Origin of the sequence: Methylotenera versatilis 79 (assembly GCF_000384375.1) — a bacterium.
GTDB lineage: Bacteria > Pseudomonadota > Gammaproteobacteria > Burkholderiales > Methylophilaceae > Methylotenera_A > Methylotenera_A versatilis_B.
In genome coordinates this window covers 1,554,966-1,612,636 of the sequence record NZ_ARVX01000001.1, presented here as the reverse complement: position 1 = coordinate 1,612,636, position 57,671 = coordinate 1,554,966, and the positions used below count along the sequence as shown (strand labels likewise).

At 42.4% G+C, this 57,671-nt stretch carries 56 protein-coding genes (1 of these 56 only partly in view); 34 read left to right on the top strand and 22 right to left on the bottom strand.

Features of this window, described 5'->3' with window-relative positions:
* From METVE_RS0107955 to METVE_RS0107905, 11 genes are all read left to right on the top strand, one after another.
* Positions 1-125 carry the 3' end of a BolA family protein gene (locus METVE_RS0107955; RefSeq protein ID WP_020167939.1) on the top strand. Its footprint begins 142 nt before the window's first position, so only the last 125 of its 267 coding nucleotides appear in the window; its start codon lies off the left edge, out of view; its stop codon occupies positions 123-125.
* A gap of 53 nt (positions 126-178) precedes the next feature.
* Positions 179-1,003, top strand: coding sequence for a peptidylprolyl isomerase (locus METVE_RS0107950; protein ID WP_020167938.1), 825 nt, complete (start codon positions 179-181; stop codon positions 1,001-1,003).
* Between the two features lie 260 nt (positions 1,004-1,263).
* Positions 1,264-2,052 (top strand): FTR1 family iron permease, encoded by a 789-nt coding sequence (locus METVE_RS0107945; RefSeq protein ID WP_020167937.1) that lies wholly within the window; start codon positions 1,264-1,266, stop codon positions 2,050-2,052.
* A 216-nt stretch (positions 2,053-2,268) separates the two neighbouring features.
* Entirely contained in the window at positions 2,269-6,189 is a 3,921-nt protein-coding gene (gene purL, locus METVE_RS0107940; RefSeq protein WP_020167936.1) for a phosphoribosylformylglycinamidine synthase, read from the top strand.
* Positions 6,190-6,299: 110 nt separating this feature from the next.
* Entirely contained in the window at positions 6,300-6,791 is a 492-nt protein-coding gene (locus METVE_RS0107935) for an ankyrin repeat domain-containing protein (RefSeq protein WP_020167935.1), read from the top strand.
* Between the two features lie 236 nt (positions 6,792-7,027).
* Entirely contained in the window at positions 7,028-7,357 is a 330-nt protein-coding gene (locus tag METVE_RS0107930; RefSeq protein WP_232496444.1) for a c-type cytochrome, read from the top strand.
* Positions 7,350-8,666, top strand: coding sequence for an NAD(P)/FAD-dependent oxidoreductase (locus tag METVE_RS0107925; RefSeq protein ID WP_020167933.1), 1,317 nt, complete (start codon positions 7,350-7,352; stop codon positions 8,664-8,666). Before METVE_RS0107930 ends, METVE_RS0107925 begins: the two co-directional genes overlap by 8 nt.
* A gap of 35 nt (positions 8,667-8,701) precedes the next feature.
* A complete protein-coding gene (locus tag METVE_RS0107920) occupies positions 8,702-9,934 on the top strand; it encodes a PQQ-dependent sugar dehydrogenase (RefSeq protein ID WP_020167932.1) in 1,233 nt (410 codons plus the stop codon).
* Positions 9,935-10,051: 117 nt separating this feature from the next.
* Entirely contained in the window at positions 10,052-10,627 is a 576-nt protein-coding gene (locus METVE_RS0107915; protein ID WP_232496443.1) for a hypothetical protein, read from the top strand.
* Positions 10,628-10,697: 70 nt separating this feature from the next.
* On the top strand, positions 10,698-11,534 hold the full coding sequence (locus tag METVE_RS0107910; RefSeq protein WP_020167930.1) for an SMP-30/gluconolactonase/LRE family protein: 837 nt from the start codon (positions 10,698-10,700) through the stop codon (positions 11,532-11,534).
* A gap of 6 nt (positions 11,535-11,540) precedes the next feature.
* Entirely contained in the window at positions 11,541-12,350 is an 810-nt protein-coding gene (locus tag METVE_RS0107905; protein ID WP_020167929.1) for a ferritin-like domain-containing protein, read from the top strand.
* Between the two features lies 1 nt (position 12,351).
* Here METVE_RS0107905 and serB read toward each other — a convergent pair whose 3' ends face one another.
* Positions 12,352-13,206 carry a phosphoserine phosphatase SerB gene (gene serB, locus METVE_RS0107900; RefSeq protein ID WP_020167928.1) on the bottom strand — a complete coding sequence of 285 codons (855 nt, stop codon included), beginning with the start codon at positions 13,204-13,206 and terminating at the stop codon, positions 12,352-12,354.
* Between the two features lie 181 nt (positions 13,207-13,387).
* On the opposite strand from serB, the gene METVE_RS0107895 reads away from it, so the two are divergent.
* A complete protein-coding gene (locus METVE_RS0107895) occupies positions 13,388-14,194 on the top strand; it encodes a hypothetical protein (RefSeq protein WP_020167927.1) in 807 nt (268 codons plus the stop codon).
* A 149-nt stretch (positions 14,195-14,343) separates the two neighbouring features.
* On the opposite strand, the gene METVE_RS0107890 is transcribed toward METVE_RS0107895, so the two are convergent.
* A complete protein-coding gene (locus METVE_RS0107890) occupies positions 14,344-14,700 on the bottom strand; it encodes a GNAT family N-acetyltransferase (RefSeq protein ID WP_232496442.1) in 357 nt (118 codons plus the stop codon).
* 82 nt (positions 14,701-14,782) lie between these two features.
* Entirely contained in the window at positions 14,783-15,385 is a 603-nt protein-coding gene (locus METVE_RS0107885; protein ID WP_020167925.1) for a cysteine hydrolase family protein, read from the bottom strand.
* A 127-nt stretch (positions 15,386-15,512) separates the two neighbouring features.
* Here METVE_RS0107885 and sucC point away from each other — a divergent pair, with 127 nt between their 5' ends.
* The 6 genes from sucC to METVE_RS0107855 all read left to right on the top strand — a co-directional run bounded on the left by sucC (position 15,513) and on the right by METVE_RS0107855 (position 21,247).
* Positions 15,513-16,688, top strand: coding sequence for an ADP-forming succinate--CoA ligase subunit beta (gene sucC, locus METVE_RS0107880; RefSeq protein WP_020167924.1), 1,176 nt, complete (start codon positions 15,513-15,515; stop codon positions 16,686-16,688).
* The gene (gene sucD, locus METVE_RS0107875; protein ID WP_020167923.1) at positions 16,688-17,572 is read left to right on the top strand and encodes a succinate--CoA ligase subunit alpha; all 885 of its coding nucleotides are present in this window, start codon (positions 16,688-16,690) and stop codon (positions 17,570-17,572) included. The genes sucC and sucD overlap by 1 nt, the downstream gene beginning before the upstream one ends.
* A gap of 7 nt (positions 17,573-17,579) precedes the next feature.
* Complete coding sequence (locus METVE_RS0107870; RefSeq protein ID WP_020167922.1) at positions 17,580-18,536, top strand: ankyrin repeat domain-containing protein; 957 nt, start codon at positions 17,580-17,582, stop codon at positions 18,534-18,536.
* A 126-nt stretch (positions 18,537-18,662) separates the two neighbouring features.
* On the top strand, positions 18,663-20,267 hold the full coding sequence (locus tag METVE_RS0107865) for an NAD+ synthase (RefSeq protein ID WP_020167921.1): 1,605 nt from the start codon (positions 18,663-18,665) through the stop codon (positions 20,265-20,267).
* A 168-nt stretch (positions 20,268-20,435) separates the two neighbouring features.
* Positions 20,436-20,774 carry a P-II family nitrogen regulator gene (locus METVE_RS0107860; RefSeq protein ID WP_020167920.1) on the top strand — a complete coding sequence of 113 codons (339 nt, stop codon included), beginning with the start codon at positions 20,436-20,438 and terminating at the stop codon, positions 20,772-20,774.
* A gap of 125 nt (positions 20,775-20,899) precedes the next feature.
* The gene (locus tag METVE_RS0107855) at positions 20,900-21,247 is read left to right on the top strand and encodes a DMT family protein (RefSeq protein ID WP_020167919.1); all 348 of its coding nucleotides are present in this window, start codon (positions 20,900-20,902) and stop codon (positions 21,245-21,247) included.
* Between the two features lie 30 nt (positions 21,248-21,277).
* On the opposite strand, the gene kdsB is transcribed toward METVE_RS0107855, so the two are convergent.
* The 10 genes from kdsB to METVE_RS0107805 all read right to left on the bottom strand — a co-directional run bounded on the left by kdsB (position 21,278) and on the right by METVE_RS0107805 (position 32,967).
* Entirely contained in the window at positions 21,278-22,018 is a 741-nt protein-coding gene (gene kdsB / locus METVE_RS0107850) for a 3-deoxy-manno-octulosonate cytidylyltransferase (protein ID WP_020167918.1), read from the bottom strand.
* Between the two features lie 49 nt (positions 22,019-22,067).
* Positions 22,068-22,271: a Trm112 family protein gene (locus METVE_RS0107845; RefSeq protein ID WP_020167917.1), complete on the bottom strand. Its 204-nt coding sequence runs from the start codon at positions 22,269-22,271 to the stop codon at positions 22,068-22,070.
* A 36-nt stretch (positions 22,272-22,307) separates the two neighbouring features.
* Entirely contained in the window at positions 22,308-23,330 is a 1,023-nt protein-coding gene (lpxK, locus tag METVE_RS0107840; RefSeq protein ID WP_020167916.1) for a tetraacyldisaccharide 4'-kinase, read from the bottom strand.
* A gap of 33 nt (positions 23,331-23,363) precedes the next feature.
* Positions 23,364-25,118, bottom strand: a complete 1,755-nt coding sequence (gene msbA / locus METVE_RS0107835; protein ID WP_020167915.1) for a lipid A export permease/ATP-binding protein MsbA — start codon at positions 25,116-25,118, stop codon at positions 23,364-23,366.
* Positions 25,119-25,312: 194 nt separating this feature from the next.
* Positions 25,313-25,735: an ExbD/TolR family protein gene (locus tag METVE_RS0107830; protein WP_020167914.1), complete on the bottom strand. Its 423-nt coding sequence runs from the start codon at positions 25,733-25,735 to the stop codon at positions 25,313-25,315.
* A 156-nt stretch (positions 25,736-25,891) separates the two neighbouring features.
* The gene (locus tag METVE_RS0107825; RefSeq protein WP_020167913.1) at positions 25,892-26,497 is read right to left on the bottom strand and encodes a MotA/TolQ/ExbB proton channel family protein; all 606 of its coding nucleotides are present in this window, start codon (positions 26,495-26,497) and stop codon (positions 25,892-25,894) included.
* Positions 26,498-26,585: 88 nt separating this feature from the next.
* Positions 26,586-29,102 carry a DNA internalization-related competence protein ComEC/Rec2 gene (locus METVE_RS0107820; RefSeq protein WP_020167912.1) on the bottom strand — a complete coding sequence of 839 codons (2,517 nt, stop codon included), beginning with the start codon at positions 29,100-29,102 and terminating at the stop codon, positions 26,586-26,588.
* 33 nt (positions 29,103-29,135) lie between these two features.
* The gene (lolD, locus tag METVE_RS0107815) at positions 29,136-29,828 is read right to left on the bottom strand and encodes a lipoprotein-releasing ABC transporter ATP-binding protein LolD (RefSeq protein ID WP_020167911.1); all 693 of its coding nucleotides are present in this window, start codon (positions 29,826-29,828) and stop codon (positions 29,136-29,138) included.
* Positions 29,821-31,116 carry a lipoprotein-releasing ABC transporter permease subunit gene (locus METVE_RS0107810; RefSeq protein WP_020167910.1) on the bottom strand — a complete coding sequence of 432 codons (1,296 nt, stop codon included), beginning with the start codon at positions 31,114-31,116 and terminating at the stop codon, positions 29,821-29,823. Before METVE_RS0107810 ends, lolD begins: the two co-directional genes overlap by 8 nt.
* Positions 31,117-31,290: 174 nt before the next feature.
* Positions 31,291-32,967: a hypothetical protein gene (locus METVE_RS0107805; RefSeq protein ID WP_232496441.1), complete on the bottom strand. Its 1,677-nt coding sequence runs from the start codon at positions 32,965-32,967 to the stop codon at positions 31,291-31,293.
* Between the two features lie 202 nt (positions 32,968-33,169).
* On the opposite strand from METVE_RS0107805, the gene METVE_RS0107800 reads away from it, so the two are divergent.
* The 9 genes from METVE_RS0107800 (at position 33,170) to METVE_RS0107760 (ending at position 40,523) form a co-directional block, all read left to right on the top strand.
* Complete coding sequence (locus METVE_RS0107800; protein WP_020167908.1) at positions 33,170-33,796, top strand: riboflavin synthase; 627 nt, start codon at positions 33,170-33,172, stop codon at positions 33,794-33,796.
* Entirely contained in the window at positions 33,796-34,905 is a 1,110-nt protein-coding gene (ribBA, locus tag METVE_RS0107795; RefSeq protein WP_020167907.1) for a bifunctional 3,4-dihydroxy-2-butanone-4-phosphate synthase/GTP cyclohydrolase II, read from the top strand. Before METVE_RS0107800 ends, ribBA begins: the two co-directional genes overlap by 1 nt.
* A 117-nt stretch (positions 34,906-35,022) precedes the next feature.
* Positions 35,023-35,598: a YqgE/AlgH family protein gene (locus METVE_RS0107790; RefSeq protein ID WP_026362066.1), complete on the top strand. Its 576-nt coding sequence runs from the start codon at positions 35,023-35,025 to the stop codon at positions 35,596-35,598.
* Complete coding sequence (gene ruvX / locus METVE_RS0107785; RefSeq protein WP_020167905.1) at positions 35,599-36,111, top strand: Holliday junction resolvase RuvX; 513 nt, start codon at positions 35,599-35,601, stop codon at positions 36,109-36,111.
* 13 nt (positions 36,112-36,124) lie between these two features.
* The gene (pyrR, locus tag METVE_RS0107780) at positions 36,125-36,658 is read left to right on the top strand and encodes a bifunctional pyr operon transcriptional regulator/uracil phosphoribosyltransferase PyrR (RefSeq protein WP_026362065.1); all 534 of its coding nucleotides are present in this window, start codon (positions 36,125-36,127) and stop codon (positions 36,656-36,658) included.
* Between the two features lie 67 nt (positions 36,659-36,725).
* Positions 36,726-37,703: an aspartate carbamoyltransferase catalytic subunit gene (locus tag METVE_RS0107775; protein ID WP_020167903.1), complete on the top strand. Its 978-nt coding sequence runs from the start codon at positions 36,726-36,728 to the stop codon at positions 37,701-37,703.
* Complete coding sequence (locus METVE_RS0107770; RefSeq protein WP_020167902.1) at positions 37,700-38,989, top strand: dihydroorotase; 1,290 nt, start codon at positions 37,700-37,702, stop codon at positions 38,987-38,989. The genes METVE_RS0107775 and METVE_RS0107770 overlap by 4 nt, the downstream gene beginning before the upstream one ends.
* Before the next feature lie 150 nt (positions 38,990-39,139).
* Positions 39,140-39,700 (top strand): DUF4332 domain-containing protein, encoded by a 561-nt coding sequence (locus tag METVE_RS0107765; RefSeq protein WP_020167901.1) that lies wholly within the window; start codon positions 39,140-39,142, stop codon positions 39,698-39,700.
* Between the two features lie 25 nt (positions 39,701-39,725).
* On the top strand, positions 39,726-40,523 hold the full coding sequence (locus tag METVE_RS0107760) for an OmpA family protein (protein ID WP_020167900.1): 798 nt from the start codon (positions 39,726-39,728) through the stop codon (positions 40,521-40,523).
* Between the two features lie 103 nt (positions 40,524-40,626).
* Here METVE_RS0107760 and METVE_RS0107755 read toward each other — a convergent pair whose 3' ends face one another.
* Both METVE_RS0107755 and METVE_RS0107750 read right to left on the bottom strand, forming a co-directional pair.
* On the bottom strand, positions 40,627-41,763 hold the full coding sequence (locus METVE_RS0107755; protein WP_020167899.1) for a PilT/PilU family type 4a pilus ATPase: 1,137 nt from the start codon (positions 41,761-41,763) through the stop codon (positions 40,627-40,629).
* Positions 41,764-41,828: 65 nt separating this feature from the next.
* Positions 41,829-42,872: a type IV pilus twitching motility protein PilT gene (locus METVE_RS0107750; RefSeq protein ID WP_020167898.1), complete on the bottom strand. Its 1,044-nt coding sequence runs from the start codon at positions 42,870-42,872 to the stop codon at positions 41,829-41,831.
* Positions 42,873-42,963: 91 nt separating this feature from the next.
* On the opposite strand from METVE_RS0107750, the gene METVE_RS0107745 reads away from it, so the two are divergent.
* From METVE_RS0107745 to METVE_RS0107735, 3 genes are all read left to right on the top strand, one after another.
* Positions 42,964-43,662, top strand: coding sequence for a YggS family pyridoxal phosphate-dependent enzyme (locus METVE_RS0107745; RefSeq protein WP_020167897.1), 699 nt, complete (start codon positions 42,964-42,966; stop codon positions 43,660-43,662).
* 31 nt (positions 43,663-43,693) lie between these two features.
* The gene (gene proC / locus METVE_RS0107740; RefSeq protein ID WP_020167896.1) at positions 43,694-44,503 is read left to right on the top strand and encodes a pyrroline-5-carboxylate reductase; all 810 of its coding nucleotides are present in this window, start codon (positions 43,694-43,696) and stop codon (positions 44,501-44,503) included.
* Between the two features lie 75 nt (positions 44,504-44,578).
* Positions 44,579-45,157: a YggT family protein gene (locus METVE_RS0107735; protein WP_020167895.1), complete on the top strand. Its 579-nt coding sequence runs from the start codon at positions 44,579-44,581 to the stop codon at positions 45,155-45,157.
* A gap of 151 nt (positions 45,158-45,308) precedes the next feature.
* Here METVE_RS0107735 and rng read toward each other — a convergent pair whose 3' ends face one another.
* Both rng and METVE_RS0107725 read right to left on the bottom strand, forming a co-directional pair.
* Complete coding sequence (gene rng / locus METVE_RS0107730) at positions 45,309-46,769, bottom strand: ribonuclease G (protein WP_020167894.1); 1,461 nt, start codon at positions 46,767-46,769, stop codon at positions 45,309-45,311.
* Positions 46,770-46,839: 70 nt separating this feature from the next.
* Positions 46,840-47,475, bottom strand: coding sequence for a Maf family protein (locus METVE_RS0107725; protein ID WP_020167893.1), 636 nt, complete (start codon positions 47,473-47,475; stop codon positions 46,840-46,842).
* 130 nt (positions 47,476-47,605) lie between these two features.
* Between METVE_RS0107725 and METVE_RS0107715 the strand changes: the two genes are divergently transcribed.
* From METVE_RS0107715 to mnmA, 3 genes are all read left to right on the top strand, one after another.
* Complete coding sequence (locus tag METVE_RS0107715) at positions 47,606-48,259, top strand: YchE family NAAT transporter (protein WP_020167891.1); 654 nt, start codon at positions 47,606-47,608, stop codon at positions 48,257-48,259.
* A gap of 162 nt (positions 48,260-48,421) precedes the next feature.
* On the top strand, positions 48,422-48,874 hold the full coding sequence (locus METVE_RS0107710; RefSeq protein ID WP_020167890.1) for an NUDIX hydrolase: 453 nt from the start codon (positions 48,422-48,424) through the stop codon (positions 48,872-48,874).
* Entirely contained in the window at positions 48,871-49,965 is a 1,095-nt protein-coding gene (gene mnmA, locus METVE_RS0107705; protein WP_020167889.1) for a tRNA 2-thiouridine(34) synthase MnmA, read from the top strand. Before METVE_RS0107710 ends, mnmA begins: the two co-directional genes overlap by 4 nt.
* Positions 49,966-50,040: 75 nt before the next feature.
* On the opposite strand, the gene METVE_RS0107700 is transcribed toward mnmA, so the two are convergent.
* From METVE_RS0107700 to METVE_RS0107680, 5 genes are all read right to left on the bottom strand, one after another.
* On the bottom strand, positions 50,041-50,514 hold the full coding sequence (locus METVE_RS0107700; RefSeq protein WP_232496440.1) for an META domain-containing protein: 474 nt from the start codon (positions 50,512-50,514) through the stop codon (positions 50,041-50,043).
* A 77-nt stretch (positions 50,515-50,591) separates the two neighbouring features.
* Positions 50,592-51,218, bottom strand: a complete 627-nt coding sequence (locus METVE_RS0107695) for a hypothetical protein (protein ID WP_020167887.1) — start codon at positions 51,216-51,218, stop codon at positions 50,592-50,594.
* Positions 51,219-51,436: 218 nt separating this feature from the next.
* Positions 51,437-53,041, bottom strand: coding sequence for an inorganic phosphate transporter (locus METVE_RS0107690; protein WP_020167886.1), 1,605 nt, complete (start codon positions 53,039-53,041; stop codon positions 51,437-51,439).
* A gap of 138 nt (positions 53,042-53,179) precedes the next feature.
* A complete protein-coding gene (ppk2, locus tag METVE_RS0107685) occupies positions 53,180-54,085 on the bottom strand; it encodes a polyphosphate kinase 2 (RefSeq protein WP_020167885.1) in 906 nt (301 codons plus the stop codon).
* A gap of 109 nt (positions 54,086-54,194) precedes the next feature.
* Entirely contained in the window at positions 54,195-55,118 is a 924-nt protein-coding gene (locus METVE_RS0107680) for a LysR family transcriptional regulator (RefSeq protein ID WP_020167884.1), read from the bottom strand.
* A 154-nt stretch (positions 55,119-55,272) separates the two neighbouring features.
* Here METVE_RS0107680 and metE point away from each other — a divergent pair, with 154 nt between their 5' ends.
* Positions 55,273-57,570 (top strand): 5-methyltetrahydropteroyltriglutamate--homocysteine S-methyltransferase, encoded by a 2,298-nt coding sequence (metE, locus tag METVE_RS0107670; protein ID WP_020167882.1) that lies wholly within the window; start codon positions 55,273-55,275, stop codon positions 57,568-57,570.
* The last annotated feature ends 101 nt before the right edge of the window (positions 57,571-57,671 follow it).

Here is a 57,671-nt window from a genome sequence, read left to right as displayed (position 1 = left end):
AATTCTCACAAAAATCACAGATAATACGACATCGTTTAATTTATCAAGCACTTACAGACTTAATGCCGCAACAAATACATGCTATAAGCATACTTGCAATTTCGCCTGACGACCCAACTAACTAATTAATACACTCTAACAACTCTAAAATAACTCATTTTCAAACTTAAGGATTTTTATGAAGATTACCCAAATTTTCGTTGCAATCGCTGCATTATCAGCACTTTCAATTGCACCTTCCGTATATGCAGCCGATTCAGTCGCTACTGTAAACGGCAAGCCCATCAAGCAATCTTGGGTCGATTACATCATGAAAGATGCGCAAGCGCGCGGTCAAAAACCATCTGATGGCATGAAAAACGCCATTATCAATGAGTTAGTTGGTTCAGAGTTAGCGTATCAAGAAGCGCAAAAACAAGGCATCGATAAATTGCCTGACTACAAAGTCAATGAAGAATTAACGCAACGCAAATTGCTGGTTAATATTTTCCTAGCTGATTACATGAAGAAAAATCCAGTGACAGAAGCAGACACCAAAGCCGCCTACGAACAATACAAAAAAGAGCTGGGCGATAAAGAATATAACGCGCGCCATATTTTAGTAAAAACTGAAGCTGAAGCGAACGATATCTTAGCGCAAATCAAAAAAGGCAGCGACTTTGCTAAATTGGCAAAAGAAAAATCCATGGATCCTGGCTCTAAAGAAAAAGGTGGCGATTTAGGCTGGTTCTCTCCTGCTGGCATGGTTAAACCATTTAGCGATGCTGTTTCTACACTTAAAAAAGGTGAAGTTTCACCTGCGCCAGTGCAAACTCAATTCGGCTGGCATGTGATTAAAATGATCGATACGCGCGCCACACAAGTGCCGTCATACGATAAAGTAAAAGAAGGTTTAGAGCGTACATTGCAACAACGTAAACTAGAAAAAATGATGTTGGATTTAAAAGCAAAAGCTAAAATCGATGTTCCTGGTGCAACTGCTACGCCTGCAGCGACTAAATAAGCGCTACCTAATTCACTCTAGGTAAGTGTTTACATAATAAAAAAGCCTGCAATCGCAGGCTTTTTTATTGCCATGATTTAGTTATCCAATGCAACTAGGCATTGTAAATAAACCATACAAATATTTTCAGCTCACTCAATTGTTAACCGAATAAAATATGCGACAATCAAGAACTATTATCATCTAGAACATTTTGATTCAATCAGAATAAATTTTAAATTCTGCCCAATAGTTAACCGATTTATTTATCAGGAATTACCATGTTTGAAACCCTTATGATTACGTTTAGAGAAGGTTTAGAAGCTTTTCTAATCATTGCAATCACCATTGCTTACTTAACTAAAACGGGTGGCGAAAAACTCATTCCATCTGTACGCAGCGCCTGTTACGTCGCAATTATCGCCTGTATTATCTTGGGTATCGCATTGGCTAAAATTGGTGGACTCACCCCATTTTGGGAGGGCACATTAGCATTAACAGCCGCCATTTTAGTGATTAGCTGTACGATGCATATGTTAAAAATGGGCAAGCACATGAAAAGTGAGATTACTGGTGCAATTGATAAAGCCGTTGCTAACCCTGGCAGCGGTGCAAAAGCCGCAATATTTGCCTTTGTATTACTGATGATTGGCCGCGAAGGTTTAGAAGCAGCAACCATGATCGCCTCTTTAGCGCAAAGTAATGACAGCACTAATTTAGTCGTTGGTGGCGTGTTAGGTTTAATCGTTGCTGGTGCTGTGGCTGCTGCATGGAGCAAATATGGCCATCGCATCAATTTAGGCTTATTTTTCCAAGTAACCGCTGCGTTTATGGTGATATTTTCAATTCAATTGCTTATTTATGCGTTTCACGAATATACCGAATCAATTGAAGTAGCTAATTTAGGCATTATCGATAATGCTTACTGGCACGCCGCAACCGAAACTTTCGGCCCTCAAGGCCGCGTCGGCGCTTGGATTTCTTACAGCTTGGTTTTAGTGCCGTTGGCGTTCTTAGCGTACAGCTTCTTAACCAGTAAAAATGCATCAAAATTAGTCAGTAGCCATTAAATCAAATCGTTTCAACGTCAATCGTTCAGTTTAAGTTAGCTCTTTAAAGTTATCTTTAAATAACGATTGACGCTTTTCAAGTGTCTAAAAACTAAGTATTTTCCTTAATACTTAATGATTAACTAAGCTTAAATTTAAACTATTTAATCAGAATAGCGCTTACGCTTTCTGTTAAAATAACGCTAATTTTTTAACTCTTTCAGTTGCTTACAGCCCATGCCCAGCACCTCATTTTTAAGCCTTCGCGGCAGCCCTGCCTTATCACCATTCCGTCTCGATAAACTTTACGCCACCTTAAAACAATCAGCGCCCAGCATTACGCATATCTATGCGGAATTTGTGCATTTTGCATTTAGTGAAGCGCCGTTGAGCGATGCACAGCAACAATCGCTTAAACAGATTCTCACTTACGGTCCGCAAGCACAATTAGAAGAGCCCGTTGGTGAGTTGTTTTTAGTCGTACCGCGCATTGGCACTATCTCACCTTGGGCGTCGCGCGCTACAGATATTGCCCATAATTGCGGGTTAAGTAGCGTATTACGTATTGAACGTGGCATCGCGTTTTACGTGACTACAGTAAATAACACGCCATTGAATGATGCTGAAAAAAATGCACTAAAAGCCATCATTCAAGACCGCATGACAGAAACCGTATTAGGTGATTTAAATGATGCGCAGAAATTATTTCACAGCGCACAACCTAAACCATTCAATAGTATCGATATCTTAAAAGACGGCACAGCGGCGCTGAATAAAGCGAACAATGAAATGGGATTGGCGCTATCGCCAGATGAAGTCGATTACCTAGTTGAAAACTTCAGCAAAATCGGCCGCAATCCGACCGATGTCGAGCTGATGATGTTTGCACAAGCGAACTCTGAACACTGTAGGCACAAGATATTCAATGCCGATTGGGTGATTGATGGTGAAGCGCAAGATATTTCACTCTTTGGCATGATTCGCAATACGCACAAGCTGAATCCTGGCCATACTGTTGTTGCTTATTCAGATAACTCTTCTATTATTGCGGGTCAAAAAACCCAGCGTTTTTACCCAAATGCTGCTGGTGAATACGGTTTTAAAGAAGAAGATACACATTACTTGATGAAAGTAGAAACGCATAATCACCCGACTGCTATCTCACCTTTCGCGGGTGCGGCAACTGGTGCAGGCGGTGAGATTCGTGATGAAGGCGCAACCGGTGTTGGCTCTAAACCGAAAGCGGGATTAACCGGTTTTTCAGTATCGAATTTGAATATTCCTGACTTTGCCCAACCTTGGGAAGCACCATATGGCAAACCCGGTCGAATCGCCACACCGTTACAGATTATGACGGATGGGCCTTTAGGCGGCGCTGCTTATAACAATGAGTTTGGTCGCCCGAATATTGCAGGTTATTTCCGTACGTTTGAATTGGAAGCTGCTGATTCGAATGGTAATGTTGAAGTTCGTGGTTATCACAAACCAATCATGCTGGCTGGCGGTGTAGGTAATATTTCAGCGGAACATTCGCATAAAAATGCTATACCAGCTGGCGCAGCACTTATTCAGCTAGGCGGACCAGCGATGTTGATTGGTTTAGGCGGCGGCGCGGCATCCAGCATGGATACCGGCAGCAATACTGAAAATCTGGATTTTGATTCCGTACAACGCGGCAACCCTGAATTGCAACGTCGTGCGCAAGAAGTGATCGATCGCTGCTGGCAATTAGGTGATAAAAATCCTATTTTAAGCATACATGATGTGGGTGCTGGCGGTATTTCAAATGCATTCCCTGAACTGGTGAATGACGCAAAAGTTGGCGCAGCTTTTCAAATTCGAGATGTACATAATGAAGAACCGGGCATGTCACCGCGCGAGCTTTGGAGCAACGAATCGCAAGAACGTTATGTGATGGCAGTTCTGCAAGAAGATTTACCGCATTTTAAAGCCTTGTGCGAGCGCGAGCGCTGTCCGTTTGCCATTGTCGGTTATGCCACCGAAGCGCGACATTTAACCGTCGCCGATAATCATTTTAATAATAATCCTGTTGATATGGATTTAAGCGTTTTACTTGGCAAACCGCCCAAAATGACACGCGACGTGAAAACGGCAGCCAAATACTTAACCACTTTTAACACGCAAAAAATCGATTTAAAAGATGCTGTCAGCCGCGTCTTAAGGCTACCAGGCGTCGCGGATAAAACGTTCTTAATCACTATCGGCGACCGCTCGGTCACTGGTTTAATCGCGCGCGATCAAATGGTCGGACCGTGGCAAATCCCCGTTAGCGATGTTGCAGTCACTTTAGCAGGTTACGAAACCAATGTTGGCGAAGCATTTGCTATCGGCGAACGCGCGCCAATCGCCTTGATTGATGCACCAGCTTCTGGCCGTATGGCGATTGGTGAGGCGATTACCAATATCGCCGCCGCTGCCATCGATGACATCAGCAACTTGAAATTATCCGCCAACTGGATGGCACCTGCAGGACATGCAGGCGAAGATGCGGCACTTTTTGCAACGGTAAAAGCGGTTGGCATGGAATTATGCCCTGCTCTTGGCATTAGCATTCCTGTCGGCAAAGATTCTATGAGCATGAAAACTGTCTGGGATGATGGCGATACCAAAAAAGCGGTGACCTCACCTATCTCATTAGTCGTGACAGCCTTTGCCAATACTTTAGATGCGCGAAAAACATTAACGCCACAGTTGCGCATCGATTTAGGCGAAACCAAACTGATTTTAATCGATTTAGGTAATGGCAAAAATCGTATGGGCGGTAGCAGTTTGGCGCAGGTTTATGGTCAGATTGGTGACACAGCACCAGATGTGGATAATCCAACGCAGTTAACTACGTTTTTTGCCGCAATTCAACAATTGAATGTCGAAAACAAATTGCTGGCTTATCATGATAGAAGCGATGGCGGTTTATTCACCACTTTAGTAGAAATGGCTTTTGCAGGTCACTGTGGTATCGATATTGACATTGCTGACTTGCAAGGTGATATCGCCAGTGCGCTATTCAACGAAGAATTAGGCGCTGTGATTCAAGTGCGCGCGTCAGATGTTGATGCAGTTTTAACACAATTCAAGTCGTTAAGTACGCATGTTATCGGCTCAGTTACCAACTTAAATCAAATCAACATCACTCAAAATAGCCAGCCTGTTTTTGCTGATAGTCGCGTTAATCTGCATCGCATGTGGTCTGAAACGACTTATCGCATGCAAAGCCTGCGCGATAATCCTGTGTGTGCGCAACAAGAATATGACCGCATATTAAATGTGAGCGATACGGGTTTACACGCGCACTTAACCTTTGATATCAATGAAAATATCGCAGCGCCGTATATCAATAAAGGCGTCAAACCAAAGATGGCGATTCTGCGTGAACAAGGCGTGAATGGCCAAGTAGAGATGGCGGCTGCGTTTGACCGCGCAGGTTTCGCTAGTGTCGATGTACATATGAGCGATGTCATCAGCGGGCGCGTTAAATTAAAAGATTTTGCCGGTTTAGTGGCTTGTGGCGGTTTTAGTTATGGCGATGTTTTAGGCGCAGGCGAAGGCTGGGCAAAATCGATTTTATTTAATAACCGCGCCAATGATGAATTCAGCGCATTCTTTAATCGCACCGATTCATTCGCGCTTGGCGTGTGCAACGGTTGCCAAATGATGAGTAATTTACACAGCATTATTCCCGGCTCTGAACATTGGCCGCATTTTGTTAAAAATAAATCGGAACAGTTTGAAGCGCGTGTGGCGATGGTAGAGGTACTAGAATCACCTTCTATTTTCTTTAATGGTATGGCTGGAAGCCGCATGCCGATTGCTGTTGCACATGGCGAAGGCTTTGCGGAATTTATCTCACAATCGGCTGTCAACAATGTGCTGGATAAAAAGTTGTTGACGATGCGCTTTGTTGAAAATGCGATTGGTTTGAACAATGCGTCAACGCCAACTGAAATTTACCCGTTTAACCCTAACGGTTCGCCGCTAGGAATCACGGGCTTAACCACCCAAGATGGACGGTTTAGTATTATGATGCCACATCCTGAAAGGGTGTTTAGAGCAGTTCAACATTCATGGCGTCCTGATAGTTGGACAGAAGATGCACCTTGGATGAGAATGTTCCGAAATGCCAGAAAATACGTAGATTAATACGTTAATTTTAGTGGTATGGTTCATGTGTAGTTAACGTTGTAATAATATTAGTTTTATTCAAAAGGCATTTTGCCAAACAAAAATTTTAAAGGTTGGAGATTATTAGAATGAACAAATTAAAAGCACTTTTTGCAGTGTTGGCTTTAAGTTTATCCATGCACGCATTCGCAATGACAGATGATGAATCTGTTGAGTTTACTGATGCAATCGGTAAAGGTAATTTGAAAGTCGTCAAACAATATGTCGCTAAAGATCCAAAAGTGGTGAATGAAAAATTCTTTGCTTGGTCACCTATTCAAATGGCCGCAACTAAGGGCCAATTTGAAATGGTCAAATATCTGAAAGAAAAAGGTGCAGATTTAGATTATGTGCATCCAGCGACAAAAATGACGGCATTTCATTTAGCAGCTTTTGATAATTACGACGATATCGTGAATTACCTAGCTAAAAATGGTGCCGATATTCAGAAAAAAATGAAAGGCGACATCTCAATTATTCGCGTGATGAGAGATGAAGGCGAGCGCGGTGAAAAAATGGTTAAATTGCTGACATCACTTGGCGTTAAAGATGATGGCTGTGTAGAAGAGAAATGTTTCTAAAAGTATTTTCTAAACGCACTTAATTTTTAATCTTTTACTATCTCAGTTTGATTATTAAGTGCGATTTAAGCGTGATGCAAGTCACAATAAAAATAAGTTAACCTGTTTAAAATGGTGTTTTTAATTGAAACTATGAACACTCAATGATTAACAAAATACTGAAAAAACAATCAGTTTCAAGTTTCATCCTACTATCCTTAGCGGTTTTGCCTGTAACAAGCTTGTCTTTAATAAGCATGGCCGCTGAGGATGTTCCTTTATCTGCTCCCAATTTACACATTCGCACATTGGCTGCTTCATGTGCAGCGTGCCACGGTACTAATGGTAATGCGCTAGCTGGAAATGCTATTTTGGCAGGCATGGATAAAAACTATTTCATCACACAAATGCTGGCCTTTAAAAATGGCGACAGACAAGCCACAGTGATGCATCGCCATGCTAAAGGTTTGCAAGTAGAGGAAATCCATCAACTAGCGGAATATTTTGCAGCGCAAAAACCAATCACCGCAATTAGCCCTAAATCGCAAATATTAAAGCCGCAAACTTTAAAGGGCAATCATGACTAAATCTAAGCCAGACTTAGTCGATAAAAAACCACATCAAAGTCGTCGTGATTTTATTAAAACCGCTGGTGCGGCCAGCCTTGTAATATCCAGTTATCCGTTAATCAGTGGCTGTGTCATGAATAAGCCCAAATCCGCAATCGGCCGCGTGGTGGTCATTGGTGGCGGCTATGCTGGTGCAACGACTGCCAAATATATCCGCATGTGGAGTGCGGATAGTATTGATGTAGTCGTCATTGAAAAATCCAGCCAGTTTGTATCTTGCCCGTTAAGTAATTTAGTTTTAGGCGGTAGCAAGACGATTAACGATCTGACTTTTGGTTACGATTTGATTCAAAAAAATCATGGCGTGCAATGGGTGAATGATGAAGTAACCGCCATTGATGCGACCAATAAAAAAGTAACGATGAAGCGCGGTGAAATCACTTACGACCGTTTGATTATTGCGCCTGGCATTGATTTGATCTATGACACTTTACCTAACTTACAATCTGCAGAAGCACAGACAAAAATTCCACATGCATGGAAAGCTGGCTGGCAAACGGTTAACTTGCGCCAGCAATTAGAAAGCATGGCTGATGGCGGCACGTTTGTAATGAACGTACCCAAAGCGCCCTATCGTTGCCCGCCCGGCCCTTATGAGCGCGCTTGCCAAGTGGCAAGTTATTTCAGAAAGCACAAGCCAAAAAGCAAAGTAATTGTGTTGGATGCGAACCCGGAAATCACTTCTAAAAAAGGGCTATTCACCAAAGTTTTTGCAGAGAACTATGCTGGCATCATTGATTATCGTCCCAACAACGTTGTGCTTGAAGTAGACATTAACAGCAGAATCGTCAAAACAGATTTTGAAACGGTGGCGGCTGATGTGCTGAATATTATTCCACCGCAGCGCGCTGGCAAACCAGCGCAAATGTTAAGCTTAAATAATATTGATAAACGTTGGTGCGAAGTAGATTTTTTAACCTACGAGTCTAAATTAGCACCGAATATTCATGTGATCGGTGATTCAGTTTCAGCCGCGTTGCCAAAATCGGCACATATGGCAACCAGCCAAGCACGCGTATGTGCGAGTGCGATTGTGGAATTAATGCAGCATCGCGCACCTGACGCTAGCCCAGTTTTTGCAAACACTTGCTACAGTTATGTGGATGATAAACAGGCGATGCACGTTGCCAATGTTTATCGCTATGACGAAGCTAAAAAAATCATGATTTCAGCCGAAGGTGGCGGCGTTTCGCTGAAAGCATCTGAATTAGAAGGCCAATATGCTGCTGCATGGGCGGCTAATATTTGGTCAGATGTGTTAACTTAACACTCAATTTGACCTAATTTTTTAGACTGTAAAATATGTTAAGTGCTTTTTTGAATAAATTTGGTTTGTATCTATCGTTTGCATTATGCCAAGTGACTAATGTTGGTTGCGCTTATGGTGCAGAATCTATCGCGCCGCCCAGCAACTTACCCATTCAATTACCAGCTGGATTTCAAATCAATATTTTTGCTAAATTAGCTGAAAATTATGGTCAACCACGCATGCTGGCGATTGATAAACAAGGGCGCTTATACGCAGCTTTAGCCAGTTCGAATCAAGTGGTTATGTTGCCAGATGCCAATGCAGACGGCATCGCTGAAAAGCCTGTCGTGATTGCAAGCAATCTAAACTCACCTAATAGTTTGGTTTTAATTGACGACACCATGCTAATCGCTAATCAGGATGGCATAGTTAAATTGACACGTAATGGTGAAAAATGGTCAGCGCCGCAATCCTTTATCAGCAATTTAGCGTTCGGCCATCACACGCAAAAAACCATCAAATTGGGGCCAGATAATCACCTTTATATCAATATCGGCTCTAGTTGTAATGTGTGTACAGAAACAGACGCTACCCGCGCCACTATCCAGCGCTATACGCTTGAAGGAAAACCCGCTGGCAGTTTAGTGACACTTGGCAGACATGCCGCTGACCCCACTTGGGCCAGAGGTTTGCGCAACAGCCAAAGTTTTGCATGGCAGCCAAAAACTGATGCGATGTTTGCAACGAATAATGGTTCGGATATGCGTTCCAGTACTAAAAATGGCAAAGTGAATGATGAGATTCCGCCTGAGCATTTGAATAAGATTGAAGCGGGCAAACACTATGGCTGGCCTTATTGCTGGGGGAATCCCGATAACTTAAAATCGATGGTTCAAGACCCTAATTTCGTCGGCGAAGCCAGTTTTTGCCAAACCACGACACCGCCCGCCATTACGTTTATTTCACACTCAACGCCAATTGGCATTACTTTTTTAGATAAAACCAACTGGCCGGCAGAATATAAAAATGATGCAGTCGTCGCGCTACATGGCTCATGGAATCGCCAAAAACCTAGCGGTTATAAATTGGTGCGCGTAAAATTTGATAGTGATAGTCCAACTGAAGTGACAGATTTTGCCACTGGCTGGCTGAATATAAATGAACAGAAAGACAGCGCCAATGTTTGGGGCAGGCCGATTGATGTGATTGTCGGTAAAGATGGTGCACTATATGTTTCTGATGACCGCGCTGGCTACATTTATCGCATCACATACAAAGAAAATTAATTATTAAAAATCAATTACTTAATAAATTAATGTCTATTATAAAACAATTAAGTTAACCCATATTTAAGACCAATTATGCTTATCAATCGATTATTTAAAACAGTTATCTGGTTACTCATGAGCTTATTCATGGCTAATATTGCGTTAGCAGAAAGTGCCCCGTTACAGCATGCTAAGTTACCTGGAAATATTGCCGTGCATATCGCAAAAACCCATTATGAGCATCCTGTACGCTTGTTGCATCCCTATTTGGATGTATGGCATATGAAGGGCCCGCTTGCGGAAAAAGCAGCTTTTAAATCACTGGAAAAACGCTTTGAAAATATTCAGCACTGCGCAAATAGCGAGAATGCGAATGTGGTTTTATTGCTAGAGCCGCATATGTTTTATAACCCGCAACTGCGCGTTTTTCATGCAGAGATGATTGCCAGAGTATTTATTAATTCGACTGAACTAAAAGATTTAGAAAAGCCATTTATCAGCGTAAAAAAACAAGCGCAGCAAAATGGTGATTTAGGTATTAAACCGGATTTTTACATGGAAAAAGCCTATATTAAGGCGATGGATAAAATCATTAACAAATTAGAAACTGACAAATCGTTTACATCGGCGATCAACACTGCACAAAATGGCAATGCGAAAGCGCTCTGTGCAGCGTTAGACGATTTACCTGTCGCCAAAATTTATTACTGAGACGCTAAGCTAATTTAAACCTAGTTAATTCCAAACTTAACCATTAAAAACACTCAAAAGGTACTAGAAAATGAAAAAAACACTACTCGCATTGGCTTTACTTCAAACATTAACTGTTTATGCAAAAGATCCGTTGCCAACAAAAATTACTGGCCTTAAAACGCCAGAATCAGTTGTGCAAGCCAAAGACGGCACAATTTATATTTCTGAAATCGGCGCGCCAGATGTCAACGGTGACGGTCAAATCAGTAAAGTCGATAAAAAAGGCAATGTCACCGTTTTTGCAAAAGGTTTAGATGATCCAAAAGGCTTAGCGATTATTGGCGACAAGCTTTATGTGGCAGATAAAGCGCGTATTATTGAAATCAAAAAAGATGGCACTTGGCAGGTATATGCCGCGGCAACAGCTTTCCCTAAACCACCTGTGTTCCTAAACGATTTAGAAGCCGACAAAGTGGGCAATTTATTTGTAAGCGATAGCGGTGATTTAAAATCCGGCGGTTCAATATATAAAGTCGCTAAAGGTGGTGCGCCCGTTACTGTGGTGGTCGATAGCAAAAATCCAGATATTCTGGCGCCAAATGGCCTGTTATTTGAAGGTCGTAATAATTTGCTATCGATTGATTTTGAATCCGGTATTTTGTATCGCATTAATTTAACAACTGGCGCAACCACCAAAGTGGCAGAAGGTTTTGCTGGTGGCGATGGTTTAGTCAAAACCAAAGCAGGCAAAATCATTATTAGCTCTTGGAAAAGCGGCACAATATTTGAAGTAGTTGCTGGCAAAGCACGCGTGATTAAAGAAGGTTACAAAGCTTCTGCAGACATTGCTTTATCTTATGACGGAACATTTTTATTGATTCCAGATATGAAAGCAGGCGAACTGGATTTTCTTGAAATTAAATAATTGAGTATGCCGCAGCAACCGTTGGAGCTTCGCAAAGCCGCGCTGGATTGGCTTTGCGAATCGGATGCGATGATTAAAGCTACGGGCGTTATGGCTTTAGGTGCCATGACTCACGATAAAAATCCACGGATAATTATTGAGTCAAAAAAACCGTTAACTCCCACCGCTGCCATTCCTGGCAGGCCGCTCAAACCCGAATTAGTTGGTCCGCTAGAATTACCTAAACGCTCGATGCGCACCATTGAAGGTCGCGCGGCGTTAATACATGCGCTCGCCCATATTGAATTTAACGCAATCAATCTGGCGTTAGATGCGATTTGGCGCTTTGCCGATATGCCTGAAAATTACTACACTGATTGGTTAAAAGTAGCCACTGAGGAAGCGCTTCACTTTTCACTATTGAATGCGCATCTGCACACACTAGGCTTTGAATATGGCAGCTTGACTGGTCATAATAGCTTGTGGGAAATGGTTGATAGAACCAAAGATGATGTTTTAGCGCGGATGGCATTAGTGCCGCGCACCATGGAAGCGCGCGGCTTAGACGCCAGCCCTTCGTTACGCAACAAACTTTCTCAAGTGGGTGATATGGCTGCTGCTGACATCTTGGCCATTATTTTGCGCGATGAAATCGGCCATGTTGCCATCGGTAATTATTGGTATAACTGGCTTTGCCAGCTGCGTGAGTTAGAGCCAATTGCCACATTTGAATTACTCTGCAAACAATACAGCGCGCCAAAATTGCGCCCTCCTTTCAATTTAGAGGCAAGGCGCCAAGCGGGTTTTACTGAAGCAGAGTTAGCTTTACTGAATTAAATTAAGCAGTTAATAAGTTTGCAACGCCATCTAAACCGCTGAAATTCAGTGCGTAACTAGCTTGTTCTTGCACAACTGGTTTGGCATGATACGCCACACCGATTCCTGCAATTTCCATCATTTTAAGGTCATTTGCGCCATCACCGATTGCAATCGTCTGGTCAGGATTTAATCCCAATTTGTCGCGCAAACTGAGCAACTCTGCTGCTTTGCGTTCTGCATCAACAATATCACCGACAATATGACCAGTCAGTTTTCCATCAATGATTTCTAGCGTATTCGATACCGCATAATCTAAGCCAAGCAAAGTTTTAACATGGTTAGCAAAGAACGTAAATCCGCCAGAAACCACCATGGTTTTAATATTGTTTGCCTTACACGCGGCAATCCATTCCTGCGCGCCGGGGTTCAGCTGCAAGCGCTCATCAATCACGCGTTGTAATGCAGTTTCTGGCAAACCTTTTAGCAAAGCCACACGTTGTATTAAGCTGGTGGAAAAATTGATTTCGCCACGCATCGCACTTTCTGTAATCGCGGATATTTGTGGTTTCAAACCCATTAAATCCGCGATTTCATCGATGCATTCGATATTAATTAACGTGGAATCCATATCCATCACGCATAAGCCAAAATGGCTCAAACGTTGCGCATCTGGCACTAACGCAAAATCGATTTTCTGTTCGGCACAAAAAGTCTGTACGCCTGAAAAATGATCAGGTAAATAATCATTGGTAGATACTGGCAAATAATAGGCAAATTCAGCCACCTGCATAAATTGAGTATTACCGCCAACCAAGCGATGAATATGAGTAAGATGCGCCACGCTGATTGCACGGCCTTGAATAACTAAACGCATAAAAACTTAACCTGTTTAAAACATCAATTATATCAGTTGAATAATTCAATTAAAGACTGGGCGCAATAATCGCTTATGTTTAAGATTATCTTAGGTTGATGCTCGCTTCTCACTTATAATTAATCAAAGAATTTTTATCATCAAATAAAAAATTTTTCATTCATCTTTTTAGGGGATTTGCATGAAAACGACTCAAAATAATACAGAAAATAACGCAACAAATAATGTACCTGCCAATTTGGCTTGGTTAAATCTACCTAATCTACCATGGCCATTAAAAACTTTATTTGCGGGCTATTTAATTGTTATCGGCGTTGGTTTATTGATGGCAGGTTTGCAAATCATGCTCACCCACGGCATGGCAGACGGCAAAGTTGGTTTATCTAAAAATGACATTGTCTATAGCTATTATGGCGACCGCACACACAGTTTATTAGAGAGCAAATTAAATGGCTCAATGAAAGCCAATGCGCCAGACCCAGTACGCGCAGATATTATTCAATGGGTACACAAAGGCGCGCCAAAAGATGATTGGGATGCACATTTTAAAGGCGTTTTCGCGCAACATTGCGTAATGTGTCACAGCGTTGTGCCGAATATCCCTAACTTTAAAAATTTCGAAGAAGTACAAAAAGTAGCCGCAACTGGCGAAGGCGCGACCATTCAAAGCTTAACCCGCGTATCGCACATTCACTTATTTGGCATTAGCTTTATCTTCTTCTTTATCGGCTTCATTTTCAGCTTTGCAGTTGGTGTGCCGAAAACACTTAAAATCATTGCTATCGCATTCCCATTTGCATTCTTAATTGTGGATATATTGTCATGGTGGTTAACCAAGTTAAATCCTGGTTTTGCATGGTTCACGATTATCGGCGGTATCGGTTACAGCGTCGCATCGACATTTATGTGGGTAACTAGCATGTATCAAATGTTTATCTTATCGCGCAACGGTAAAGTATATGGCAATGCTTGGGAACAAGATTTATAGAGTTTTGTTTTAAATTAAATGGCGAGGCAAAAAACTTTGCCTCGCCATTTTTATTAACTGGTTTAATCAGCCAAATTACAAGCGCTCATGCACTGTTGAATAGATTTGTTATTTTGCGAGTCTGTGCTGAAATACTTTGATTACCCGATCTATGAAAAGACCAGATAGTCTGAACCATTAAACCTAAATTTAGCGGTCTCTTTCATTCCCATACGTATATGGGCTCGCAGTGAAGCCTCATTATCAAGTCGTATAAAAAGCACACCTTCTCTACCTGGCTGAAGACGTTTCAGCTCCGCAAACATGGCTTGAGCTAAGCCTTTTCTACGCTCTTCTGCTCCAACACAGACTGGGCCGTAAACATAAGCATCAGCCGAACCTTCATAAGCAGTAAACATCGCCTTGATAATGGGAATATCTGCATTCATCGCACGTGTTGTCATCATCAAAAAACCAGTGACATGGCTATTGCGCCGGGCAACTATAAGCGGCATTGCTTGCATCATTTCAGCAATTCGTTCGCGTGACAAGCTTACCGACAACGCACCTCCGTTCGCTATCTGGTTAATATCTTGTAGATATCTATAATTAAATTTTCAAACTTGCCACATAATCCACAACAACCGCAAACAAATCTCTCACAGCAGCCAACGCACTATCATGCATCGTTTGCGCGTCAATTATTTTGCCATTAGCGCTAGTTAAGCTGCGTGTTGCGCACGCACTGGCAATAATCATCGGCTTAAAGCCTAAATTAAACGCGCCTCGTGCGGTGGAGTTAATACACATATGTGTCATAAATCCAGCTAACACTACATTTTCAATGCCCAAGGCCTTTAATTGTGCCTCTAAATGAGTATGCCAAAACGCATTCGGATAATTCTTAACCACTACGACTTCACCATTTTTAGGCGCAACCTCTGCTGAAATCGCTCCAATATCTGCGGTGATATCGTACGGCGTACCCACGCCAGCATCATGCTGAATATGGATGATAGGCACTTTTAAATCGCGCGCCATTGTTAACAGCTTTTGCGCCTCTAAAATTGCAGGCTCTACATTGGTTAACTGCATCACGCCACGACGGTAAGTATTTTGGCAATCCACCAAAATCAAAGCAGAGTCTTTTAGGCTAGCATGGCTAAAGCCCATACCGGTAATTTCACGCAAAGTTTGCGATGCTTGTGTCATTTGATTTCCTTTAGATTGCGCTTAGTGGTTTAACGTGATGACTTGAAGTGGCTTTTTTACTAGCTTATACAGCGCTTTTGCGCGAAAATGTCAGCTAAAATTAAAACCTGCCAAAAATCACTTTAAAATGAATTTACACGAATATCAAGCCAAATCTTTATTACAACTTTACGGCCTGCCAACGCCTAGCGGCATGGTTGCAAACTCTGCTGAATTGGCACGCCATGCAGCAGAAACAATCAAATCAAATGCATGGGTAGTAAAAGCGCAAATACATGCGGGTGGCCGTGGTAAAGCGGGTGGCGTTAAGCTGGTTAAATCCGTAGCAGAAGTGGAAGCAACCGCGACGGCATTATTAGGCAAGCAATTAATCACCTACCAAAATGCCCCTGATGGGCAAATGGTCAGCCAAGTTTTGATTGAAGAAACCTTGCCAATCGCGCGCGAATTGTATTTATCGATGCTGGTTGATAGAAGTTTAGAGCGCGTCGTGGTGGTTGCATCATCAGCTGGTGGCATGGATATTGAAGAGATTGCAGCCAATCATCCCGAACAGATTCTGCAAGAAGTGTGTGATCCGCTAAACGGTTTAGTGGATTTTCAAGCACGTAATTTGGCTTTTAAATTAGCGTTAAGTGGTGAACAAATTGCCGCTTTTACCAAAATGCTAAAAGGTTTATACCAACTGTTTAAAGAAAATGATTTGGCTTTGCTGGAAATCAATCCATTGATTGTGACATCGGATGGAAAACTGGTCGCGCTGGATTGCAAAATGAGCGTGGATGACAATGCGTTGTATCGCCAAAAAGAGGTAAGCGCACAGCGCGATTGGTCGCAAGAAGATAGCAAAGAAGCAGTGGCACATGCGGCGGGTTTAAACTATATTGCGCTAAACGGCAATATTGGCTGCATGGTAAATGGTGCAGGTCTGGCGATGGCAACCATGGATTTAATTAAATTGCATGGTGGTATGCCAGCCAACTTTTTAGATGTGGGTGGCGGCGCTTCAGCGGAAACGGTGACCAAAGCGTTTAAAATTATTTTGGCCGATCATAACGTTAAGGCAATCTTGGTGAATATTTTCGGCGGCATTATGCGCTGCGATATTATTGCAGAAGGCATTATTACTGCGGTGAAAGAAGTCGGCATGACTATTCCAGTAGTCGTGCGTTTAGAAGGAACCAACGTTGATTTGGGCAAGAAAATGCTGCGTGAGAGTGGCTTAAATATTATCTCGGCAGAAAATTTAACCGATGCGGCTAAACAAGCCGTACTTTCTGTTAAAAATCAGGAAGCAAAATAATGGCGATTTTAGTCAATAAAAATACCAAAGTGCTATGTCAGGGCTTTACTGGGAAACAAGGCACATTTCATTCTGAACAAGCCATTGCATACGGCACAAAAATGGTAGGGGGCGTTACACCAGGCAAAGGCGGTCAATTACATCTAAACCTGCCAGTATTCAACACCATGCGAGAAGCGGTGCGTGAAACGCAAGCCAACGCCAGCGTGATTTATGTGCCGCCACCTTATGCGGCCGATTCGATTTTGGAAGCGGCGGATGCTGGCATTGAATTGATTGTCTGCATTACCGAAGGCATCCCAGTATTGGATATGCTAAATGTGAAAGCGGCTTTAAAAGCCAATGGCGCTAGATTGATTGGCCCAAATTGCCCTGGCATTATCACGCCGGATGAATGCAAAATCGGCATTATGCCTGGCAGTATTCATCTGCGCGGTAAGGTTGGCGTGGTATCGCGTTCTGGCACGCTCACTTATGAAGCCGTGCATCAAACTACTGCGCTGGGTTTGGGTCAAACAACTTGTGTGGGCATTGGCGGCGATCCAATTAAAGGCTTAAATTTTATTGAATGTTTAACATTATTTGAAGCTGACCCTGAAACGGAAGCGATTATTATGGTGGGTGAAATCGGAGGCTCTGACGAAGAAGCTGCGGCAGATTTTATTAAACACTATGTCACTAAACCAGTCGCTGCCTACATTGCAGGCTTAACCGCACCCGCTGGCAAACGCATGGGACACGCAGGTGCGATTATCTCTGGCGGTAGCGGCCGTGCAGAAGATAAGATTTCCGCATTGGAAAATGCGGGCTGCGTGGTGGCAAGCTCACCTGCTGGCTTAGGTGAAGCCGTTGTTCAAGCAATACAATTAAAATCGAAAAGGTAATTAACTCTTGAAGATAAATAATGGTGGAATAACAAGTTTTGTTATTGGCTTAATATTAAGCCTCGCAACACAATTATGCGTTGCAGAAGATGTTCCCTACCTATTAACCGCCGCATCCAAAGGCGATGTAACAACGGTAAAAGCCATTCTGGATGGTGGCGCTAATGCTAACGCTAAAGATGAAAATGGCATTACTGCGCTGATGTACGCCGCGCGCAAAGACCGTGCTGATGTTGTTACGGCTTTAATCAATAAAGGTGCAGAGGTTAATGCAAAGGATAAAGGTGGCTGGACTGCATTGATGTTCGCCGCAAAGAAAAACCATGTAGCCACGGTGAAAGTGTTGCTTGATAAAGGTGCTGATCCGAAAATCCGCGATGAAAGTGGTTGGAGTGCATTTGGTATGGCAGCCACTTCTGGCTATTCCGAAGTGGTTAACTTAATGATTCAACATGGTGTTGATGCCAATTCTAAAGCAGATGATGGTAAAACTGCATTGATGTATGCAGCAAAAAGTGGTGATGTTCCAACCATCACATCACTGATGGCAAAAGGTGCAAAACCTGATGCAGGCGATCGTTTAGGTGTGACGCCTTTGATGTATGCGGCACGCGAAGGTCATGCGCCAGCGGTTGCTTATATGTTGGATAAGGGTGCTAAACCAGATATAGAAGACCAATCACGCTGGACTGCACTTACTTGGGCGATTAAGAAAACTCAGTTAGCAGCTGCCAAAGTTTTAATTGAAAGAGGCGCCGATGTGAATCATCAAGATTCTGAAGGCACGCCCCTTTTACAATTGGCCGTTGATACAGGCTCTGAAGAATTAGTGAAATTGCTGCTTGATCACAAAGCGAATGTAAAAGCACGTGATAAATATGGCTTAACCGCTTATGTTTACGCGCTTAAAAAAGGTGATAGCGAAATCGTTAAGATCATGAAAGATGCAGGTGGAAAATATTAATTGCCTTCATCAATCTATGCTAATTTTGTCACCGTTGTTTTGTAATACGAACATATTTTCTATAGTTCGACCTAGAGAAAACATTAATGGCAATATAGATTTATTAAAGGAATTAACGCGTTAACTATGAAAATCGCTTTAGCGCAAATTAATTGTACTGTAGGCGATATCGCTGGCAATACGGACAAAATTCTTGATTACGCTAACCGCGCGCATGCCGCTGGTGCTAGCTTAATCGTCACGCCAGAACTGGCTTTATGCGGTTACCCACCAGAAGACTTGTTGTTTAGAGATGACTTTAATACAGCGTGTGAGCGCGCACTGCAAAAAATCGCACGTGCACTACCCAATATCACCTTACTGATTGGCCATCCGCATTTAGAAAATGAACAGCTTTTCAATGCGGCTTCCATTATTGAAAATGGGCAAATCACGGCCACTTATCACAAACAATGCTTGCCCAATTACAGTGTTTTTGATGAAGAGCGCTATTTTGAGGCTGGCAATACTCCTTTGGTTTTTGAGCATTTGGGCACTCAAATCGGCGTCATCATTTGTGCTGATGGTTGGGAATCTATACCCGCAATCCGCGCTGAGCAGGCAGGTGCAGAACTATTGATCTCTCTCAACGCCTCGCCCTACCACATAGATAAACTAGTGACTCGCCATGAAGTATTGGCTGAGCGCGTGTCCGAAACCGGCTTGAGCGTGATATATGTTAATTTAGTCGGTGGACAAGATGAGCTGGTATTTGATGGCGGTTCATTTGTGTTGGATAACACGGGTAAAGCCACACAACAACTACCTAATTTTGTTGAAGCATTAAGTTTTGTAGAATACGTCAATCATCAACCACAACCAAACGCAATCAGCCCACAATTAAGCCTTGAAGCAACTGTCTACCATGCGCTTAAATTAGGTTTACAAGATTATGTGAATAAAAACGGTTTTCCAAGCGTTGTGCTGGGGTTATCTGGTGGTATAGATTCTGCGTTAACACTGGCGATTGCGGTAGATGCTTTGGGTAGCGAGCGCGTCAAAGTTGTGATGATGTCATCCGAATTTACCGCTAACATCAGCGTAGATGATGCCATTGAAATGGCCAATTTGGTCGGCGTTAAATATAGTCAAATTCCGATTAAAGATTTATTTAACTTATTTTGCGACACGCTTGCGCCAGAGTTTGGCAATTTGCCATTTGATACTGCAGAAGAGAATTTACAAGCACGCATCCGCGGCATGTTGCTGATGGCGCTTTCTAATAAATTTGGCAGCATTGTGCTTACTACCGGCAATAAATCCGAAATGGCCGTTGGCTACAGCACTTTATATGGTGATATGGCAGGCGGTTTTTCATTGCTCAAAGATGTGCCGAAAACGCTGGTATATAGACTGGCAGAATATCGCAATAGCCTTTCAAATGTCATTCCAACACGTATCATCACGCGCGCACCAAGCGCAGAACTGCGCGCCAACCAAACTGACCAAGACAGCTTACCTGCTTACGAAATTTTAGATGCCATTATGCAAGCTTATGTGGAAGACGACTTAAGCCGGAATGCGATTATGCAACTGGGATTCAGCGAAAAAGATGTGCTTAAAGTGACAAACCTGATTGATCGCAACGAATATAAACGCCGCCAAGCGCCAGTTGGCGTTAGAATTACACAACGTGGTTTTGGTAAAGATAGACGTTACCCTATTACCGCTAAATTAAAATTCGATTCGTAATTTTTAATAGCTATTTTTAAATATACGGACCAAATGATTTATTTTAATAGCAAATTTGTGGCGAAATAAAATAGAATCCTTACTTAGATAAAATCCATATCTAGCAAAACCAATTAATAGCAAAATCAGAACCAAAAATAGTATCAATACCAACTTACGGGAGCGAATATGAAAAAAATTGAAGCGGTGATTAAACCATTTAAGCTAGATGAAGTACGTGAATCGCTTTCTGAGATTGGTGTAAATGGCTTAACAGTAACCGAAGTAAAAGGTTTTGGACGCCAAAAAGGTCATACTGAACTGTACCGCGGCGCAGAATATGTCGTCGATTTCTTACCTAAGATCAAGATTGAACTGGTTGTAACCGACGAAATGGTTGAAGCCGCAATGGAAGCGATTATTAATTCGGCACATACTGGCAAAATTGGCGATGGCAAGATTTTTGTTAGCGCCATTGAACAAGTGATTCGTATTAGAACAGGTGAAACGGGCGAATCCGCGATTTAGCTTTTGACATAAATTAAGCGTTAACTTGCCATTAACTCTCTGATTTAAAGCACTCGCAAAAGTGAGTGCTTTCCGTATTTAATTCAGGTTGTTGTTATCTATTATTAATTTTGCAATTTTTATAAATGCCAACAATCCTAAAAACAATTCTCTTACTGACTGTCGCAAACGTCTTTATGTCGTTTGCGTGGTATGCACATCTTAAAGAGCTCAACAATAAACCTTGGATAATCGCCGCGCTCATTAGCTGGGGTATTGCATTGGTGGAATATCTGTTCCAAGTGCCCGCTAACCGTATTGGCTTTACGGTATTGTCGCTCGCGCAGCTGAAAATGCTGCAAGAAGTGATTACATTGAGTGTGTTTGTACCATTCGCGGTTTTTTATATGCATCAACCGCTTAAGCTGGATTTTTTATGGGCGGGTTTGTGCTTGTTGGGTGCAGTGTATTTTATGTTTCGCACTCATATTTAATAAGCATTTAAATCGATAAAATAAATACAATTAAATTAAAAATAAGCGCCTGACATAATCCAAATCCTCTTGCGTATCCACACCACTTGCTGGTGCATTTTTAGTAATCGTCACACCAATCTTATAACCATGATGCAACACACGTAGTTGTTCTAAACTTTCAATTTTTTCCAGCTCTGTACTGGTTAACTCTGCATATTGCTTTAAAAATCCTACGCGATATGCATAAATGCCAATATGCCGATAGGCTTGAATATTATCTTTATAAACGTCATCTCGCGGATATGGAATTGGCGCGCGGCTGAAATACAAAGCGTTACCATTGGCGTCTATCACCACTTTAACGATATTGGGATTTAGAAAGCTAGCTTCATCATGAATGCGATGACAGGCTGTCGCCATCACGGCATCTTGGCTATTAGCCAAGTGTTGAGCGACTTCGGCGATTAATGCAGGCTCAATTAGTGGCTCATCTCCTTGCACATTGACGACAATATCACCATCCGCCCAGTTGAGTTTATGTGCGACTTCGGCGATTCTATCGGTACCAGAAACATGATCGATACGTGTCATGACGGCTTTAATATCATGCTGTGCGGCAATGTGGCTGATTTTCTCAAAATCCGTTGCAATGACAATTTCACTTGCGCCACTTTTTGCCGCCTGCTCCGCCACACGTATCACCATCGGTTTGCCAGCAATATCCAGCAATGGCTTACCTGGCAAACGCGTACTGGCATAACGCGCAGGAATCACAACTTTAAATGTCACTTAAATTATCCGCAGATTTAATAGTTAAGTATTTTACTAGTTCACTACTTTACTGGGCCGCTTTTTCGTCAGTGCCTATTTTTTCATCCGGGCCGATTTTTCGCGCTTCTTCCTGCAACATCACCGGAATCCCATCACGAATGGGATAAGCTAATCGCGCAGATTTAGAAATGAGTTCATTGTTTTTTTTATCCAAAATCAATGGCCCTTTGGTAACGGGACAGACTAAGATATTGAGTAATTTAGAATCCATGTTAATGCCTTAATATGTGCAATATATAATCAAAACTTAATGCTTGCGATGCTGCAATTTTTGCAACACTAGCTGCATCAAATCGCCTTCAATGTTCGCCTCAATCGGCAACACCCAATAATTTGACTTGGCAAATTCTTTACATTTTACGGCATCTTTTTCAGTCATCAATAAAACATCACATTCCATTTTTGCCAGATCAAATGCAGTAAATGGATGATGATCATCGAAACTAGCTGAAGCAAAGTTTAAACCTAATTGACGTAAATGCTCAAAAAAACGGGCTGGGTTGCCAATTCCCGCCAGCGCTTTCACACTTTTACGCTTAAAATCAGCAGCCGTTGCTTTCAAAGTAGGATCCGCTAGATTGTAAAATTCTGAGCCAATTAACTGCATTAAGTAAGCATTTTCAACACTTGCTGGATGATTTATTTCTGTACTTAATTGTCCATTTTTGATCACAGCGTCAACCGTTTGCAGGCGACTAATAGACTCTCTTAATGATCCGGCAGGCAACAAATTAGCGTTGTTTAAATAATTTTCGCTATCGATAACTGCAATTTCCATATCACGCCGTAAACGGTAATGCTGCAAGCCATCGTCGCTGATAATCACATTACATTCTGGATGTGCCTTTAGCAACTCAGCGCCAACTTGCATGCGGTTTGCACCGACCCAAATTGGGCAACCACACCGATTTGCGATTAGTACTGGCTCATCACCCACTATTTTTGGATTACTGTTAGCGTTAACTGCGGTAGCTAATTTGGTGCTACCGCCATAGCCGCGACTGATGACCGCGGGATGAAAACCTAACTGTTTCAAATGCTGCACCAACCAAATAACCACGGGCGTTTTGCCGCTACCACCCACGTGAATATTACCGACGATAATCACAGGAACTGGCAATGCATGCGATTTAAGCAAACCTTGCTTATAAGCCATGCGCCTTAATAAGGTTAGCAGCGCAAAAAGCCAAGAAAGTGGTACCAACACAACATAATAAAGTGCATTTTTTTTACGCCACGCGCGTTTAATAATTTCTTGAGTTAGAGTCATCGTAACAAGCGCAATCTCATCATGCAGATTCTATTAATCAAATTCTTTTTGGTATAACTTACTGTAGTAGCCATTTTTAGCGATTAACTCCTGATGAGAGCCAGATTCGACAATTTCGCCTTGATCCATCACCAAAATTCTATCGGAATTTTCAATCGTGCTGAGGCGATGTGCAATCACAATCGTCGTGCGGCCTTGCATTAAAGTATCTAAAGCTGCTTGTACGAATTGTTCAGACTCCGTATCCAGGGCACTAGTTGCTTCGTCTAACAATAAAATAGGCGCATTTTTAAGGATGGCACGCGCAATGGCAATACGCTGACGCTGACCACCAGATAAGCGCACGCCTCTATCGCCAATCTCATTTTGCAAACCATCTGGCAACTGCTGAATAAATTCCCATGCGTGTGCTGCTTTGGCCGCTTCAATCACTTCTTCTTCAGTCGAATCGCGTAGTGCGCCATAAGCAATATTGTTGAAAACGGTGTCATTAAACAACACGATATCTTGACTGACTAATGAATACTGACTGCGCAGATTTTTCAATTCCAACGCGCGAATATCTATACCATCCAGCAAAATGAAGCCTTGTTGCAACTCATAAAAACGTGGCAATAAATTCACCATCGTGGTTTTACCACCACCAGAACGCCCCACTAGAGCCAACTTTTCCCCGGGTTGAATGGTAAAACTTAAGTTATTCAATGCCAGTTTTTTGGCGTTGTTATAACGTAAGCTCACATTTTTAAATTCAATGCCGCCTTTGGCACGTTGAATGATTTTTTCACCATCATTGATTTCTGACTGACTATCAATGATCTCAAACACGCTTTGCGCTGCGGCCAAACCAATCTGAAACTCTTCATTTGCTGCGGTTAAATGTTTAATTGGCGCAATTAACATCAATAAAGCACCGACAAATGCAGCAAACTCACCAGCACTAAATTTACCGATCGCGTAATAAACCACTAAACCCAAGGCAATCGCCGCCAAAAATTCAATCACCAAGCTATTTAAGCCAGAAATGCGCGTTAAGCGTAATTCAATATTACGATTGTTGCCAACGATTTTGCCAAATCGATTTGTTTCATACTCACCTGCACCAAAAATCTTGACGATACGCTGACCTGCAATCGCCTCTTCAGCCGCTTTGGTCATATCGCCCATGGATTCTTGCACACGCTTAGCACTGCTGCGCAATCTAGGCGTCATTTTGCGCAAATAAATTGCCATTAATGGCGTAACGACCACAAAAATTAGTGTCAATTTCCAATCTAAATACAGCATATAACCCAGCAAACCAACTGCGGTTAATGCATCTTGAATAACGGATAACGCGACACGAGTTGAAACGGTAGAAAGACGTTCTGTATCATAAGTGAGTTTAGAAACGGTTACGCTCGAAGAGCCCGCATCAAAATAGCTAACAGGCAATAACATGAGTTTGCTGAACGCTTCGTTTCTAATCACTTCGACCACATGACGCGCTATCCAGCGCATGTAATAGGTGGAAGCAAAGCCCGCCAAAGCGCGAATTGCCATTAAGCCAAACAACATGAACGGCAATATAAGCACTTGATCCGCAGATTGTTTAACGAAACCATCATCGGTCACTTTTTTAATCAGTGCCAAAAAGCCAGTATTGCTGGCAGACAAGATAACCAGCGCAGTAATACTAACTAAAAAATAGATTTTATATTTCCAGGCATAGCGAAACAGACGCAAATAAAGTAACTTTGCGTTAACAATGTGCGGAATAGCTTCTTTTTTACGTGAGGATCTCGACATTAATAGTTCAGTCGAATAGGCAGAGAAAAATGAGCGCGCTTAGATTTAAGATAAAGCAAATTAAGATAAGACAATAAAATATCAATCAATATATAAACGAATAGCTTCCAATTATAAAGCTAACGACACAACTAACAAACTAAACTAAATCCAGTCAAACTAAACTTGGTTAAACTAGATTTAATTAACTTGGCCTACTTGCCTTGTCGAAGCTGTGTGGCGAATGTGATGTGTGTGTAATTCGCTAATCTTGATGCTTCCATCACGTTAACTACCGATTGATGCGTCGATTTCGCATCCGCATTAATCACGATTGTCGGATCTTTTCCAGCGCCAACGGCTTTAGTCAACGCAGCAGAAATCTCATCGACACTACCGCCGCCTACTTCATTGCCATTTACTAGATAACGACCACTCGCATCGACCTCTACCGTAATAATCAGAGGTTTTTCTTGTGGTGTGCTGGCTTCAGCGGTTGGTAAGTTAATCTGTAATTCGCTGGTGCGTGCAAAAGTCGCACTGACCACCAAGAAAATGATAATCACTAATAGCACATCAATTAAAGGCACTAGATTCATCTCTAGTTCTTCGTGCCGTTTACCACGTTGAAAATTCATATTAAACCTTTTGAATCAGCCTGTTAACAATCAATCAGTTATCATTTAATTCGCTTTAAATAACGTCAAGACGAGGGATTTTTTCGTAGACAGTACATATTTGTACGGCAAGAAAAAATAACACTGTATTGGCGTGATTTTAAGTAAATTACTAAATTATTTGCGTTCGTCGTGCAGAATCTCTACCAACTTAATCGCTTGCTGTTCCATATCAACCAACAAACCATCTACTTTTGCACGGAAATAACGATACGTGATCATTGCAGGCACAGCAACGACAATACCTGCTGCCGTATTATAAAGTGCTACTGAAATACCGCGTGCAAACTGGGCTACATCGTGGCCGCTATTGGTGAACGAACCGAACAACTCAACCATACCAATTACCGTACCAAGCAAGCCCAGCAATGGCGCCACTGTCGCAATCGTACCTAATGTAGGCAGATAACGCTCTAATTTATGCGCAACTGCACGGCCAGTTTCTTCAATGGCTTCTTTAGTGATTTCACGTGAGCTTTTAGCATTCGCTAAAGCACTGGCAAATACTTCGCCTAATAATGAATGTCTTTCAAGTTTAGTTAATGTTTCTTTCGTTATGCCGCCTTGGTTTAACCATTTTTGTACTTCAGGTAGTAAATTTGTGGGGGTGACAACTTCTTTGCGTAGCGCCCATGAACGCTCACCGATAATAGCTAACGCAATGATTGAAGCAATAATTAACGGCCAAATTGGCCAGCCAGCGGCCAGAATAATTTCCCACACAGCACAACTCCTTATGTTTTAAAAAACTGCTGCTACTTTAGCTTGAAGCTTTCATTTCGGCAAGTTCCAGTTTGATTAATTTGGGCATTTAATCAACACCCTCATACCTATCGTGCCAATATCGCGGTTGCGCCTGCCGCCAAGCACTAATACTTAACGCTTTATTTGCCTTAAAATCCAATAAAACCGCGCCGTTGTAATCTGATCGATACAGCGCCGTGCCTGCATTTATATAACGTTTTTCGATCTCTTCTTTGGGATGCTTAAACCTGTTCAAGTAACCGACGGTAAAGATAGCTTCTTTAGCGCCAACTGCCTGAATAAAATCCAAAGTTGAAGAAGTTTTGCTGCCATGATGTGGCACGACTAAAACATCGCTTGCCAATAGATTCTGATTTGGTAGACCTTGATTAGTTTGCAATAATTCCGCTTCTGCGGCTTTTTCAATATCACCAACCAATAAAATACTGCCAAACGCGCTGCTGATTTTGATTACGCAACTTTTATTATTATCAGTTAACTGTAAATTTTGGTAACTTTCTTGGCTTGGATATAACACTTGAAAATCCACAGCATCCCATTGCCAATGTTGCCCCGCAAAGCACTTAAAAGTTTTCCCTGTTCGCGCATGCGTTTTCATACTCGTTTTGAAAGCGTCCGGCAAATCAAATGAAGTGGCTAACCAATCAACGGGCATTTGCGCCAATACAGAAGTAGCGCCACCACTGTGGTCGCTATCATCATGACTCACGACAAAACCATCTAATTTAGTCACACCCATACTGCGTAAATAAGGCATGACAATGCGGCTGCCTGCGTCACTTTGTGAAGAATAGCGGCTACCTGCATCATATAAAAAGCTATGACTTGCGGTTTTAATCACCACACTTAAGCCCTGCCCGACATCTAATACACTCACTTGCATTTCGCCTATCTTTAGCGCTGGCGGCTTTACAAAAAACAATGGCAAAAACAATACCAATCCTAGCCAGCGTTGCGGAAAACCGTGCGGTAGCAATAGCCATAACGTGCCGAATACCGCCGTTAACATTGCCCAAACAGGTGGTGCTGGCTGTTGCCAAACCGCCATCGGTAAATTTGCAAGCCAATTCAAACCGTGCATGCAAATATCCAACACCCAATGTGCCAAGTGCAACACGAAATCTACGGGTAACAGCGCGCCAACAATACTTAACGGCACAACGACTAAGCTGATAACAGGAATGGCAAGCGCGTTGGCCAGCGGTGAAATAACCGAAGCTTGCCCAAACATCACGATTAATAACGGTAACAAACCCAGTGTAATCGCCCATTGCGTCCTTACTGCCTCAACAAACCAATGTTGCGCTTTCAGCCTGCCAACACTTACATAAGCGATAATCGCCACTGCAGAAAACGATAGCCAAAATCCAGGCGCAATCACAGCCCACGGATCGATTAACACCACTACCATTAACGCGATAGATAATGCACGTGAGATAGCTATATTTCGTCCCAATAACAACGCCAGTGCGAATGTCATCAACATAAATAAGGTGCGTTGCGTAGGTACTGATAAACCGGCTAAGCACGCATAAAGAATCGCAACGATTAATCCGGCAATTGTCGCTGCTTTTCGCGTGGGAAAAAGTAGCACTAAATTAGGTATGCGCCGCCAAACAAAAGCGGTTATTACAAAAGCTAAACCCGCCAGCATAGTGATATGTAGCCCAGAAATACTCATCAGATGATTAGTACCTGTGCGTAAATACACAGTCCAATCTGCTGTTGAAATTTGACTATCGTCACCGATTACCAGCGCACGGATCACGCCAGCGTAAGGCTGATTGATTAAAGTGTTTGAAATGCGATTACCCACTTTTTCGCGATAATATTCAACGATATAATTCGGCCTAAACACAAAGTTGCTTAACTTTTTATGATCACCTTTTTGATTAATACTACCAGTGGCTCGCATATTCTCACTTAAAGCCCACGCCTCAAAATCAAAACCATGTGGGTTATAAGTGGTGTGCGGGCGTTTTAATTTCACACTGAATTGCCAGCGTTCTCCAGCGTGAAAATAATTATTTTCGCTATTAATATCTTGTGGGATATTTTCTGAGTTTGTAAATTGAGGAGTAAATTTACTGTCGCGATAAAAATTAAGTGAAATATGCGCAGGCACTTTTAGGCTGTTTGTGGCGTCTTGAGTTAACACTTTTTCTACATCAAATTGAAATCGTTCGCCGCGCTCAATCGCTTCTGGCAGCGTGGCAATCACGCCAATCAATTCAATATTTTTTTGTTGCCACTCTTTGGGCAATTCATCGTTTAATCTTAAGCTGGCAAAGCTAGCAGCCCAATAAAAACCCAACAAAACTGCGCAGATAAATAAACTTAACCTTCGAAAATGCTGAATATTTTTCGAGTTAAATATCAGCGAGTATTGATTTGAAATATTTTGAGTCGGATTTTTAGTTAAGTCACGTTGAAATTTAGCGGCTCTAAAAGCTAAAAAAGCCATTGGCAAAATGGCTGAGTAGACATAAATACTGGGCAATTCAGGCTGTTGCTGCAGCAACCAAGCTCCTAACACAAAGCCAATTGCAAACAGATTGATCACGTTAATTAACCACTTATATTAATCAAACGTTTATTAATCCAGCGTTTGTAGCTTACCATCCACCAAGCGATATTGGCGTTGCATTTTGGCGGCTAAACTTAAATCATGCGTCACAACGACTAAACTGGTGTTTTGCGCTTTATTGATTTCCAGTAACAAATCGAAGACCAAATTAGCCGTCACTCTGTCCAAGTTGCCAGTCGGTTCATCCGCCAATATGCAAGCGGGTTTTGTCACCAACGCGCGTGCAAGCGCTGCGCGCTGTCTTTCGCCGCCAGAAAGTTCGCCTGGCATATGCTCTAAACGATGCGTTAAACCCACTTGAGTGAGAATTTCTTTTGCCGCTTCTAATGCTTTGGCACGCGAAATGCGGCGAATCAACAATGGCATGGCGACATTTTCGATTGCAGTAAATTCTGGCAATAGATGATGAAACTGATACACAAAACCCAAGCTTTGGTTACGCAATTGGCCTTTTTGCGTTTCTGATAATCCACTTAAATTTTTGCCAGACAAACTCACCGTGCCGCTGGTTGGCGCATCTAAACCACCGAGCAAATGCAACAAGGTACTTTTACCCGAACCAGATGTACCGACAATGGCGATTTGCTCACCTGCGTTTACGCTTAAATCGATGCCATTTAAAACCGCGACATCCAAACCTGTATAAGTTTTCTTTAGCGCATCACATTGAATAATGGCGTCTTTGTTAAGTTGATTATTCATATCTTAATGCCTCAGCAGGATTGATTTTAGAGGCTTTATAGCTGGGATAAAGTGTCGCTAAAAGACTTAACACAAAAGACATCACAATAATGGTGAACACATCTGGCCATTCCACTTTGGATGGCAAATCACTGATGTAATATACATCTTTTGCCAAAAACTGCACATGGAAAACGCTTTCTATAAACGGCACGATAGTACCGATATTCAGCGCAATCAACACGCCAAGCACCGCACCTAATACGGTGCCAATCATGCCGATTAATGCGCCTTGCACAATAAAAATTCGCATAATGCTACCTGGGCTGGCGCCAAAAGTACGCATAATGGCAATATCTGCGCGCTTATCAGTCACCGCCATCACCAAAGTAGACACGATATTAAATGCAGCAACTGCCACGATTAAGGTCAAAATAATAAACATCACACGTTTTTCTAACTGCACGGCTTTAAAGAAATTAGCATGCTGTTGTGTCCAATCGGTCACAAAATAGCTGCTTGTGCCCTCTTTACTTAAGTCTTGCGATAATTGCAAAGACATTGCAGGCGCGTCGAATAAGTCATCCAATTTCAAACGTAAGCCCGAAACGTTATTACCCATGCGATACAATTTTGACGCATCATCAATATGAATTAAGGCTAAACCTGCATCATACTCATACATGCCAATTTGGAATAAACCCACCACTCTAAATTGTTTAATGCGTGGCACAACGCCAGTTGGCGTAAATTGACCTTGCGGCGCCATTAACACAACCTTTTCGCCAACACCTACGCCTAATAAATGCGCTAAATCAGCTCCTAACACAATATTAAATTCGCCAGCACGCAAATCGTCCAAACTGCCCGCTTTCATATGACGGCCTAAATCGGCCACTTTATCTTCTAGCTTAGGCAACACGCCGCGTACGATTGCGCCTTGTACGCCTTGGCCATAACTCAGCATACCTTGCGCCATTACATAAGGTGCGCTGGCTTTCACTTTTGGGTTAGCTTTCACTTCCTCTGCCAGCGTAGGCCAATCACTTAACTGATTATTCGCGCCAGTAATTTCCAAATGCGAAGCGACGCCTAAAATGCGGTTACGCAACTCTGCCTGAAAACCGTTCATCACGGAAAGTACAACGATTAACGCCGCAACCCCGAGTGCGATGCCGACCATGCTGGTGAGTGAAATAAACGAAATAAAATGATTTTTGCGTTTGGCTTTTGTGTAGCGCAAGCCGACAAACAGTTCAAATGGCAATTTCGATTCGATTGTTGAGGTTATTTTTGAGATTGGTGACATAGGCAGAATCTTAGCAGTTAATGCGATTAAGATTCCAGTTTTTAGCGGGCTATTTTAATAGCAGACTTTATAATATTCAGCTTAAGATCAAGCTGGATATTTAGTTAAAAAATCTAGATATTTGGCTAAAAAATAAGGTTAAGTACTTTAAATTAGTATATAAAACTTAAGGCTTTATATACTAATCGCCACACTGACCCAATCGCGCTGTTTGCGCTCAAGTGCGCCAGCCTGCACTATTTTATCTTTGCCATTGATATGAACCATATATTGGCTACCGCTTTTATATTCGTTTCTTGGCAAGATTAATGAAGCTTTTTCGTTATTCTCCAGCCCATCTTCTTGTGTAATAAACACACCAGAAAATATATTAAGCTGGCTAAAATTCACTGAACGATTGTCGCTACTATCAATTAAAAAATAACCACTTTCTGCTTCAGTTTCATTATTTTTATCAATGCGCGCAACTTTAGTTAATGCAGAGTGCGCACCTAAAACCTCTAATCCAGCTCTAAATACGCCACTGACTAGTTTACGCACACTTCTTATCTCAGCAATCATCAATGTATTTTTGTCATCTACCGTTGTGTAGCCCACTAGCACACCAGGCTCAATCCAAGCACTATACTCTTTGCCCAAATCCACCGCAAAACCAGCAGCGCTCTCATCCACCATCCACCAATTTTCGTTACCAAAATAGCGCTGATGCATCTTAATGTTCACAATGGGTGCAATATTATTTTTACGCTGTTGCGCTAATCTAAAGTCTAGCGGAATACTCTCTTCTTTTCTCTCAACCACAGCGCTCGCATTAATCGCTTTTAATCGCTCGCAAATATTGTCTAAGCCATGGCTAACATTCAATAATTTGCTATTTTTATGCCGAGATTCTTTTCTGCGCTGGCGCTCAAAACCCTCTACGCACCATTCTGCACGTAATTTTTTAAATAATTTAAGCACCACTGATGGTGGCGCCACTTTATCTAAACCAAATGCTGTTAACGGTTTTTGTGTAGCTACCGCACACAAATAAGCTTCAATTTGATCCACAACGCGCGTAGTTTTCCAAAAACGGTACTCCGCGTACTTTTCAACTGAGCGTATTCTTTCTGGGCCTTTGTCGCCTTCTAACTGAATAAAAAACTGCATTTTATCTTGACGATATTTATTCAAGATCAATGGGTTAGTCGCCCAAATCTTCAATACTTGTTCCGTTAGTTGAATTTGTAATCGACTGTAATTACCTTTATGTAAGGTATCCATCATAAAACCCAGCTTTAAAATCGTTGCAATGCTAGTTTCTTTTCTGTGGAAGTTATACATGAACAAATTCTTGTTCATAATCGCCAAATTTTCAGCAAGTCTGATGACATTATGGACAGTTGTCCACATGCCTGCCGGCGCAGGTTGATCGTCAAAATAGCGCCATTTCGCCATCGAAAAAGCCGCATTCAATAAACGGCATAAAATCAAATTAATTTTATCTTCCGCCAGAACAACTTTAGCTTGGCTTTGATAGCACGCCAAAAATTGCGTGTATGAAACATATAATTGACGGTAATACAAATAAGCTGCGTTATAAATACTAAATTCTAATTTTTTATTTATTTTCAATATAGTCAAGTACTTATGCGTTTCCTTCTTCGCTTGACGATAAGTATTTCTATCAATTTTCAGCACTAATTCGATTTGGTTTTTGGCCTCATAAATCGTTTCGAATTGGATTTTAGATAATTGCTGCCTAGTTTCAATCAGCACATCTAACGCTGCCATTTCGGGCAAAGTATGTAACCAGCCGAGCGTTTTCTGCATATCTTGCGGTTGGAAAATCGATTGAATTTTGTGCATCATTACTGACAACATTTTGCAAACCTAACTAATGGTGAAGTTTCTTCATTTACACTTTGCAAAATGCGTACCATATATTTAAATCAATTAAATAAACCAGCATTTTCTGGTTTCTGTCACATTCAATAGTGGGCTAAAGATAAAAATTCCAGAAATTAATAATTCAAGCCACCCGCTGATTAAACTGAACTGTTAAAATAGTGCGATGTTTACAGGAATTATTCAAGCGGTCGGGCATATTGAATCGACAACTCAAGTGGGCAATGACATTCAATTAGTCATTCATGCTGAAAATTTAGGTTTAGAAGATGTGATTGTGGGTGACAGCATTGCCGTAAATGGTGTGTGCTTAACTGCAACGCAACAATCTCAAACGCATTTTCATGCACACGTTTCCACAGAAACACTGAATGTCACTGTCGGCCTTAATCAGCCGCAAGCCGTCAATTTAGAAAAGGCTTTGCGCTTAAATGACCATTTAGGCGGACATTTGGTCAGCGGTCATGTGGATGGCGTGGGCACGGTGATAGCATTTACCGATTTAGGCGAAAGTTGGACGTTAACCATTGAAGCGCCGCATGCGTTATCGAAATACATCGCAAAAAAAGGCTCAATCTGCGTCAATGGCGTGAGCTTAACGGTGAATAGTATTGAAAAAGATACCTTCAGCATGAATATTATTCCGCATACTTTACAAAATACGACCTTTCACCTACTTAAAGCAGGTAGTCGTGTGAATTTAGAAATTGACCAAATTGCGCGTTATGTTGAACGTATGACAGAATGGGCGCAAGAAAATGATGAACAAAAGAATAATGAAAAGTCCAAATAATGCCACTTGAATCTATTAGCCCTATCACTGAAATCATTGCCGACATTAAAGCCGGAAAAATCGTTATTTTAGTTGACGATGAGAATCGTGAAAATGAAGGCGACTTTGTTATCGCAGCAGAATTTGCAACTGCGGCGCATATTAACTTTATGGCGAAACATGGTCGCGGACTGATCTGTTTAACTTTAACAGAGGCGCGTTGCAAACAATTGAATCTGCCGCCAATGGTGCAAAAAAATGGCACGCGTTTAGGCACGAATTTCACGGTTTCAATCGAAGCCGCCACTGGCGTGACCACAGGCATTTCCGCCAAAGACCGTGCTACTACCATTGAAGCCGCAGTTGCCAAAGACGCTAATCCTAAGAGCATCATTAGCCCAGGCCATATTTTTCCATTAACAGCTTTAGATGGCGGCGTGCTGGTGCGTGCAGGCCACACAGAAGCTGGTTGCGATTTAGCGGCGCTGGCTGGTGTAGAACCTGCATCGGTTATCTGTGAGATTTTAAAAGACGACGGCGAAATGGCGCGTTTACCGGATTTAGTGGAAATTGCGCGGGAACATGGCATCAAAATCGGCACTATTGCTGATTTAATTCATTACAGAAGTGAGAATGAAAAACTGATTGAGCGCGCAGCAGAACGTACTGTTAATACGCCTTACGGCGAGATGCGCTTGATTGCTTATTCTGACAAGATTGCCAACGAAACCCATTTGGCTTTAGTAAAAGGCGAACCTTCTGCCGAAAAAGAAACCTTAGTACGTGTGCATGAGCCGCTGTCAGTTTTTGATTTGTTAGATAGCAGCAGCTGTACACATAGTTGGAATATGCTGCAAGCGATGGAAGCGGTTTCTCAATCAGAATGTGGTGTGATTGTGTTATTGCAACATCGAGAAAGCGCGGCCGATTTAGTGGCGCGAATCAATCACGCGGATGAACCGACGCGCTACAATCAAGAGTTACGCACTTATGGTATCGGCTCACAGATTCTGCTGGATTTAAATGTGCGTAAAATGCGCCTGATGGCAACGCCACGTAAAATGCCAAGCATGGATGGATTTGGTTTGGAAATCACAGGATATTTGGAATGTGGGCAGCAAGAGTCTTAAATTTTTTGAGCTTAAATATTTAAAAAAACTAGACTAAAAATAGTGTTAACTTTTTGTATGAATTATCAGGTTAACCAATTGATTCATTTAAACTAATTCGTGTTAAAATTAAAACCATTGGAAAATATCAATCTCACAGGTCAGTTTCTCATCGCGATGCCCGCCGTGTCAGACCCTTATTTCTCTAAAACCATCACTTATATATGTACGCATAATCAAGATGGTGCAATGGGCGTGATAGTTAATCGCGCAACCGACATTACACTTACCGACCTGTTCGAACAAATCAAACTCGACGCTAATTCATCCACCTTACTGGGAAAAACCGTGCATTATGGCGGCCCAGTGCAAATTGACCGCGGTTTTATTTTGCATACGCCGCTTATCGAATACAACTCAACCATTTTAGTCGGCAACACGATTGCGCTCACCACATCAAAAGATATCTTAGAAGCTGCTGCGGAAAACAATGCGCCAGAAAAAATGCTGGTGGCTTTGGGTTATGCGGGCTGGACACCTGGCCAACTGGAAGAAGAAATACTTAACAATACATGGTTAAGTTTGGATACAAACAATCTGCACGATATTCACGCACTTATTTTCGACGCGCCAAATCATGAAAAATTTGACCTCGCCATGCAGTTAATGGGGCTTAATTTGGCTAATTTATCCGATGTTGCTGGGCATGCTTAAATGATGCAAAGCGACTTACTTAAAAACGGCCCAAAAATTAGATCGAGTAACAGCTTAAGCCAAAGCCATTTGCCGATTTTAGAGCGCAAATATCCGGAAATCACTGGCACGGTATTAGCCTTTGATTTCGGTGAAAAACGCATTGGTGTTGCCGTAGGTGAGACTTTATTAAAAGTAGCGCATCCGCTGACGACAATTGAATCTGAAACCAACGATGCGCGTTTTAACGCCATTGCCACGATTATTGAAGAATGGCGCCCTAGCCTGTTAATCGTTGGCTTGCCAACGCATATGGATGGTGGCGAACATTTGTTAACCAGTTTGGCTAAAAAATTTGCGCAGCGGCTAGAAGGCCGTTTTAATTTGCCTGTGATGATGATTGATGAGCGCCTGAGTTCGGCAGATGCCGCACAAAACTTAAACGCAGCCGGCGTAAAGGGCTTCAAGCAAAAAGGCTTGATCGATGCCGTCGCAGCACAAACCATATTACAATCGCACTTTGATGGACTTTGAACAAAAAACGGCTATGCAACTACCGAATCCTGAAACATTATTAACCGACATTACCACCAAAATTGAGACGCAATTAAATCAAGCGCCATCTATTGGACAGTGCGCTTTTGTAGGCATTCATAGTGGTGGCGTATGGTTAATGCAGCGCATCTTAGCGACTTTAAAATTAGATATTCCTTATGGAACGCTAGATGCCGCGCTATATCGCGATGACTATGCGCAGCGCGGATTAAAAGCGCAATCTAAACCTTCTAATATCGCCTTTAATGTGCAAGACAAACACATTATCTTAATCGATGATATCTTCTACACAGGCCGCACCACGCGCGCCGCGATGAATGAATTATTCGATTACGGCAGACCAGCGAGCATCACTTTGGCAGTTTTAATTAACCGCGGCGGCGCAGAGCTGCCTATTTTGCCGAATATCGTGGGGGCGGAAATTCTGCTCAATCCCAAGCAAAGTTTACAGTTATCGCAAGACACCAAAGGTAAGTTGCATTTAAGCCTAGAAGACAATTTTTCAGAAAACGACTTGTTAAAATAAATTCAGTAAGAAAAATTTAGATAATCCTGACACAGAAAATTTAGTTAATGCCAAATAAAGCCCAATAATGATTAATCCACAACTTGATTCTGACGGCAATCTAAAACACCTGCTCACCATCGAGGGCTTGCCGAAGCGCATACTCAATCAAATATTGGATACTGCTGAAACTTTTGTTGGCGTAGCCGAGCGCGACATTAAAAAAGTGCCTTTATTGCGCGGGAAAACCGTGTGCAATATCTTCTTTGAAAACAGCACGCGCACACGTACTACATTTGAAATCGCCGCAAAAAGATTGTCTGCCGATGTGATTAATCTGAATGTGGGCACATCTAGCCAATCAAAAGGCGAGACGATTTTAGATACGGTGGATAATCTCATCGCCATGCATGCCGATATGTTTGTGGTGCGCCACAGCCAAAGCGGCGCGGCGCATTTTATTGCGCAACATGTGCCAGATAATATTAGTGTGATTAATGCGGGCGATGGTCGTCATGCGCATCCAACGCAAGGCTTGTTAGATGTTTTCACCATTCGTCGCTACAAACCCGATATGCATAACCTGCGTGTCGCTTTGGTGGGCGATGTGCTGCACTCGCGCGTTGCCAGAAGCGAGATTCATGCGCTGACAACACTAGGCGTGCCAGAAGTGCGTGTGATCGCACCCAAAACTTTATTACCGACTGATGTCGAAAAACTCGGTGTGCAAGTTTTCCATGACATGAAAGCTGGCTTAAAAGATGTAGACGTCATTATGATGCTGCGTCTGCAAAACGAACGCATGAACGGCGCGATGCTGCCATCGGCACAAGAGTATTTTAAAACCTTTGGCTTAACACAAGAAAAACTGCAATTAGCTAAACCTGATGCAATCGTCATGCATCCTGGCCCGATGAACCGCGGTGTAGAGATTGATTCTTGCGTGGCGGATGGCAACCAATCCGTTATATTGCCGCAAGTGACTTATGGTATCGCCGTGCGCATGGCAGTTATGGCGATTCTTGGTGGTGGCAGTGTAGGCGGACAAGTAGGGAATAGCGTATGAAAATTCATATTAAAAATGGGCATTTGATTGACCCGAAAAATAAAATTGATGCCCAGCATGACGTTTACATCGCTGCTGGAAAAATCGTTGCTATTGGCAACAAGCCAGCCGACTTTACAGCGAATCAAACTATTGATGCCAGCGGCTTAATCGTTAGCCCTGGCTTTATCGATTTAAGCGCAAGACTACGCGAGCCTGGTTCTGAATACAGCGCAACATTGGTGAGCGAGTTAAATGCAGCGGCAGCTGGCGGCGTGACCAGCCTCGCTTGCACACCAGATACGCAGCCAGTGTTAGATGAGCCTGGGCTTGTTGAAATGCTGAAATACCGCGCCAAACAACTCAACTTGGCGCATGTTTATCCACTCGGTGCATTAACGCGTCAGCTAGAAGGTAAATTACTCACTGAAATGTGTAAATTGACCGAAGCTGGCTGTGTCGGTTTCAGCCAAGCAGACGAAGCCATCATTGATACGCAAGTGTTATGGCGCGCGTGCGAATACGCCTCTACGTTTGGTTTCACCTTGTTTTTACGCGCAGAAGATGATTATCTTGCCAAAAACGGTGTTGCGCATGATGGCGAATTGGCCAGTAGATTGGGCTTAAAAGGCATTCCTGCCGCGGCCGAATGCTTGGCCATCGCCAGCATTTTACGCATCGCGCGCGAAACCAACACAAAAATACACCTGTGCAGATTATCGACTGCCGAAGGTGTTAACCTTGTGCGCGAAGCAAAAAAACAAGGTGTACAAGTCACCGCCGATGTCAGCGCGCATCACTTACATTTAACCGATTTTGATATTGGCTTTTTCAATTCACACGCACATCTCAAACCACCATTACGCAGCATGCGCGATAAAGAGGCCTTATGCCAAGGTTTAAAAGATGGCACGTTAGACGCCATTTGCTCTGACCACACGCCAGTGAATGATGACGCCAAACTACTGCCATTTACTGAATCAGAAGCTGGCGCGACTGGCCTGGAATTATTATTGCCGCTTGCACTTAAATGGGCAGAAAATCAAAAATTAAGCCTTGCAGAAGCGATTGCAAAAATCACTTATCAGCCAGCCCAAATATTAGGCATTAACAGTGGCGATTTATCTATTGGGCGCGATGCTGATATTGCGATTTTTAACCCTGAAAAAATCTGGAAAGTCACGCCTAGCGAATTAAAAAGCCATGGTAAAAATACACCATTTTTGAGTTTAGAAATGATGGGTAAAGTGCAATATACCTTATTACATGGGCAAATTACTTATCAAAGCGCTTGTATAAAAAGCTAGTGCCATTCACTTATTTTTCATGGTGAATTACTCCTAAATAATTTCTGCCACTTGACGTTTTACCAAAAGACGCAGATAGTCTTTAAATTAATTGGAGTTTTGTATTAATTAAGTTTTTGTTTCGATTCATCATTTTATTGGGGAGTAATAATGAGTGCATTTTTTAGTACCTTATCATGCTGCTGGTTTTGGTTGCTTTTAGGCGTTTTAATCGGCTGGCTATTGAATCGTTGGTTGTGCAAATGCTCCAATAAACCCCATCAAACTGAACCTATTCCTGTTACAAAACCAGTTCCTGCGACAAAATCAGAACCGCCGCCTGCTAAATTAGCAGATATTCCTGCCTCAACAGTTGTTACACCAGTACCTGTAGCAAAACCAAAAGCTACGCCAAAACCTGCCAGTTCGGCCATTGATATTGCCGCCGCAAAAGCTGCTGGATTTAGCCTAAAAAATGCCAATGATTTAACGATTGTTGAAGGTATCGGGCCAAAAATCAATGAATTATTGATTGATAGTGGCATTAAAACATTCGCCCAATTAGCCGAACAAACCGTGCCGCAAATACGTGCGATTTTAGATAAAGGTGGCGCACGTTTCCGCATTGCCAACCCAAGCACTTGGGCCAAACAAGCAAAACTGGCATCGGCTAACAAATGGGCTGAGCTCAAAAAACTGCAAGACGAGCTTTCTGGTGGCGTTAAAAAATAACCATTAACAACCAGGGAGTATAACGATGCAAACCAACAATTCTGCGAAAAACCAGGCTAGTTACAACCGCTGGACATGGATAGTTGCACTTATTCTTGCTTTAATATTACTGTGGATGTTGCTCACAGGCCGTGGACCAACTAGTGCTTGTTGCGGCGTTTCAACTGACACTTCAGCTGAAACGACAATACCACCAGTAGAAACATCGCAAACTACCACAGCAACTAGTGGATTCAGTTTTACTGCAACCCAAAGTGAGGTGACTAGCACGGGTGATATTTCAAACATCACTTGGCTAGCTGACTCTGACAAGTTAAAGATGCTATTGAGCGGTGAAGACTTACGTGCGCAAGGTGACGATAAAAAAGTGTTGTTATCTGGCATCGTCGATAGTGAGGCGATCAAACAGCAAAAAGGTACTGATGCACAGGCGTTTTTTGGATCAGCCGTGACGATCGTTAATCAGTTTGTCGTTAAAACTGTTGATTCACCAGTTGCAACAGTTGCACCACCAGCAGCGGTTAAGTTGTATTTCGATACAGGCAAGACTACGTTGCCAAACGATGCCAACACCAGCCTTGCGGCGATTATCGAATGGCTAAAAGCGCATCCTGAAGCCAAAGCAGTTTTGTCTGGTTATCATGATCCTAGTGGCAATAAAGCATCTAACGAAAAGCTGGCTAAAAACCGCGCCGAATCTGTCGAAGATGCATTAGAAGCTGCAGGTATTGATGATGACAGAATCGACAAGCGCAAACCGCAAAGTGTAGATGGCGGAACGGATTTGGCTGAAGCGAGACGAGTAGAGGTTTCGATAGAATAATGAATGTTTTAATGGGTTAAGTTAACCTTAATTAACCAATAAAAAAGCCGATAAATTATCGGCTTTTTTTTATTTGAGCGTTATTTGTTAAAGACTCAATTGACTAAACAATGCCCAAGTGATCTAAGCCTGCGGACAAATCTTTATCATGCGCACCTTTGCCATGCAATTTCACTTTCAAGCGTAAATCATTCACAGAGTCCGCATTTCGCAACGCATCTTCATAACTAATTGCGCCTGATTCATGCAAATCAAACAAAGCCTGATCAAAGGTTTGCATGCCCAACTCGCGTGAGCGGCTGATAATTTCTTTAATTTCATGCACATCACCTTTGAAGATTAAATCTGAAATCAGTGGTGAATTAATCATAATTTCAATTGCAGCAGCTCGACCAATACCATCTACTTTAGGAATCAACCGTTGCGAAATAAACGCACGCGTATTCAATGATAAGTCCATTAGTAACTGGTGACGACGCTCTTCTGGGAAAAAGTTGATAATGCGATCTAAAGCCTGATTGGTACTATTAGCATGCAATGTAGCCATGCATAAATGTCCTGTTTCAGCAAATGCAATCGCATAATCCATGGTTTCACGGTCACGAATCTCTCCAATCAAAATCACATCTGGCGCCTGGCGTAACGTATTTTTAAGTGCAATATGCCAATTATCGGTATCTACGCCAACTTCGCGCTGGGTAATAATGCAGTTTTTATGTTCATGGACAAATTCAACTGGATCTTCAATGGTAATAATATGCCCATAGCTATTCTCATTGCGATAACCAACCATGGCTGCCAAAGAAGTAGATTTTCCAGAACCTGTACCGCCAACAAAAATCACCAAACCACGTTTTGTCATGGCAATATCTTTTAATACTTCAGGCAGACCTAAGTCTTCAAATTTAGGAATTTTGGTGGCAATGGTTCTAAACACCAAACCCACAGAACCGCGCTGTACAAAAGCGTTCACCCTGAATCGCGCAACACCTGGTAAGCCAATCGCAAAATTACATTCACTACTGGCATCAAACTCTGCCGCTTGTTTGTCATTCATAATCGAACGGCCAATTTCACGCGCTTGTTGTGCTGACAACACTTGTTGACTGATTGGCGTCATTTTTCCGTCAATTTTCATTGCAGGCGGAAAACCGGCTGTGATGAACATATCAGACGCTTTTTTGCTAATCATCAAACGTAGCAAATCAAATACAAATTTCTCGGCCTGGCCTTTTTCCATCATGTAGTCCTAATTTAAATGCCTAATTTTCAGCTAATATTTAAAATCGTATTTGAAACAAAATCTTAACCAATAATCGACTCTTTATTGGCGGCTTTACTGCGCGCTTCAGTGGCGGAAATCACATTTCTGCGTACTAAATCTTGTAGATTTTGATCCAGTGTTTGCATGCCGACATTTTGGCCTGTCTGAATAGATGAGTACATTTGCGCGACTTTATTTTCACGAATCAAATTACGAATTGCAGGCGTACCAATCATAATTTCATGCGCGGCTACACGACCCTGCTCATCTTTAGTTTTACACAAAGTTTGCGAAATCACTGAGCGTAAAGATTCTGACAACATCGAGCGCACCATTTCTTTTTCAGCCGCTGGGAACACATCTACAATACGGTCTACCGTTTTAGCGGCTGAGCTAGTATGTAGCGTACCAAAGACCAAGTGACCAGTTTCTGCCGCGCTTAAAGCCAAGCGAATCGTTTCCAAATCGCGCATCTCGCCCACCAAAATCACATCAGGGTCTTCACGTAATGCGGAGCGCAACGCGTTATTAAATGACAGTGTATGTGGGCCAACTTCACGTTGGTTAATCAAACATTTTTTGGATGTGTGCACAAACTCGATTGGGTCTTCTACCGTCAGAATATGACCCATTTCGTTCTCATTGATATAATCCACCATCGCCGCCAATGTAGTGGATTTACCAGAACCTGTTGGGCCAGTAACTAACACGATACCGCGTGGTGTATTGGCAATCTCTTTAAAAATGGCTGGGCAATTCAGTTGTTCTAACGTTAGAATTTTAGAGGGAATAGTGCGGAAAACAGCACCAGAACCGCGATTATGATTAAACGCATTCACGCGGAAACGGGCTAGATTCGGAATCTCAAATGAGAAATCACACTCCAGCGTTTCTTCATAAACTTTACGCTGGCCATCGTTCATGATGTCATACACCATGCCATGTACTTGCGTGTGATCCAGCGCTGGCACGTTGATTTTACGAATATCGCCATGTACACGAATCATCGGCGGCAAGCCAGCTGATAAGTGCAAATCTGATGCTTTATTCTTAACTGAAAAGGCCAGTAAATCTGAAATATCCACTTGCGGCTCCTGCTATAATTTAGGCTTATGTAAACGATGAAGATGAAACTTCATAAAGTACATTAAACTAATTGTTTAAAGTGTTTGAATTATGACCATAATTGCCGATTCCTTGCAAGCGATTCAAGCAAATATTCGCGCTGCGTTAACGGCGGTGGGCAGAAAAGATAACGCGCAATTACTTGCTGTGAGCAAAGCACAATCGGCCGAAAAATTGCGCAGCGCATACTTAGCTGGGCAACGTGCTTTTGGTGAAAACTATGTGCAAGAAGCCATTAACAAACAGCAGCAACTAAGTGACTTAAGTATCGAATGGCATTTTATTGGCCCTATTCAAAGCAATAAAACTCAACTGATTGCGCAACATTTCGATTGGGTGCATTCGGTCGACAGACTTAAAATTGCAGAGCGTTTATCCAGCGCGAGATCACCTTCTTTAACGCCATTAAATGTGTGTATTCAAATCAACAGCAGTGAAGAATCCACCAAAAGTGGTGCAAATTTAACTGAAACAATCACGTTGGCAAATGCCATTAATGCGTTGCCGAACCTCAAACTGCGCGGGTTAATGGCGATCCCTGCGCCAGCAAAAGATTTTGATGCGCAGCGCGCGCAATTTAAAATTGTGCATGATGCATTTATCACATTGCAGCAACAGGGTTTTGCGATTGATACGCTTTCCATTGGCATGTCCGAAGACTATGTTGCAGCGATTCATGAAGGTGCTACCATAGTGCGTATCGGCTCCGCGCTATTCGGCGCGCGGCAACCAATTAACCGAACTAATTAAACCTACTAATCAACCAAGTGAGATTTTACGCATGAAATTAGCTTTTATCGGCGGCGGCAATATGGCTTATGCCCTTATTGTTGGCTTAAAAAATAAAAAAATGGCCATGTCTAACATTGTGGTGATCGAACACGACACCAGCAAATGGGAACAATTAGAGCAATTGGGCGTACAAGTCAGTGCAGAATTAAGCAGTGTGAGTAATAGTGAAGCGATTGTATTAGCGATTAAACCGCAACAATTACCTGCGCTGTCTAAAACTCTGGCGCCTTTGTTAACCACACAATTAGTGATTTCAATTGCTGCGGGTATTCGATTAACTGATTTAAGCCGCTGGCTGGACGACTATCAAACCATTGTGCGCGCCATGCCCAACACACCTGCGCAAATTCAGGCTGGCGTAACCGGCTTGTACGCAATGCTAAGCGTCACCAAAAAACATATTTCGCTGGCAGACCAAATACTCAAAGCCGCTGGCAATACCTTATGGCTAGATTCTGAAGAAAAATTAGATGCAGTGACTGCGATTTCTGGCAGCGGACCAGCCTATGTATTTTATTTAATCGAAGCGCTACAAACTGCTGCGCTTGAATTAGGCTTAAACGAGTATGAAGCTAAACAGCTGAGTCTAGCCACATTTAAAGGTGCAAGCTTATTGGCTGACGTGAGCACAACGCCAATAAACACATTGCGCACGCAAGTGACCTCAAAAGGCGGCACCACTGAACAAGGTCTATTGAGTTTAGAAAACTCACAAGTGAAACAAGCGATTATTTTGGCCGCACAAAAAGCCTATCAGCGCGCAAAAACGCTTGGTGACGAATTAGGCGCTATGAATTAAGCTTGTTCAATTAAACACTTTGGACTTAAAGATTAAGTAAACGGTTTTCAGCAACCAAAAATTAAGGCAATTTTAATGTTAACAACCGCACTACAATTTCTGCTCACCACTATTTTAAATCTATTAACACTGGTATTTTTGCTGCGATTCTTTATGCAATTACTAAGGGCGCCTTTCAGCAATCCGCTTGGTTTAATGGTAATGACATTGACCGATTTTGCCGTTAAACCCGCGCGAAAATTTATTCCCAGTTTAAAAAAAATAGATTTATCAACGTTATTTTTAGCGTTAATTACCCAGTTAATTTTACAAATAAGCTTATTATTGTTGCAGAATTTTCCACTATTTGTCGCTGGTAATGGCGTATGGTTCGGCTTTGTGGGATTAAGCTTGCTCGGCGTGTTGCGCACGGCTTTAGATGTGTTCTTTTACGCGATTTTATTACAGGTGATTTTAAGTTGGGTGAATCCCTACACACCGATTTCTGGCGTTTTAGATGCATTAACTAAACCTATTTTAGACCCGATTCGCAAAATAATTCCGAGTACAAGCGGCATTGATTTTTCACCGTTGGTCGCGCTAATCTTATTGCAAATGGTGAGTATCTCGGTTTTCAAAACCTTAGAAATGCAATTACTTGGGCTTTTTAGCTAAAAAAGTTAACCAGAATAAATGGTTAACTTCGGCAGTGAAATTTAAGTCACTCTAGAGATTTTCTTTAACGACTTAAGGTAATGTTCGACTTAATTATTGAAGTTCAACTGAACAATTCAGGTTCAACTTAACCCTTAAAATCCAGCAAAAATCAAATCCACACAATATCGAATGCTTCTCTTGCATATTGACTATCAGGCTGCAAAGTCACGCGCTTGTTAATAAAGTCTGACAGGTTCGCCAAGCTTTGAGACTCTTCATCCAGCAACATATCGATCACTTGCGTGCAGGCAATCACTTTGAATTCTTTGGCATCAAACTGTTTCGATTCGCGCAATAATTCACGCATGATTTCATAACAAATCGTTTGCGCGGTTTTGTGTTCGCCGCGTCCTTGGCATACGTCGCAAGGCTCACACAGCAAATGTGCTAAGCTTTCTCTGGTACGTTTCCGCGTCATTTCTACCAAACCTAGCGAGGTAAATCCATTCACACCAGTGCGCGCACGGTCTGGTTCAACCGCTTTTTTAAGCTCTTCTAATACCGTTTCGCGCTGGCTATCTTCATCCATATCAATAAAATCGATGATGATAATGCCGCCCAAATTACGCAACCTTAATTGGCGCGCGATACATTGCGCGGCTTCTAAATTGGTTTTAAATATCGTGTCAGATAAGTTTTTGCCGCTGACAAAACTGCCAGTATTCACATCAACCGTAGTTAACGCTTCAGTTTGGTCAAAAATCAAATAACCGCCCGATTTCAATTCCACTTTACGTGAAAGTGCACGTTCGATTTCTTTTTCAATATTATAAAAATCGAAAATCGTCCGTTCGCCTTGATAGTGATACAGCGGCTTAACGGCTTTAGCTACGTACAACTCCGCAAACTCTTTCAGCTGATTGAACGTCTCTTTAGAATCGACGCGAATGCTGACTGTGTGGTCATTCACCACATCCCTTAAAATACGCCGCGGCAAACTTAAATCATAAAAAACCAACGAGCGTTCGCCTGCCGATTGACTATCGGTTTGAATTTTTGCCCACACTTTTTGCAGATACTCGATATCCGCCAGTAACTCTTGGTCAGAAGCGGCTTCTGACATGGTGCGAATGATAAAACCGCCAGAGCGCTTTTCTGGTAACAAGCCCAATAAGCGATTACGCAACATCTCGCGCTCTGTTTCGTCTTCAATGCGTTGCGAAACGCCGATATGTTCTTGATGCGGCAGAAATACTAAAAACCGCCCTGCAATACTGACTTCAGTGGTTAAACGCGCACCTTTAGTACCAATCGGCTCTTTAATCACCTGCACAATAATCGATTGACCTTCGCGCAACACGTCTTGAATCAAACGTTCAGTTGGCGGCTCGCCATCAATATGGCATTCCATAATATCGGCAACATGTAAAAATGCTGCGCGTTGTAAGCCAATTTCCACAAACGCCGACTGCATGCCTGGCAATACACGACACACTTTCCCGCGATAAACGTTGCCGACAATGCCCAATGACGAACTGCGTTCAATATGCAACTCTTGCGCAATGCCCTGCTCTAGCACGGCAACACGCGTTTCTTGTGGCGTGACGTTAATTAATATCTCTTGTCCCAATTGCTTTGCCTATCTTTATTTGTATTTAACTTTTAATTCGTATTTAAAACTAGTCTAGCTGAAATAATATTTAGCTTAACGTATGAAGTAAGCCTATTTTATTTAAAAGCATGGCGGTTTCGTGCACAGGCAAACCTATCACACCTGTGTAACTACCATCAATACGTTTAATCCAATTGCCCGCCAAGCCTTGTATCGCGTAGCTTCCTGCTTTATCGCTATGCTCGTTACTGGCAATGTACGCTGCTATCATAGCATCGCTAAGTGGCATCATCTCGACCAATGTGGTGTTTAGTGCCAATTCAATTTGTTGATTTAAAACTACCGCAACAGCTGTGTGTACCTGATGCTGCGTGCCGGATAGTTTTTTTAGCATTTGTACTGCATCTGCGTTATTTTCTGGCTTACCAAAAATCGCACTATCTAAAGCCACTGTGGTATCAGCGGCTAAAATAGGCATATTTTTATATTGTGTATTTAATTTTTCAGAAGCATTTATTTGATTATTATTAATTTTATTAAATACGGCTAACGCTTTTTCTTTAGCCAATCGCAATACATAATCCGTCGGTGTTTCGCCTGCAATCAGCGATTCGTCAATATCTGCCGGCATCACGATGCAATCAATACCCATTTGTTTAAGTATTGCCACGCGGCGAGGGCTTTGCGAGGCAAGTATGATTTGTGTTGAAGGATTAATCTGCATCTTTACGCCCATTTAATTTAACATAGCCAATACTAACGAAAGCTTGAATATTTAAAAAGGCTTTAAAATTCACAAACGCCAAAATTGTTAATAATGGATGAAATAACCCAGACAGAAATAATATAGTCAAATGATTGAATTACTTAACCAAGATTTTACTTATTTACTCAAAATCACCATTGCGCTGCTGGCAATTGTGAATCCAATCGGCTGTTTGCCAATCTTCATCAGCGCAACCGATGGCTGGAGCAAACCAGATCGCGCCAAAACAGCGCGCACCGTTGGAATTACCGTGTTTATTGTGTTAAGTTTATCCGCGTTTATTGGCGATGGCATTTTAAGCTTTTTCGGTATTTCTATTCCATCATTCCAAGTAGGCGGCGGTATTTTAATCATGCTGATTTCTATTTCGATGATGCACGGCAAACAAGGCGGCACACGCCAAACAGATGAAGAAGCGCAAAGTATGGCGGAACGTGAAGTGATTGCTATCGTACCGTTAAGTATTCCGTTGCTGGCTGGGCCTGGTGCCATTTCCAGCATGATTTTAAGCGCGCAACAGCAACCTAGTTTGCTGGGACATATATCACTGGTTATTCCAGTTTTAATTGTTAGCCTTTTAATTTGGTTAATGCTCAAACTATCCGATGGTATTACGCAACGGCTTGGCACGATTGGCATCAATATCATCACGCGTTTAATGGGGCTGATATTGGCAGCGATGGCGGTAGAATTTATCGCACATGGCTTAACTGGATTGTTTCCACAATTAATATCCGCCTAGATTCAAATACTGTTGTTTGAAAAATCATTTCAATACAAGCTTCTAGCCATTATTTTTAAGTTCTATGGCTATTTTTTAGGTAAAATAGCGGCTTAACTTAACCCTATTTTTTCGACAATATTTAGTCAATACGATTGAAAAATACTCTTAAAAAGCATTCTTTTGAAAAAACATCAATTTAAGCCTAACTCTACAGTTGCCGCGATTGTCGAACACAACGGCAAGTTCTTGCTGGTGGAAGAAACCACTGACCGTGGCAATCGCTTTAACCAGCCTGCAGGACATTTAGAAGACAACGAAAGCTTGATTCAAGCGGTGATTCGCGAAACTTTAGAAGAATCCGCCTATGATTTTACGCCCACTGCATTACTCGGCATTTATCATTGGAAGCATCCGCATAACGACACCACTTATTTGCGTTTTGCATTTATCGGCAAGGTTGGCGCGCATTATCCGCAGCAGCAATTAGACGATGGCATCATCCGCGCGGTATGGATGACGGCTGACGAAATTCGCGAAAAATCCGCATTAACGCGCAGCCCGCAAGTGTTAACCTGTATTGAAGATTATTTAAGCGGAAAGAGCTACCCGCTAGAAGTGATTACTAACTTATGAGTAAAAAAAGAGTCGTTGTTGGGTTGTCTGGTGGCGTCGATTCGTCCGTCACCGCCCTGTTATTAAAACAACAAGGTTACGATGTGGTCGGTCTTTTCATGAAAAACTGGGAAGACGACGATAATGATGAATATTGCTCTTCCAAGCAAGATTTAATTGATGCGGTTTCAATCGCCGACAAGATTGGTATTGATATTGAAGCGGTAAATTTTAGCGCCGAATATAAAGATCGTGTATTTGCCAACTTTTTAAGCGAATACGAAGCTGGCCGCACGCCGAACCCGGATATTTTATGTAATGCTGAAATTAAATTTAAGGCATTTCTAGATCACGCCATGAGTTTGGGCGCCGATTTAATCGCCACCGGCCATTACGCACAAGTACGCGAAAACCCACTTAAACCTGGGCTATTTCAACTGCTGAAAGCTGATGATGGCAGCAAAGATCAAAGCTATTTTTTGTATCGCTTAAATCAAGCGCAATTGAGCAAAACATTGTTTCCGCTGGGTAAACATTTAAAACGCGAAGTGCGCGAAATTGCCCGCCAAGCAGGTTTAATCAATGCAGAGAAAAAAGATTCTACTGGTATTTGCTTTATTGGCGAACGGCCGTTTCAAGAGTTTTTACAACGCTATTTACCGAAAAAACCAGGCGATATTAAAAATGCTGAAGGAAAATTGGTCGGTCAGCACGAAGGCTTGATGTATTACACGCTTGGTCAACGCCAAGGTTTAAAAATTGGTGGTAGCCGTGATAGTAATGGCGAACCTTGGTTTGTTGCTGCAAAAGACATGCTTAAAAATGAGTTAATTGTGGTGCAAGGGCATGAACATTCGCTATTGCTTAACGACGGTTTAAAAGCCAGCCAATTGACATGGATAGATGATGAAGAGCCCATCACCAACTGGGTTTACGCTGCCAAAACACGTTATCGCCAACCAGATGCACCCTGTGAAATTGACGCCTTAAACAGTGAAGAAGTAACCGTTAAATTTGGCCAGAAACAATGGGCGATTACACCAGGCCAATCCGCGGTGGTGTATGAAAGCAATGTTTGCCTAGGCGGCGGGATTATTACTGGCGCCATATAATTAACCCGTAATAATGCAGTAAATTCTCTCGCATTACCGTCACTACAACTTTAAAAATTCATATTAATCAATAGGTTATTTTTCAACCTCTGCCTTAACAGCATCATTCGTCATGAACGTAATGGTTTTGCCGTTTTGGCTAGTCATAATCAGTGCGCCCATGGCTGACAACTCCACTTTCTCTGCTGTGCTTAATATGGCGATATATTCGTTTTCTAGTTGCATTAATGCCGGTGGGCACATCATCCTGGTACTTATCATCGGTGGAATAACGGCTAGTTTATTGCCAGTTAAAGTGTAGCTACCAGAGTAATTGTTGCAGCCAGATTTGCCTGAGATGCGATTATCATCGCCAAACATTAACGTGACGTGTGCGTTATCAATGATTCCACGCTGGTTAATGTCTTCTACTTGCCAAGTTTTGTTGGTTAATTGTGTGAGTGATAAAGTATTTTGCATAGCAACTGGTGCTGCGGTATTTGGTTTTGCACAGGCGCATAGTATTAAAAATGGCAGCATCGCTAAGTAAGTAGTTTTGGGAGTTAGCATCATTTATCTCGATTCTGAATTTTTATAATTATTGATTTATAGTGCTTTGTTCAATCTGCGCTTTTAACCTCAGTTGATTAACTACAACCTTCAACATAATACACTTGCGGCGATACACCAATGCGCCAATTGATGACGATGTTGTTTGCGTCTGTTTCAAATATCAAACTCGCATTCGATTTTTCAAGCGGCGTTACAACTAAAGTATGTGCGCCTTCGATATATTTATGTGGTTGGTTTTGAATATGCCCTGCGTGGGCTTGCAGCACTTTTGCCATGGTATCACCCACCACAATATTGCCTGGCGCAACCCATTTTGGGTCATCCACGTCATAGCGCACAAACTTTCCGTCTTCAAACATAAAAGCAATTTCTTGATGATTTTCAGGTTTTGGATCTAGATATAAATAGTAGCAAGTCGCGCCTACGGCAGGTTTACTGGCATTCAGCGGACGCCCCCATGATATGCGTACAGATTCTTCATTATCACCAAATTTTGCAGGGCCAAAACCTTCAAAATTAATCACTTCAGGATCGTTATTTTTTACAGGCGATTCAATCGCTGGGTCGGCGTTTGGCGCAGCGTCTGTGTTGTTAGATGGTTGCGCGGTTGGTTCAGTCGCAGATTCTTTGGGTTTATCACAGGCAGAAAACAAGCCTGTCATGATTAAAGTTAACACTAAATATTTGCTGATATTTTGCATGGTGAATGGGCTTTTGAGTTTTTCTAGAGAGTTTTAAGTGTAATCTTATTTGATTGTCAGTCAAAGTTATCTAATTAAAACCTAAAAAACCATTCACATTTTGATTCGTACGCACATTTGAGCGCAGTCGCTATTTTCGCAGATTTGAAAAAATAAAAGCTGCAAACACTTGATTCACATCAAGCACATTTGCAGCTTTTGCGCGGGGCAGTTAACCCTTAAAATACGTGAGAAAAAGCCCAATACAAACTGCCGGAAAGTAACATTGCCATCGGTAATGTCAGCACCCAAGCCGTTAGCAAGTTACGAATAGTCGACATTTGCAAGCCAGATTTATTTGCCGCCATCGTACCTGCCACGCCAGAAGAAAGCACATGCGTGGTAGAAACTGGCAAACCAAATACATCCGCCGCACCAATCATCGACATGGCGACTAACTCCGCCGATGCGCCTTGCGCATAAGTCAGATGCGTTTTGCCGATTTTTTCACCCACGGTAATCACAATGCGCTTCCAGCCGACCATTGTGCCTAAACCTAGCGCAATCGCCACGGCGACTTTTACCCATAGTGGAATAAATTTTGTGGCTTTATCCAACTCTTTTTTGAACGCAGTTAAGTTAGCCTTTGTGTCGGCGCTAAACGTGACAGCCTTATCTTTATCTAAAAAGCGAATAGTTTCTGAGGCCAAATACATATCATTTCTGACGTTACTCACCACCTCAGCTGGTACGCGTGAAAATGTGCCATGCTCTTTTACTTGCGCGCCAATAATACCGGTTACCGCCGCCAAAGCCGGTAACACTTCTGGTGTGACGGTTTTAGTGCGTACATATTCAGACAGGGTGTGGCGCGGATCTACAGGTGCTGCGGCTGGCGCAATACTGATAATAGATTGTTGCATGACTTGCGCGACTGCCACGAATTGCGTCATTTGATCGACTGGCATGGCACGATTTAGCGCGTAAGCCATTGGCACGGTACCAACCAAAATCAACATAATTAAGCCCATGCCTTTTTGTCCGTCATTAGACCCATGCGCGAACGACACACCAGTACAGGTAAGAATTAACAGACTACGAATCCAGATTGGTGGCGGCTTGTTGCCTTTTGGCTCTTCGTACAACTCTTTATTTTTAACCAATACTTTTAGCGCCAATAACAGTAGCGCGGCAATCACAAAACCAATCATCGGTGAAAGTAACAGCGAATAACCGATTTTAGTCGCTTGCGCCCAATCCACGCCGCTAGTGCCATCGCGACCGTGCATCAACGCATTTGCCACGCCAACACCAATGATCGAGCCAATTAAAGTGTGTGATGATGAAGCAGGCAAACCAAGCAACCATGTGCCTAAATTCCAGATAATGGCTGCGATTAATAAGGCAAATACCATCGCAAAACCAGAACCAGCGCCTACTTGTAAAATAAGTTCGACTGGCAACAAGGCGATAATACCGAAAGCCACCGCGCCACTTGAAAATAGTACGCCTAAGAAATTGAAGAAGCCAGACCAAACCACCGCGACATTCGGCGGCATGGAATGCGTATAAATGACAGTAGCGACTGCATTTGCCGTATCGTGGAAGCCATTTACAAACTCAAAAGCCAGCGCAATAATCAACGCAACGCCTAGCAAAATAAACGGTAAATAAGTGGTTGTGATTGCACCCGTTTCGGTTACATCGTGCATCAAACTAAATGCAGTGAATATTAAGCCGCCAACTAGCAAAGCAATAAAAACGAATATAGTGACTTTGCTGGGTTTGCTATCTAAATTAGGCCGTGATGCTGTTGCACCGATGGATGCTGTGGTTGAACGCATGGTGAGTATCCCTACAATTAATATAAGTTAAATAGATTTAAAGTCTATAAACAGTATTGGCGAACTATATGACAAATTAATGACAACGGCTTAATAGTTATATCGCGGCAAGTACCACAAGACCATATATCAGCAAGATCAGTAAACCTCTGGCACAAACATATCTTTCGGCACAGGCTGGCGCACATAATCATCATGGTGTTCACGCTCTGGCAGTTCGATAACAGGCCGCTTGATTTCTTCGTATGGCATTTGGTTAAGTAAATGGTGAATACAGTTAAGCCGCGCTTTTTTCTTATCAACGGCTTCTACAATGTGCCAAGGCGCCTCTTCAATGTGCGTGCGTTCTAGCATCACTTCTTTAGCTTTGGTATACAACTCCCAACGACGGCGTGATTCCAAATCCATCGGGCTGAGTTTCCATTGTTTAAGCGGGTCATGTGCACGGCCTAAAAAGCGCAGATGCTGCTCTTCATCTGAAATGGAAAACCAGTATTTAATGACTTGAATGCCTGAGCGCACCAGCATTCTTTCAAAGTCTGGCACTGAGCGGAAAAACTCTTCATATTGCACATCGTCGCAAAAACCCATCACGCGCTCAACGCCTGCACGGTTGTACCAACTGCGGTCGAACAACACAATTTCGCCAGCAGCAGGTAAATGGGAAACATAACGTTGAAAATACCATTGTGTGCGTTCACGCTCATTTGGCGCAGGTAATGCAGCCACACGACAGATACGCGGATTAAGACGCTGTGTAATGCGCTTAATCACACCGCCCTTGCCTGCTGCATCGCGGCCTTCAAAAATAATCACCACTTTGTGACCAGTGGCTGCAACCCAATCTTGCAATTTGACTAGTTCGGCTTGCAGGCGAAATAACTCTTTAAAATAGGTACGGCGATACTCTTTGCTACGATTAGCATCATTGCCTGAGAGTGAATCTAAGTGGTTGTCTTCTAACTCTAGCTCTAATTCTTCATCCAAACTATCGATTAAGTCATTGTGAATACGTTCCATGACTTCTGCGTCATTTAAATTCATTTTTAATCTCGATATTTAATTAACTTAATTAAATACAGAATAGTGATTTTTGATGACGGTTTTGTGACAACGCGATTTAATGCCGAAAGTTGATGCGTTTAAATCACCATTACAACAATTTAATGCCTTGCAATTTTTCTGCGCAAACATCGCGAATGATGCGCGCTAAATCTTTGGCATAAGGTCGCGCCATCATTTCATTGGTGCCGATTGCATATAGCTCCGACCACAAACCTTTGGTGCCGATGGGTTTAGCCAATACATAATCATGTTCTACATAGCTCTGAATGCCCCAGCTAGGCAAAGCCGCCAATCCACGTCGACTGGCGACTAGCTGCATAATCGCAATAGTTAACTCGGCCGTGCGGCGATTAAATTGAATTTCCGCTGGCTTTAATACTTGCTTGATGACATCAATGCGGTCTTCTGGTACTGGGTAAGTAATCAAGGTTTCATCGCTAAAATCTTGCGCAGTTAATCGCGTTTTATTGCGCAAAATATGATCGGTGGGAAGCACCGCCATAATCTCAAACTTAAATAATGGCAGATGATTTAAGCTGCTATTTTTTTCAGACATAGCATTTGGCAAGCCACCAATCACGACATCTGCTTTGCCTTCATGCAACAAGTGCCAAGGGTCGCTATGAAATCCAGCCACCAGATCTATTTCCACCTCTGGCCAGGCGCGCCTGAATGCATCCATCACCGGCGTTAGCCAATCAAAACAGGTATGGCATTCCAGCACAATTCTTAACTCGCCAGATTGATCGCTTTTCAGGCGAATCAAATCGCGTTCGGATTTCTCAATCAGCGGTAATAATTCATTGGCTAAATCTAACAGTCGCTGTCCAGCTGGCGTAAAGCGCAAACCTTGTGCGCTGCGCTGAAAAAGCGTGATTGCATAATGCGTTTCCAGCGCGCGTATTTGGTGTGAAAGTGCCGATTGTGTTAGAAAAACACGCTCTGCAGCCAGCCCCAATTTTCCTGTTTCAGCGATAGCTTTAAGCGATTTTAAATGACGGATTTCTAGCATATTGAACTGCCTTACATTTTTAGGTATGAATTTAATTCAAATTTATCACAAAAACTTTCGCTTTATTAAAAAATTTCATCGCTTCACAATGCAAACCTTAGTTGATTCTCAACAGAGTTACCACAAAAATTTAGTGAATATTTAGGTGATTATAATGACAACAAAAATAGTTAAAGCCCATATTTTGGGTTATCCGCGCGTTGGTGCAAAACGCGAATTGAAATTCGCGCTGGAATCTTTCTGGCGCCGTGAATCTTCATCTGAAGATTTGCAAACTACAGCAACAAACCTACGCGCAACGCATTGGCAGAAACAGCAGGATGCCGACTTAGCCTTTATAACAAGCAATGATTTTTCGCAATACGATCACGTGTTGGATCACACGGTTTTATTCAGTGCACAGCCAAAACGTTTTGCTAAATTGCCTTTTGGTGAAAAAAGTATTTCGCCAGAAAATGCTTATTTTGCATTAGCACGTGGCAATTTAGAGCAACCAGCGATGGAAATGACGAAATGGTTCGATACGAACTATCATTATATCGTGCCAGAATTAAATGCCGATACGCAGTTTTCTATCAACGCGCATGACTTTTTAAATCAGGTTGACGAAGCGCTAAAATTGTCTAAAAACGTGAAACCTGTGCTGCTTGGCCCAGTGAGTTTTCTGTATTTAAGCAAAGCGCGCGGCGTGAACAAGTTAGATTTGCTGGATAATTTGGCCCAACAATACGCGCATTTACTACAAGAATTGCATGCAAAAAAAATCGAATGGCTACAAATCGACGAACCGATTTTTGCGCTGGATTTAGATGACGTTTGGCTCAAAGCCTTTGAGCGCGCTTATGCGTGGTTTAGGATTTCTCGCCCAAAATTATTGTTAACGACTTATTTTGCTAATATTTCGCGCTACCAAGGTTTGATTGCCACATTGCCTGTGGATGGAATTCACTTAGATTTAGTGCGCGCGCCAGAGCAATTAGGCCCGTGGGTGAATACGATTCCGAGTTATTGGGTGTTATCGGCTGGCATTATTGACGGTCGCAATATTTGGCGCACTGATTTGGATAAAGCATTGGCTTTATTAGAACATTGGGCGCAGCGATTGGGCGAGCGTTTGTGGATTGCGCCAAGTTGTTCGCTATTGCATACGCCAGTGACTTTGCAACATGAAGTTAAATTGGATATTGAAATAAAGTCTTGGTTGGCGTTTGCGGATGAAAAACTCATCGAGCTAAAAACCATTGCCAAAGCATTGAATCACGGTGTTGATTCTGTGGCAGAAGAATTAAGTATTTCACGTGCCGCCATCGCCTCACGCAATCAATCAGCGCGTGTGCATAATGCCGATGTAAAAGCGCGCATTCAGGGCTTGAATGATTTAAATGAGAACCGCGAAAGTACATTCAATACTCGCCAAATCACACAACACGCGCGTTTGAATTTACCATTATTGCCAACGACGACGATTGGCTCATTTCCACAAACGCCAGACATTCGCGCCAGCCGCGCCGCATTTAAAAAAGGCGAGATTAGCCAAGATAAATATGCGCTAGATATGGAATCGCACATTGCTTATGCTATCGCGCAACAAGAAGAAATCGGCTTGGATGTGTTGGTGCACGGCGAAGCTGAACGTAATGATATGGTGGAATTTTTTGGTGAACAGTTAGCTGGTTATGTGTTTACGCAAAATGGCTGGGTGCAAAGTTATGGTTCGCGTTGCGTTAAACCGCCGGTTATTTTTGGTGATGTTTATCGGCCGCATCCAATGACCGTTGATACCGCACGTTTTGCACAATCGCTTTCTACGCGTCCTGTAAAAGGCATGTTGACTGGCCCGATCACTATGCTGCAATGGTCTTTTGTGCGCGATGACCAACCACGCGAAACCACTGCTTTGCAATTAGCGCTGGCGATTCGCGATGAAGTGGATGATTTGCAAAATGTGGGTATCGCGGTTATTCAAATCGATGAACCCGCTTTGCGTGAGGGTTTGCCGCTACAAAAAGCCGCGTGGGCACATTATCTGGCTTGGGCAGTTCGCGCTTTTAAACTTTCTGCCAGTGTTGCCAAAGACGATACGCAGATTCACACGCATATGTGTTACGCGGAGTTTAACGATATTTTGCCAGCGATTGCAGCGATGGATGCGGACGTGATTACGATTGAAACTTCGCGTTCGGCAATGGAATTATTAGATGGCTTTGGTGAGTTTTCATATCCGAACGAGATTGGGCCTGGTGTGTACGACATTCACTCGCCACGCGTGCCAAGTATCGAGGCGATGGAAAAACTGATGAAACGCGCATTTGAAGTGGTTCCTGCAGAGCGGCTTTGGATTAACCCAGATTGCGGCCTAAAAACCCGAGGGTGGGATGAAACGAAACTGGCGTTACAAAACATGGTTAGTGTTGCTAAAACATTAAGAATAGCATTGGAGCAAACAGCGTAATTGTGACTAAAATAAAAAGTCTTATAAAACATACATATAGGAAATAAATTAAAATATTATCAATATATTGTGTTTTATCTGTTGAAATACCCCACCATATT

What these genes read in the sequence shown, in the direction of transcription:
- METVE_RS0107950 (WP_020167938.1), top strand. Translation starts at nt 179, where the DNA reads ATGAAGATTACCCAAATTTTCGTTGCAATCGCTGCATTATCAGCACTT.
- METVE_RS0107945 (WP_020167937.1), top strand. Translation starts at nt 1,264, where the DNA reads ATGTTTGAAACCCTTATGATTACGTTTAGAGAAGGTTTAGAAGCTTTT.
- purL (WP_020167936.1), top strand. Translation starts at nt 2,269, where the DNA reads ATGCCCAGCACCTCATTTTTAAGCCTTCGCGGCAGCCCTGCCTTATCA.
- METVE_RS0107935 (WP_020167935.1), top strand. Translation starts at nt 6,300, where the DNA reads ATGAACAAATTAAAAGCACTTTTTGCAGTGTTGGCTTTAAGTTTATCC.
- METVE_RS0107930 (WP_232496444.1), top strand. Translation starts at nt 7,028, where the DNA reads ATGGCCGCTGAGGATGTTCCTTTATCTGCTCCCAATTTACACATTCGC.
- METVE_RS0107925 (WP_020167933.1), top strand. Translation starts at nt 7,350, where the DNA reads ATGACTAAATCTAAGCCAGACTTAGTCGATAAAAAACCACATCAAAGT.
- METVE_RS0107920 (WP_020167932.1), top strand. Translation starts at nt 8,702, where the DNA reads ATGTTAAGTGCTTTTTTGAATAAATTTGGTTTGTATCTATCGTTTGCA.
- METVE_RS0107915 (WP_232496443.1), top strand. Translation starts at nt 10,052, where the DNA reads ATGAGCTTATTCATGGCTAATATTGCGTTAGCAGAAAGTGCCCCGTTA.
- METVE_RS0107910 (WP_020167930.1), top strand. Translation starts at nt 10,698, where the DNA reads ATGAAAAAAACACTACTCGCATTGGCTTTACTTCAAACATTAACTGTT.
- METVE_RS0107905 (WP_020167929.1), top strand. Translation starts at nt 11,541, where the DNA reads ATGCCGCAGCAACCGTTGGAGCTTCGCAAAGCCGCGCTGGATTGGCTT.
- serB (WP_020167928.1), bottom strand. Translation starts at nt 13,206, where the DNA reads ATGCGTTTAGTTATTCAAGGCCGTGCAATCAGCGTGGCGCATCTTACT.
- METVE_RS0107895 (WP_020167927.1), top strand. Translation starts at nt 13,388, where the DNA reads ATGAAAACGACTCAAAATAATACAGAAAATAACGCAACAAATAATGTA.
- METVE_RS0107890 (WP_232496442.1), bottom strand. Translation starts at nt 14,700, where the DNA reads ATGATGCAAGCAATGCCGCTTATAGTTGCCCGGCGCAATAGCCATGTC.
- METVE_RS0107885 (WP_020167925.1), bottom strand. Translation starts at nt 15,385, where the DNA reads ATGACACAAGCATCGCAAACTTTGCGTGAAATTACCGGTATGGGCTTT.
- sucC (WP_020167924.1), top strand. Translation starts at nt 15,513, where the DNA reads ATGAATTTACACGAATATCAAGCCAAATCTTTATTACAACTTTACGGC.
- sucD (WP_020167923.1), top strand. Translation starts at nt 16,688, where the DNA reads ATGGCGATTTTAGTCAATAAAAATACCAAAGTGCTATGTCAGGGCTTT.
- METVE_RS0107865 (WP_020167921.1), top strand. Translation starts at nt 18,663, where the DNA reads ATGAAAATCGCTTTAGCGCAAATTAATTGTACTGTAGGCGATATCGCT.
- METVE_RS0107860 (WP_020167920.1), top strand. Translation starts at nt 20,436, where the DNA reads ATGAAAAAAATTGAAGCGGTGATTAAACCATTTAAGCTAGATGAAGTA.
- METVE_RS0107855 (WP_020167919.1), top strand. Translation starts at nt 20,900, where the DNA reads ATGCCAACAATCCTAAAAACAATTCTCTTACTGACTGTCGCAAACGTC.
- METVE_RS0107845 (WP_020167917.1), bottom strand. Translation starts at nt 22,271, where the DNA reads ATGGATTCTAAATTACTCAATATCTTAGTCTGTCCCGTTACCAAAGGG.
- lpxK (WP_020167916.1), bottom strand. Translation starts at nt 23,330, where the DNA reads ATGACTCTAACTCAAGAAATTATTAAACGCGCGTGGCGTAAAAAAAAT.
- msbA (WP_020167915.1), bottom strand. Translation starts at nt 25,118, where the DNA reads ATGTCGAGATCCTCACGTAAAAAAGAAGCTATTCCGCACATTGTTAAC.
- METVE_RS0107830 (WP_020167914.1), bottom strand. Translation starts at nt 25,735, where the DNA reads ATGAATTTTCAACGTGGTAAACGGCACGAAGAACTAGAGATGAATCTA.
- lolD (WP_020167911.1), bottom strand. Translation starts at nt 29,828, where the DNA reads ATGAATAATCAACTTAACAAAGACGCCATTATTCAATGTGATGCGCTA.
- METVE_RS0107810 (WP_020167910.1), bottom strand. Translation starts at nt 31,116, where the DNA reads ATGTCACCAATCTCAAAAATAACCTCAACAATCGAATCGAAATTGCCA.
- METVE_RS0107805 (WP_232496441.1), bottom strand. Translation starts at nt 32,967, where the DNA reads ATGATGCACAAAATTCAATCGATTTTCCAACCGCAAGATATGCAGAAA.
- METVE_RS0107800 (WP_020167908.1), top strand. Translation starts at nt 33,170, where the DNA reads ATGTTTACAGGAATTATTCAAGCGGTCGGGCATATTGAATCGACAACT.
- ribBA (WP_020167907.1), top strand. Translation starts at nt 33,796, where the DNA reads ATGCCACTTGAATCTATTAGCCCTATCACTGAAATCATTGCCGACATT.
- ruvX (WP_020167905.1), top strand. Translation starts at nt 35,599, where the DNA reads ATGATGCAAAGCGACTTACTTAAAAACGGCCCAAAAATTAGATCGAGT.
- pyrR (WP_026362065.1), top strand. Translation starts at nt 36,125, where the DNA reads ATGCAACTACCGAATCCTGAAACATTATTAACCGACATTACCACCAAA.
- METVE_RS0107775 (WP_020167903.1), top strand. Translation starts at nt 36,726, where the DNA reads ATGATTAATCCACAACTTGATTCTGACGGCAATCTAAAACACCTGCTC.
- METVE_RS0107770 (WP_020167902.1), top strand. Translation starts at nt 37,700, where the DNA reads ATGAAAATTCATATTAAAAATGGGCATTTGATTGACCCGAAAAATAAA.
- METVE_RS0107765 (WP_020167901.1), top strand. Translation starts at nt 39,140, where the DNA reads ATGAGTGCATTTTTTAGTACCTTATCATGCTGCTGGTTTTGGTTGCTT.
- METVE_RS0107760 (WP_020167900.1), top strand. Translation starts at nt 39,726, where the DNA reads ATGCAAACCAACAATTCTGCGAAAAACCAGGCTAGTTACAACCGCTGG.
- METVE_RS0107755 (WP_020167899.1), bottom strand. Translation starts at nt 41,763, where the DNA reads ATGGAAAAAGGCCAGGCCGAGAAATTTGTATTTGATTTGCTACGTTTG.
- METVE_RS0107745 (WP_020167897.1), top strand. Translation starts at nt 42,964, where the DNA reads ATGACCATAATTGCCGATTCCTTGCAAGCGATTCAAGCAAATATTCGC.
- proC (WP_020167896.1), top strand. Translation starts at nt 43,694, where the DNA reads ATGAAATTAGCTTTTATCGGCGGCGGCAATATGGCTTATGCCCTTATT.
- METVE_RS0107735 (WP_020167895.1), top strand. Translation starts at nt 44,579, where the DNA reads ATGTTAACAACCGCACTACAATTTCTGCTCACCACTATTTTAAATCTA.
- METVE_RS0107725 (WP_020167893.1), bottom strand. Translation starts at nt 47,475, where the DNA reads ATGCAGATTAATCCTTCAACACAAATCATACTTGCCTCGCAAAGCCCT.
- METVE_RS0107715 (WP_020167891.1), top strand. Translation starts at nt 47,606, where the DNA reads ATGATTGAATTACTTAACCAAGATTTTACTTATTTACTCAAAATCACC.
- mnmA (WP_020167889.1), top strand. Translation starts at nt 48,871, where the DNA reads ATGAGTAAAAAAAGAGTCGTTGTTGGGTTGTCTGGTGGCGTCGATTCG.
- METVE_RS0107700 (WP_232496440.1), bottom strand. Translation starts at nt 50,514, where the DNA reads ATGCTAACTCCCAAAACTACTTACTTAGCGATGCTGCCATTTTTAATA.
- METVE_RS0107695 (WP_020167887.1), bottom strand. Translation starts at nt 51,218, where the DNA reads ATGCAAAATATCAGCAAATATTTAGTGTTAACTTTAATCATGACAGGC.
- METVE_RS0107690 (WP_020167886.1), bottom strand. Translation starts at nt 53,041, where the DNA reads ATGCGTTCAACCACAGCATCCATCGGTGCAACAGCATCACGGCCTAAT.
- ppk2 (WP_020167885.1), bottom strand. Translation starts at nt 54,085, where the DNA reads ATGAATTTAAATGACGCAGAAGTCATGGAACGTATTCACAATGACTTA.
- METVE_RS0107680 (WP_020167884.1), bottom strand. Translation starts at nt 55,118, where the DNA reads ATGCTAGAAATCCGTCATTTAAAATCGCTTAAAGCTATCGCTGAAACA.
- metE (WP_020167882.1), top strand. Translation starts at nt 55,273, where the DNA reads ATGACAACAAAAATAGTTAAAGCCCATATTTTGGGTTATCCGCGCGTT.